Raw genomic sequence first — 57,671 nt, forward strand, 5'->3', positions numbered from 1 at the left:
GCATTTTTCATGTAGCAGGGCTGCTGTTCCTAGTATTGGATCAATGAGCCTACGAATTTCCCCTTTCCTGGAACCAGGAAGGAGTCCCACTGTATAACCATGGTGGGAATCAGGAAGTTTTTCCGTAATCACTGGTTCTTTCTTAAGTTTTTCTGGGATCCGTTTGGTGATGGGGTGACCCACAAATTTCGCATTCACACCATATTCGGTATAAATTTCTTCTTCGAATCGGAAGAGGGTAAGCATAAGTGCAATCTGTTCTTTGATAAAATAAATTCGGTTGAATTTCCAAGCCCAGATTTGTGGGGACACATAAAAAACGGTAGGGATCCCTCTTAATTTTAATTCCTTCGCCAAACGTAAGTTAAATCCAGGGTAATCAATCAAAATCGCAAGTTTAGTGGGTCTATGTGTGGTCTCTTCTAAAACACGGTAGAAGATCTTTTTTAAAAAACTATATTTTTTTAAGGCTTCGGAAAATCCGATCACACTGAGATGTTCCAACTCTTCCATGGAATCAAGACCGTGTTCGATCATACCTTCGCCACCAATTCCATAGAATTTATATTCTGGTTCTAGTATTGCCAATTCTTGTAAAAGATCAGCTCCGAGTAAATCGCCAGAATGTTCCCCGGCAATGACTAAGATATTTTTGTCAGACTCATGTAGATGGGATTTTTTTTTGGTTACCATTGAGAACCTTACTTCCGCCTTTTCCTACAACACAAAAATTTAACTTATGTTTGGTTGCAAATTCAATCACAGCTTTTGGATCCACCACCAAAGTTTCACCTTCTCGAATGCAGAGTGTTTTGCAACCACTCTCTAACATGACTTGAAAGGTATGAATCCCTATGGTCGGAAGGTCAAAACGGTTGTCTTGTTTGGCCTTGGGGCTTTTACAAACAATGGCATCACCTTTCTTTTTGGTGTACACCCCACCTCGTTTGATGGTTTCATCGGTTCCCTCTACTGCTTCCACAGCAATGACCGATTCGTCACAAACCACGACCATTTGTCCGATATCTAAATCGGCCATTTTTTCGGCATAAAACATCCCAAAGTCAATATCCTTTAATTCTTGGGAGTTAAACTTTTTCGGTGTATAACGACCTTCGGGAAGAAGTAACGACTGTAAGTAGATTTTTTGCGAGATGACTTTGACACCCATGGCCTCAAACTCATCGGCAATCGCTAAGAAAATTGGGTAGTCATTTCTGTTAATGGTGCGGGCAAGAATGGCCAACGCTTTTAGATCAAATTTCAGCTTTTGGAAGAGTAGGTCTTTTCGCACTTTTCCGAGCATAAGAATTCTAGTGATTTTTTCTTTTTGGATGGTTTTTAGAATTTTGCCTACTTGGGTGATATGAACGGGAATCGTGCGTGCACTGTGTTCTCTCGGAGTGAAGTCTGATTCGATGAGTCCAAGAAAAAGAGGATCCTCACCCGCGAGAAGTGCTTCTTTCATTCCAATGTGAGGTAACTCCCCACCACCAGCAATAATGGCTAATCGGCCTTTGGGTGCCAAAGATAAACCTTAAGGAGTTCCTGAATCGCTACTGCCAGTGGAAGGCGGAGGAGTGTCAGAGCCGGCTTTTTTGTAATCGGTTACATAAAAACCAGTTCCTTTGAAGATGATTCCTGCGCTTGCAGAAATTCGACGTTCGACCGATCCATTTTTTCCACAGAGGCACTGTGTGATTGCGTCCTCTTTCATCGACTGAACGTGTTCAAAGTCTTTTCCACATGTATTACAATGGTAATCGTAGGTAGCCATAGTTTCCTCCTCTAATGGATTCCTGTTCTAATTTCAAAGAGTATTACTTTTTCTCTGTTCGGTTCTTTTGCTAGAGGGAGACAAATTTCCCAGGAATACCGACCCGACTGAAGTGCGGATTCATCCATAGGTAAGGAACGAATGGACTGAATGAGTCCTGTATTTCGTCTCCAAAGACTTGCGTTCCATTTGTCCCCTTCGCGAGATCCAATGTGTAAGGACAGGTTTTCTCTTCTTTTTTCGCCGTCTAGGACATATCGATTTTTATTTACCCAAATGGATTCCTTATCCAGGGATAATGAATAGGCGAGGTGCTCCCGGTTGTCGTAGTTTAGGTGGAGTTCTAAAAAGGAAATGGGGAGATCAGAATCTGTAGGTTGGAAAGAAAACTCAAAGTAGTTTTTATCCCCAGAAAGTTTTTTACAAATCCTTTGGATGGATTTTGATTCTTTGGATAAACCGAAAATAGGAAATCCTGTTTCTCCCGAGACACGTTCCGAATCTCTTGGAATGTAATCCCCAAAAAAAGTAGCAGGGATTTGATTTCCATTCCAACCTTCAAAATCGATTCGAATTTCATTTTCCACTGACTTAAATCGGTTTTCAAATTCTGCGATGAGTGCGGGGTTTGGCGGAACTTCTGTTAAAAATCCAGAAAAGATCCAAGCTGATTTTTGTAAGTTTGGGAAGTAACATCGTTTCCAATGCCCAAGATTTCCGGCAATGGTTTCCGTACCAGCATCTTCTTCTAAACAAACTGCCTCTTCAGGTTCACTGATTTTTCCGACCTCGGAATTTTCACGACCAGGACCACTGCGGAGGTTTACATTTTTACCCCGTAAAATTGCTGTTTGGTGGAAGAGATTGGTGTTTGAGGTATTGGCTAAAAAATGCAAACTTTGTAATAAAAAATCAGATTCAATTTCTCCAATTGGTTCAAAAGGAAAACTGAGTAGGTTTGCAAGTGCACGGCTAAACCTATCTTCCATTCCCCGTGGGTCTTCCAGAATTAGTTTCAGAAGCAGGTTTGTAACTTCTGGTTTGGGAATAGGTTTTGTTAGGGTGAGAATCTTTGTGATTAGAGCTCTTTTATAACCTTCCCCATGTTTTTTTAAGTTAGGAAGATAAGGATCCTCAATATGAAAGTAGGTTCCCCGAGTGGTTTCCCATTCGACCAGTTTGGTTCCCGAACGAGATTGGAAAAACGTTTGTAACTCTTTGGTAGTTTCCTTCTCGTTCAATTTTTTTTCTAATTGTGAGATGGTTTCGGAAAGGATGGTGAGCTCTAATTCACCAGGTGGAATTTCTTTTTCCTGATAAAGTGCGAGAACTTTACGATAGGATTCCGATTGGTAAAAATCATAAGCCTTGTCTTCTCGCTCTCGAAAGTCAACGAAGGCATAAGTGATTAGGAGTATAAAAAGAAAAACAAGGCTTACGGCAAGAAATACACGGGAGCGTATCAAAAGGATCCTCCCGTTTTTTTGTTATAAGTTTTCAGGTAGGAGTTTGGATCTATCCACTCCGTATTCTTCAAATAAAACATTCTTTGCAACATAGTATCTGTGTAAATTGATGTTGTAATCTACTTTTGCTCGCACTAGTGACAATTGGTCTTGTACATGAGTGTCTAATGCATTTTTCACAGCAAGAGCATTGAACCTACCTTGTTGGAAGGAACGTAATACTCCATTGTAATATTTTTTAGATTCCTCTTCTGTGTGTTTCGCATTTTCCATCACTTGGAAAGAAGCCTTTAAGATGTCGATCCGAGTTTTGACATCATCAGAAACTGCTTTGACAAGATCTGCTTCTTCTAATGAAACTTGGCGTTTTTGGATTTCCGCATCGCGAATTCCTGCCTTCACTCCCTTATCCATAATGGGGTAAGAAAGGTCTAGGGATCCTTGCATTACAGGGTATTGGTAAGAAAAAACTCCCGCACGACCATCAGAATAATTGTTCTGCGGGCTAATTGTATTTTGTGCTTGGTATCCGTAAGTTCCTGCTGCCTTTAAGGAAGGAAGAGCTTCGTTTTTGGCAGTTTTCATAGAAAGTTCTGCGTTTTCTTTTTTTCGTAAGATGGCACGAAAGTCCGCTCTATGTTTATAAGCATAATCAATATCGGCTTGGTAGTCCAATTTTGAAGGTAAGGTTTCTGAAAGAGGTGTTGTCTTTTGAAAGACCGTATCTTCTGGAAGATTGAGGGAACGAATGAGTTTACGGCGAGCTTCTTCTCTTTCTGCACTAGCCTGTGCCATTTGTCCTTCGACTTGAGAGAGAAGGGCATTCCACTGGTTCACTTCGAAACTTTCGGAAAGTCCAAGACCTTGTTTACGAATGGTAAGGTCCCTGACATTCTTTGTGTTTTTTTTAAGTTGTTCGAAAGTTTGGTATCCCGATTCCTTCACAGAGTAATTCCAATAGTCAACAAGAGTCGCTACTACTTTACCTGCTACTTGGTCTTCCATTTGCTCTCGCAAAATTTCCGTTTGGTTCTCGAGTATTTTTTCCATATTCCTTTCATTGGCACCAAAAGCATTTTTTAGTAAATCTTGGGCAATGGTAACAGAAAGAGTATCTGTATACAAAAGAGGAAGTCCGAGAGCTGTAAATCCCGCAGGAGTTTTATTCGGATCTTCAAAAGCGTTGGAGTCAAATCGTTGTGATTTGGCTTCTAACTTAAAATAAGTTCCAGTCGTGAATAGTTTTTCTAAACCGGCACTATAAGTATTGGTTTGGGTTTTGGTTCCCGTAAAGATATTGTTTTGGTTGAAAGGAAACTTTTTTTCATCCAATTCCGCTTTGGAAAGGGCGCGCCAAGAATACTTTCCTTCATATTTCATAAGAGAAGAGTCTGCCTTAGCTAACTCTAAACGTGCCTGCATGACCTCGCGGTTATTTTCAATGGCATACTTGACTGCATCTTGTAAGCTAAGCGTAAATCCCTTATCTCCAGACTCCGCAGCCAAAAGGCCTACGGAAACGAGGAGGATCAATGTACTTGAAACCCATGAACGTTGTTCCATACTGTTAATTCAGACTCCTCATTTCCCTTGAATAGCTGTTTTTTTTGATATTAGCCCTTATTTTTTAAGGGCTGCCTTCATTTTTTCGCCAACTTCCCCAATGTGTGCACAAATGCTAACACCAGCGTCTTGCATTGCTGCAATTTTTGAAGTGGCAGTTCCCATTCCTCCGGAAATGATCGCACCGGCATGGCCCATACGTTTTCCTGGAGGAGCTGTTTGGCCTGCAATAAAACCAACAACTGGTTTTTTCACATGCGCTTTGATGTAAGCTGCGGCTTCTTCTTCCGAAGTTCCGCCGATTTCACCAATCATTACGATTCCTTCCGTGTCAGGGTCTTCGTTGAGAAGGCGAACCGCTTCTACGTGGTTCATCCCAGGCACTGGGTCTCCCCCGATTCCGATACAAGTAGACTGGCCAAGGCCTGCCGCTGTAAGAGAAGCAACGGATTCATATGTCAAAGTTCCTGAACGAGAAACGATACCGATGTTTCCTGGAGTGTGGATAAAACCTGGCATAATTCCCATCTTTACATTGTAACGAGGGTTGATCACGCCGGGACAGTTTGGTCCTACGAGTTTGGTTTTAGAATTACGAAGCACACTATATACTTTTAGCATGTCGTGAGTTGGAATTCCTTCCGTGATACAAACTACGAGTGGGATCTCAGCAAAGATTCCTTCCAAAATCGCGTCAGCCGCGAAGGGAGGTGGAACAAAGATCACTGCAGCGTTGGCACCGTCTTGGATCATTGCATCTTTGATGGTGTTACGAACTGGAGCTGTTTTTCCTGTTTCGGAAGTCCAGATCTGGCCACCTTTGCCTGGAGTGACTCCAGCAACTACTTTTGTACCATATTCCAACATTTGAGTCGCATGAAAGGATCCTTCCTTACCGGTGATCCCTTGAACGACTACTCTTGTGTTTTCATCAACTAATACAGCCATGTTTTCTAGTTCCTATTTTTTGATTAGGGAGACAATTTTGTCTGCCGCGTCACGGAGTCCTTCCACTCCAACAATATTCATTCCGGATTCGTTCAGGATTTTTTTCCCTTCTTCTGCGTTGGTTCCTTTCAATCGAACTACAACAGGAACCGATACGTTTACCTTTTTAGTAGCTTCGATAATTCCCACAGCTACTCGGTCACAACGAACGATACCACCGAACACGTTTACAAAGATCCCTTTTACGTTTGGATCAGAAAGAATAAGACGGAAACCGTTTTCTACCGTAGTAGGGTTTGCTCCACCTCCGACATCCAAGAAGTTTGCAGGTTCTGCACCAGCTAACTTAACAATGTCCATGGTTGCCATGGCAAGACCAGCACCGTTTACCATACAACCAATGTTTCCATCTAACTTTACATAGTTGAGGTTGTATTCTTTTGCTTTAACTTCATACGGATCTTCTTCAGTGATATCACGAAGAGCTTCGTTTTCAGGGTGGCGGTAAAGTGCGTTTTCATCCAAGTCCATCTTACAGTCACCTGCGATGATTTCGTTTTGTTTTGTAAGGATGAGGGGGTTGATCTCGAGAAGGGCTGCATCTTCTTTAATGTAAGCTGCATAAACCGAGTTTACAAGAGCTGTAAAAGATTTTTGCGCCTCAGCTGGAATTCCTAAAGCAAATGCGAGTTCACGCACTTGAGAACCTTGGATTCCGATCCCTGGATCAATTTGAATTTTGATGATTTTTTCTGGATGAGTTTCTGCAACTTCTTCGATTTCCATTCCACCTTCCGTAGAAGCCATAATGATGGTTTTGCGGATGGCACGATCAAGTAAGATGGAGAGGTAGTATTCCTTTGCGATTTCAAGACCTTGTTCTAAATAAACTTTGAGAACTTTTTTTCCTTCCGGACCGGTCTGAGGTGTGATGAGTTGCATCCCGAGGATTTTCTCAGCAGCAGCTTTGGCGTCATCTTTTGTCTTTGCGACTTTGACCCCGCCACCTTTTCCTCGTCCACCTGCGTGGATTTGGGCTTTTACCACCACTACGGGTGATTTTTGGACAACTTCGCTGTATGCCTTTTCGAAATCACCGACACTGTCGATGACCTTTCCGAAGGGAACGTTGGCATTGTGTCTACGTAGGATTTCTTTGGCCTGGTATTCGTGGACTTTCATGGATTTCCTTATGTCATTGGTACGTCCGCAGGGCAAGCCAGCGGATCACTAGGGTAAGCCTCAGGGGTTGGGGGAGATTGTCAAGACCGTTTGGAATGTTCTACTCTACCAAAGGCAGTCGTAAGCAGAATCTGGCATGTACAGAGATTCAGCAGATAAGTTTAGAGGTGAATGGCTTCGCTTGGATTTTCGGGGAGTGACACTGTGAACGTGGAGCCTTTTCCTTCACTGCTCTGGACTGTAATTGTTCCACCTAGAACTTCCACTTGTGATTTAGTGATAAAAAGTCCAATCCCCCTGGCATCTTCGTTTTTGTGAAAAGTCTTAAACATACCAAAGATTTTGTTACCATGTTTTTCTAAATCAATCCCTAGGCCATTGTCTTCCACCATAAGTTGAATTTGCCCTGCATCATTTTTAGCAGAAACACGAATGAAGGCTCCCTGTTTTAAACGTACATATTTAATAGCATTGGATACCAAGTTTAGTAAGATACTTTCCAAGTAAGCTGGAATGATCCTAAGATTTAGATTTTCTTCAATTTCAATCATTACATCGATGTTTCGGGATTCGATGGAACCTTTCAGTATGTTTAAGGTTTTTTGAACTTCTTCTTCGATAGAACAAATCTCCATTGGTTTGTTTAGCATTTGGTTGATAGATATAATATCGTTTAGATGTGTGATTGTTTCGTTCAGTTTGTCAGCTGATGCATGTAACATATTCACAATATTCTTTCTTTCTTCTTCGGAAGGATTTTCTTCCAGTAGAGAAATGAGAGAGGTAAAGTTGGACGAGTGTTGGCGGATATTGTGAGAGACAATATAGGCAAAGTTTTGTAAACGAGTGTTTTGAATTCCAGTAAAATGAAGCATCCGGTTTGTATTTTCTAAAGCTTCTATTTCTTCGGTGATATCAAATCGAATGGATAAAAAGGATTCGATTTTATCATTGGAATCATATAGAGGATGGATATACGTTTGTAACCAGAAAAAATTTCCTTGTTTGGATTGGTTGCGAATGATTCCTTCCCAAGGTTGGCCAGATAGAATATCCTTCCACATTTTTTGCCAAAATTCTTTTGGATGGAATTTGGAATTTAATTTTCTGTGATCTGAACCCAATAATTCTTTTTCTGAATAACCTGAAATTTTGATAAACTTATGATTGGCTCTTTGAATTACGCCTTTTGTATCGGTAACACTAACAATTGCCGACCTTTCAATGGCATCGAGAATTGCCTTTAGCTTCCGATTTTTTAGATCGATTGTATTTTGTGTATTTTTCAGTTCCGTGATATCTAAAAAACTGGCGGTTGCTCCTTCTAATTTACCATCTGCGTTATAAAGAGGAGTGGCGTTAATACTTAACCATTTGATTTTTTCTCCATCGGCTATAATCCCATGTTCGCAGTTGTAGACTGTTTGTTCTTTGCCAAGTGCTATGGCCAATGGAAGTTTTTCGGAAGGGAATGGGGTTCCATCTTCATTGATTTGTCTCCAATCTTTAGAGGCAAAGTATTGATTTTCGATTTTGTTTATTTCGAGTGAAAGAATGTTCGCTGCACTATCATTTGCATAAATAATTTGTCCTTGTAAGTTTACTACAACGACTCCATTGATCATGGTTTTTAAAACACGATCCAATTTTGATTCCTTTTCACGGAAGTTTTTTTCAGCAAACGAAAGTTCTGTGATGTCTTCAAACAAAAAATAAAACTGATTGTCTGTAAGAGGTTTGGCTAAGAGGGAGTAGATTTTTTTACTTTCCGATTTTTTATCTAATAAAATTTCCTCATTCAAATAGATGGGCGAGGGATTCGGTTTTGTTAAATTGGAGAGTATTTTTGATAGTAAATCCTCTTTCTGCAATTGAGGAAAAAGTTCCTTTAGAGTTTTCGGGATTTTTTTAGTGGAATTTAAATTTAGAAAAAAGTTTGCTAATGGGTTTGCGTAAACCAATTGGCTTTCCAAAGAATATTCACAGGTAGGCGATTCAAAAATAAAAACTCCAAAAGGGAGACTATCCGCAAACGGAACAAATGATGTAGGACTGGATTGGTTCTGGGGTTTCATCTAATGTTCGTTTGGCAGGTTTGGAAACCTGTGTAAGAACATCAGACGAAAAGAACTTAAAATATATGGGATCTAATTCGCTTATAGTTTGTTCCAATAAGGAGAGAGCCTGAGGGAATTACAAAACTTTCCTATGGAATTAGTAAAAATGAGGTCAAAGCGGTTGGCAGAATGCGGAGCCAGGTAAATCTCCCCGTTAGGTCCTAGGGCACCTCCCCTGTAAGAACCGGTAGGTTTGGCAAAGAGAGTAGAGATGGTATGGTCTTTTGTGTCTATAGAAATGAAATTAGAATACGAATAGGGGACAGGATATATTTTTCCATTGGGAGCAAGGACTGCACCGTTAAACATGGTACTCGTTGCTGCGGGAATACTTGATACTGTTACCATTTGGTCTGTTGCAGTATCTAGATAGAGAAGGTTTGCTGCTGAATAAGGGATTAAGTAGATCCTTCCGTTGGGAGCAAGGATCCCTGAGATATAATCGCCTGTGCCAGAAAACGTATAGGGATGAATGGAAACTGAATCGTCTTTTGTATCTAAAATATACATTTTTGTAGCCATTAAAGGAATAAAATATATTTTTCCTTGGGGAGTTAGAACTGCAGACGAAAAACCTCCTGACGTTGGTGTGGACACAGATCCTATGGTTCCCGTTTTTGTATCGTAGTAACGAATGATCGTTTCCGAACTTGGTACAAAGTAAATTTTGCCATTGGGAGCATACATTGCGCCATTGTAAGCCGCACTGATCATCGGAATATTTCCTAGTAACGTCTGTTGGTTGTTATTTGTATCCAACGAACGGAAGTCATTCGACGTATGAGGTGCGAGATATATCTTTCCAGTCGGACCGAGGGAGCCTCCAATAAATGCAACACTTCCAGGAGCCGTTCCTGCATTGGTATAAGTTTTCGAACTAGTGTTAATCGATAGAAACATGGGAGAGTCATACGGTAGGAAGTAAACTGCTCCATTCGGTGCATTGAGGGCACCTTGAAAGTCAGTCGAACCATTGCCAGTGACAGAACCTACTGTTTCTGGTCTATATTGGAAGAGAGATTCGATACCACTCGATCCTAGTGCAAATTGTGTTTCCATCTCCGCCTTCACAGCGGGCCAATTTTCTGCCAAATGTGTTTCTTCGTATTCCAATTGGCATGCAGGTAACTTGGGGAATATTCTATAGCCGCATTGGCTACTTTTGTCTTCTAGGATCAGTCGATAGAGAATATTCGGAAGAAAAAGGGAATCATCAGCATCACAAAGGTTTTCAGCTTTAGGTTTGGCACAAGCGAATAGAAAGGAAAGGGCAAGAAACTGCAGAAAGATGCGAATCATAATTTGTTTCTGAAAGCATGGTATTGGAACTCTGTTCTATCAAGCAAGTCGGAAAGGAAAAATTAGGGATTTCGAGGAATCCAAAGATGCTGTAGGCAGAATCACTCCCTACAGCAAACGTACAAAAACTATCCATGGGCTCAGCCATTCCTTGGGAAAGGAACAGCTGAGTCTTTGGAATTAATGTTGATCTTCCGAGCAATAGATTCCGACAGATCGGTTGTATTTCAATTCGTGTGTCACACAATAATTTGGTGGTGGTGGTGGGTTTGTGTCTGAAAAATAGAAGGTCGCACTATTCGTTCCATTCGAAACGGAGTAAGCCGTTGGATTCTGGTTAACGAAAGATCCTCGAAAGATGGCTCCGCAAGCCCAACCTTCTCCCCAATAATCTCCCCAAACATGTGCAGTATAAGATCCTGGATAATGATTGGTGGCCATATGCGGCCCCCGAGTATACCCAGCCGGACAACTTACTGTAGCACTGGTTCCATTCGCCGCTGGCTCGGAAATGTAACGATTTACCATGCAAGGTCTGACTTGGCAAGAGGCAGTTTCTACACCTGTGCCGCCGCATCCCGCTATTGGATCGAGGCAAATCCGAGATCTTGAATGTGTACCAAAACCACAATTTGCACTACAATCACTCCAGGCCGTCCATGCTCCCCATCCAGAGGTTCCTGCAAGGGTCGTCACAGTAATTCCTAAATTCGCCTGTCCGCGGTTCCCCACTTCATCCAATCCGACGATACAAACATAATAGGTAGTGTTTTGGAATAAACCACCAATCACAGTTGCCACATGAGCATTGGGAACAAAGTTATTAATATTAGGTGAATGTTTCCATGGTGCGTTTTGGCAATCTGAAACAGTTGTCATAGGAGTTATGGAGATTCCAATTTCATAACGATTGATATTTCCTGTCATTCCATCATCCCCAACATTCAACCATGTCAATTGGATCTGGTCTTGTGAAATTCCTGTCCCTAGGAACGAAGTGACTTGGGCGGGAGCAATGAGATCAGCTTCATATGCCATAATTTGGACAAAGTCTGTTCCCATTCTAGGTCCACCATAACAAGTGGAACTGGAGTCAGTGAAAGTCAATTCGAGTGTATACATTCCCGCTACATCTGGAATAAAGGAAGCATTCAATTGGTTTCCATTCGTAATTTGTGCATTGGTTAAATTAGAAGTTGGTGGTTTTGAGATGAAGTTCCATTGATAAACATAACTTGCAGGGTTTGCGGAACAAACACCGGAATCAGGGTCATAGGATTGCGAACCATTGAGTGTCACTGGTGTTGATGCCATTGCGTTCAATTGGTCTGGGCCTGCGTTAACAATAGGTGGTAAGTTACCAAGCATTGTAGTCGCAGATACGATTCCATTCCATTTCCCTTTGTTTCCAACTTCATCATATCCTCTTACACAAAAGTAGTACCTTGTATCGGCACTGAGTTGTGTTACTAGGAAGTTGACATTGGTTCCTACGGTAACTGAACTAATTGAGTTTGTCACTTCATGGCTATTATCGCAATCTAAATCAGTGTTGATCACGCTGGCTGATCTTCTAATTTCATATGAGGATGCGTTGCCAGTATTTCCGTCATCACCAACAGCAGTCCAAGAAAGTTGGACCGTTTCATTTGTCATCGCTGTAGCTGTTAGGGTAGTCACATCGGAAGGTCTAATGGTGTCACTTACCGCGTAGGTTGTTGCCGAAACGTTTGAGGAAACCCATTCATTTCGATTTCCATTATGGTCATAGGCACGAATACAATAGTAATATGTTGTATTTGGTGAATGTCCATTGGCATCCCAAATTTCCACCGAACCCGCATTTTTCGGAGTTAAGGTATGAAAGATCGTACTTGCAGAAGAACATTTTGCATCGGTGTCAATGTTTGCTGCAGACCTTCTTATTTCATAAGCACTTACTTTTCCGTAAGGCCCGTCGTTACCTGGTGCTTGCCAACGTAATCGAACTCGAGTTGTTGACATGGCTGTCGCAGTTAAGGTAGTAATATCGTTAGGTGGAAGAGTGTCGATGACAGTCACAGTCGATGTTGCTTGGAATGAACCTACAGTGACTTGAACTCCTGCAATTCCTGGGGCAATGGCTTGGAACACAGAGGTAGAAAATTCTCCAACAGGTGTTCCGCTAAGTCCGTTCCCCGTTGTGACAAAGGTAGACCTTACGTAGCGTGGGGAACCAAGGTAAGATGCTAAAATAGAAAATGTAATTTTTTCATCGAGATACATTCTTGCTTGGTTAGGAATCACAGTCAAGGAATCAATCTGTGGATTGAATTCACCATTTGGTGTATGGTCGGCGACATTCGGAATTCCATCTAAATCCGTATCAGGAAATGAAGCTGCATTTGGTGAAGATGCACTGTTTGGATTGAATCCATTGTCAATCTCCCATGCGTCCAAATAACCATCGTTATCTTTGTCTGTATCATAGTTACTGACGAATGCTGGATTTCCAGAGCTCGCTGGATAGAGGAACATATCAGAACTTGGTCTTGTTGTATTATTGCCATACACATCTACAGCTAAAACTTGGATTTGAATCCCTGCTTGGATCATTGATTCATAAGGAATCAGAGCTGAATACCAATTACCCGGTTCTGGAGTCATTCGAATGGCAACGGTTCCTTGGCCAACAGGACCAGTTACGAGATAAACACTCATGCTATCTCCGTCTGGTTCGATCACTTGGGCACGAACGCGAAATGGTAAAAATGAAGAACTTGGTTTAAAATCATAAAAAGCACCAACTATGTTTGGCGCTCCGTTTCCTGGAGGAGGTGTTCCCCCACCAAAAATAGAAAAAGTTCGTGATTGGAATTGCAATTTGTCGGAGCTGCCAGTGGTCAAACTACTATCCCATCCTCCACTGACTCGTCCTGAGTTGTCAGAATCCGATGTGGTGGTATAAATAAATCCTTGTGACCTTTGTTTTACTAAGTTTAAGGCTTCAATTTTTCCCGTATCTTGGGTGATCGAGATGACAACATCTTTTTTAAATCGATAAGATGGAGTGATTTCGTAAGCATCTGTAGTGGGAATGTACCCGTTTGGTAAACTAGTAGGAGCTAATGTGTATCTTTTGATGGTAAAAGTTTTTTCTTCTTCCATGGCTCCAGGAGGAATTAAAACTTCAAATTGTCCATCTTCAGAGGCAATGGTTTTTCCAGAAGGTCCTGCCGTAGCACTACCTACATTCGCAACAGAACTTGCTACGATTCCCAGTGTTTCTAGTTTTTTATCGGCTTCTTTGGAGAAGTCCAAAAAAGCAATACAAGAAACCATAAATTGGCTTATGATTAGTATACTTAATATTTTTTTCACTTTTAAATTACCCAGTTTTTTGAATATTCGCATATTTCTAATCCTGTGATGGTGTTGTCGATTGAATTTGTTATGCGGCAAAGAAATCTTTCGATAACCTTTGTTTGTTTAGGGAAATCCCAATGGAACCATTTGTCTGAACCGTGTTCAAATTGTACTTTGATTCCGAATCTGATTCAATTTTCTCTATTGACCCAAACAATCTATGATTTCCAATGAACCCTCTGAAAGAAGGTTCTTAAATGTACATCTATCCTTTGTTTCTATTTCTTTGGTTCTTATCTGTTGGCTTACTTGCCAAAGAGGTAAATCCAGCGGAAAAGGAAGACCAAACGTTGTCAGCTTTGCATCTACCAGAGGTTCCTCCTCTCGACTTTCAAAAATTAGAATCGATAGATGTTCCCAAAGGAAAGGCAGGGAACTGGGAATGGAAAAATAGTTCACATACAATTCGTTCAGCGAAAGGATCCCATGCCATATGGGAATCGTCTTATACAATTCATTTTCCTGATGAATCCATGATAACAAAACATAAAATTCCAAAAACCAATATAAATCAGTATACTTATAAAAAGAAAAATAGAGGTTCTTTGGTTTATTATGATATTGTACATCCAAACTTTTGGGGGGAAGAACAAACGCGAATCGGAGTTTTTGATATTACTTATTCACCTAAATGGAGTTTGGTTGTAGATTCCATAAGAGAAACCAATCGAATTTCTGAGTTTTTGAATTTTAGCGAAGAACAATTTGGGTTTCGTGCAGAAAGGATCAAAGTGATTTTACATGAATCAAAAGAAAAATTTTGGATTTATGCAGGAAAAGATCCTAATACAAAGGAAGACTGCACAGGGTTTTCCAATGGAAGTTTTTTTACTCTCTGTCCACTTCCAGGAATCATTTTGGAAGCAAAAGGAAACCCAGTCCTTGATACATTTTTAAAACAGAATTATGACCTCCGAGCTTGGAAACATGATACTATGCATTACATTCAATCCCAACGCTGCGAACAGTTGGGTTCACAAGGAGGTATTGTCGAACCTTGGTTTCTCGAAGGAATTGCAGAACTGAGTGTAATTCAGACGGATTCAGAACATAAAGCGAATACGTATGAAAGGTTTTTTAAAAAATTTCTAAATAAACGGACTTCATTAAAAGAAGGAAATGATCCGAAACTTGGTGACTATCGTTTGGTGGGGACCATGTTTTTGGAATATCTCTCTATTGTTTATGGAAACCAAAAAATACGATCTTTTTATGAAGATACTTGTTTTGGAAAGTCTGCAGAAACGTCCTTTGTCGAAGAGTTTGGTATTTCCTTAGAGAAAGCAACTTCAGATATGTATGATTATTTTCTTAAGAACAAGTCCAATCTAGAAAATCAATTTTTCATTTGGCGACTGAATGAAAAACCGAAACTGTCCGGAAAAACAAGAGAACTTCCTAATCATTGCAGTACAAGATTATTAGAAATTCCTAAAAATCCAAATGAAATCACTGAGTTTCAACACATCCCTTGTATGATGAGAAATCAAGTCTATGATTTTGGCGGACTGAGTGGACAGTATGAAGGTGGGTTCTCCGGGACATCTAACAATGGTCAGATTGAGTCTGTCTTCTTATGGAAATCAGGTGCTTATCAAATCCAATCGGAGGGACAAACTTGGACCATTGGTGAGGATGAGGAGCAGTGGGACAAAAATGGAATCCGTATCATCAATTGGCAAAAGACAGGAGACCGCCAAATCGTCTTTCCTAATAAAAAAAGAGTTCATTGTTTTTATCAGTCAAAAACTTGTTCAAAACCTTATGAGTAAAGGTTAATATTTGTTAAAGTTCGTTTGAAAGTTAGGAGGGAACAAGATTTTTTTTCCGGTTGTAGTGATGACGGGAAAAAAATTGGGATCCCTATTGGGGTCAGTGAGGAGGAGTTTTACATTACGAATTTTTTCGTAACATTCTTTCATAAAAAGTTGGTGGCCACATCCGAGTAGGTGGTATCCTTCGTGAATTAGGGTGGATTTGGGACTTGTAAAAAGAAATTGGATTGTTGAAATGTATTTTGCTTTGATGTATCCTCTTGTATTCGTTTGGCCTTCGACAGCTCCTTGGACTTCTAGTTTTAAACCCACACCTACAAAAATGCCAAGGGTTAAAACTTCAAAACCAATGTCTCCCCATGTACGACCTTTTAAATAAAGTAATCGATCACATCCTTTGGTTAGTTGCCGATTCATTAAATATCCAAGAATGTCTGTACCCCAAAAACCAGGTCTTTCTATAACATCTAAAAGAATTGGTTCTGCTTTCAAATTGTAGAGTGCTAGTTCCTCATTCCATGCCAAAAATAATGTTTCTGTTTCTTCTTTGGTAATGTCTGTTTCTTTTAGAATACATACTCTGAAATTTGCTTCAGGTCCAAACGAAATGGATTCTCGGACTTTGGTCTCGTGAAAACCTACTGTGGTGCAATGAAAAACAAAAAGAAAAAGTAAATATGGAAATAGTTTTAACATTTTAATAGGAATTCTAAAATTAGAATTATCTTGAATTTTGCCAAACCTTAAAAATCGGAAACACAGCGAGTTCTGTTCGTTGTATTGTTTGACTTTAGATCGGGTCCACCGCTCGAACTTCCAAAATGCACTATGAAAGCATTGGCTGAACTCAAAGGACTTGTTGTTGATGTCCAAAAGTTTGAGGAAACAGTATTAGGAAAGTAAGTTGGATCAAATCCGGGACTACCAAACGTGATGTAATAATCTAAGAGACTTCGAAGTTCATTGGCATTAGGCAAACGCCATATTTTTCCAGCAAGGTTTAAGCCTTGGCAATAATTAATTGCACTAGACCAAGTGGTGAGGAGATCTGTTCCTCCACTACAAGTAGTTAAGTTTGTTTGGCCAGCCGTACACCTTTGCCAAATTAAGGAAGTGTCGAGATCAGTAATTGTACCATTCCCATTATCTAGCAATCGTTTGGCGGTGGGACGAGGGCCATTGGAAACACAGCGTAAATGATGCAAATCACCATAGTTACCGGCCCCTATCGAAGACTCAATGAAAGTAGGATAATAAGCTGCAGTGGCAGCAGAATTAGAAGTATTACTTTTAAAATTGAAACTATCGGTCGCAGGAAAATAAGTTTGGTTGATGGAGGGATTGGCTAGGGAATAATCGAAAGTACTAGTGTATTCTTCCATTTCGGGGACTCGCCAGTCGGTGCGGTTAGCAAACCCAGATCCCGCGTTAAGGCTAGTACATTCGGATTGTGCACCGGAATAGGAAAAAGTAATCGGACCAACGGTTGGACAACCAGTTCCCGATTTCCCTATTTGGCAACTCGTCCAGATGAGGCCAGTATTTAAGTCGGTTGTGATTTCCACTCCCGCTACAGTGGTGGGGCCGATAAAACTTTGGGGCAATCCTTTCTGCAATTGACCATCTTGCCCTGGTATTGATGTACAAGTTGGGTCTGGGTTATTTGCTCCGTCAAAACAAGCGGTGGTATTGGTTTTAAGTGGAATTTTTCCCATCCAAGCTGGTTGGTAAGTACAACTAGCACTCCCTTTCGGGTTACTGGCTGTGATGGTAAAATTTTGCCGGTTTGCTTTCCATACAAAATAACTTCCTTGGAGAGAGGCAGAAAAGGGGGAAAAAGAAATTCCATCCGGGAGAGGTGGATTGGATGAAAAACTAAGTCTGTTTCCATCGGATTCAAAATTTTCTAAAAAAAAATTTCCATTTACCTTCGGTGTTAGAGGGGGGCAAATCAAATAGGTAGGAGGATTTACTTTTAAGACCAGTCCACAGTGTTCGGTTTCATCAAAATTAATATAACGAAGGAGTAAGCTATCTAAATAATCCTCTGTTTTAGGATCACAAAGGTTACTAAATTCAGACCTTTGGCAGGAAAATGAGAATAACAAAAGGAAAACAAACAAAAAGAATCTAAAATAAAAAAGAACCATTGGTGTTAACTGTAACCAGATAACAAACGCTCGTAACTGATTAGAAATTAATCAATTACTTTCTTTCTTATATCTTCAATTTGCATCCGTAATGCATCCACTCGTTTTGAATCGGCTGTCAGAAAGGAAGCAAGTCCCAAAGTTTTTTCTGCTTTAGGCAGATTGCCTACTAAAAGATACAGTTGTACAAGATGTAGAAGGTTAGGTAAGTGTCCAGGATTGCGTAAGCGAATCCTTTCCGCCATATCTATGGCTTTTCCATATTCTTTTGTTTGTTTATATGTAAAAGATGCTAAATAGATAAGGTCAGTATCACCTGGAAATTCCTCAATATAGGTATTGAATTTTTCAGAAGCTAATGGATAGTCTTTCATTCGCACCAAAAGTCGTAGGAGGGCTCTTAAGATCTCTTGGTTTTCAGGATTGATTTTGTTTGCTTCCATTAAGCTTAGTTTTGCATTTTCTAAAAGGTTTTCTTTTATATGGGATCTTGCCTTTCTCATCAGTTCATAGGATTCTTTTCTGATGGACCTGGGAGGTAGGGTTTGGTGTTCTTTAAATGAAATCCGCATCAAACTCAAATCATCAGTTAGTTCCCCAGTTTCCAAAATGGAATGGTAGATGGATTTTAATTCACCATTCCCTCTTTCTACATGATGCAAAAACAATTCCTCGTCATGGTTGATTTTTCGAAAGTCGGTTTCTGTCACAAATTCGATGTCGTCGCGGCCATCCGAACCTAAAACCATAACATCGCCAGGTTGCAATTGTAAGGTGGAGATTTCTAATGAATTTTCTTTTACGGGAGTTCCTAATTTTCTGAGTTCTGAATTGTTTTTTATAAATTCCGCTTTTCCATTTCGATATAAAACAGACCAAGGATGTTCCGCATTTAGATAATAAACAAGGCCTGTTTCGTCATCAATAAGGCCCATAACCATAGAAACTAACATAGAACAATCGAAACTTTCGAAAATATGGTGGAGTTCCTGGTAGGCATTTTTAATCCATCGTTCAGCATAAAGGAGTTTGACTGCTTGTACTGCTAAAGACCGTTCTAATATGGACTGAACTGCCGCACCTAATACCAATACTCCTCCGGCTCCTTGTAAAGATTTTCCCATGGCATCTGCATTGAGAAAAAATGTATAATCCTTACCTCGTAATGGGACCGTTCTTGTGATACAAATATCACCTCCGATTTCATTTTCTCTTCCATGGAACGTAAAAGTTTTCTTTTGTTTGATAAAAAAATCTGTTTTGACATTTGCCCCCAAGGTTTTGTTTAAACTTAAAGGTTTGATGAGTAAGGATGTTAAAAAATAATCTCCATCCTGTTGTTTTTTCAAAAACTCTACAGTTTCTAAGCTGTTTCTTAATTCGGAAGTTTTTGCTTCCACTAATTCTTGTAAGTTTTCCCTAATCCTTCCTACTTCCCTTGTCGCTTTTTCAAAGTTTTCTGCAAATTGAATGAATTCTTTATCGATGGAGAGGATAGGCAAGGAACCCCTTCCTCCACTTGCCAAACTATTTGCTGATTCATTGATTTGTTCTAAAGTTAAGTTGATCGATTGAAAAAACATAAAGATGAGGATGACTGCTTCGAAAAAAGTCATGGTTATGAAGGTAGAAATTTTGATTAAGCTAGCATTGCCTAAGGAAATAAAAACTGCTAACACACTTAAGGAAAGTAAGATGAGAACTAAAAGAAAAATAAACTTACCCTTTAAACTCATGATCCCGTGGTTTTTGTGAATGGTTACATCGCGGTAGGAAAGGACTTTTTTAATTTCTACTCGTTTTGCACCTGTAAAATAATCGGAGATGATATATGAAAATCCTCCGTAGACAAAAACGGCAGCAAGCCATCCAATAAAAATTAAAGACAATTCATAAAACGGATGTTTGTAAATTACATGGGTAATGGATACGGAAATAAAAACAAATGAGGCATAACGCACTGCCGCATACATATTTTCTTTGGGAAAATCGATGATGGAATTGAGTAGATTCTCTAATTCCAAAATATCTTTATGGCGGATTGTTTCATTTGGTTTTAAGTTTGCATTGAGTTTTTTTGTGTCGGTGCGAATGCCAAGAAACCCTAGGGGGGATAAAATCCCAAACTCGACACTATGGCCAATGGCGGCAAGGGCTGTCGTGATCACAAAGACGAGGACCACTTGGGGATGGTTTTCTGCGGTAAATTCTGGGATTAGGGCCGATCCGAAAAAGTACGCATAAAAGGCCCCGAAAAAGGCACCTAAAAGTGAGAAAAAGACGATGGCAAAGCTATAGGAAATATATTTATAGAAGAACTTGAAAATAAGATCAAAAAAACTACTCATATGGATTCCCCTGGGGAAACAAAGACTAAAGGTAAAATAGACACAGTAAAGATTTTTTATAAATTTATTCCAAAAAAGTTAGATGTCTTATTAAAAAGAACTTTATTCCGAATCTCTCGTATTTAGGTTTCACCCATGGAACTAAAAAATAAAAGAATCGTGATTACCGGTGCAGGCTCCGGAATCGGTAAAGAGACCATGTTGCAAGTGTTAAAGCACGAGGGTGTGAAAGTTCTCGCCTGCGATTTAAATGAAAAGAACATTCTGGTTCATCCAAACGTTATCCCTTACAAATGCGATGTATCCAAAAAAGAGAACCTGGATAAATTATTGAAAGATGCTGATAAAAAATTGGGTGGAATCGATATTTTTTATGCGAATGCTGGCTTTGCCTATTATGAAATCATCGGTAACGCGGATTGGGACCGGATCGATCGCATTTACCGTACCAATGTATTTTCACCGTTGTATTGTTTGATTGCACTCAACCTAACAAGAAAATCACCATTTTACTTTATAGTGACAGCATCTGCCATGGGCCATTTGTCTTTGCCTGGTTACGCACAATACTCTTCGACAAAAGCTGCAGTTCGTTCTTTTATCGATGCCTATCGGTATGAGTTGAAACCAGGAAACCAAGTGATGGTAGTTTATCCGATTGCAACCAGAACACAGTTCTTTGATGCTGCAGGGAAAAAAGTTCCGGTTCCTTTTCCAAGCCAGTCTGCGGAGACGGTAGCCAAAAAAGTGGTACGTGGGATACAGTCCAACGCCAAGGAAGTGTACCCGTCTTTTCTTTTCCGTCTTATGCAAGTTGTTGACAGATTTCTATTTTTCCCTTTCCGAATTTATCAAAAAATTGAAGCGATGAAATTGGAATCCTTAAAGAAATAAGTCTACTTAGCAGTGGATTCTAAGTTTTCAAGCGGAGATGATAGAAAAGGAGGAGGGTCAGTTCCCTACCTTTCTCCTGACGAAAAGTTTGTCGAAGCAGAACTTCTGACAACCATAATGAATGTCAGCTCCACTGCGATGATGGTCCTGAATCCCTTAGGTCAAATTCTTTATGCCAATCCAGCTTCAGAGTCTGTCCTTGGGATCAAACTCAATGATATTCTTTCTCGAACCTATGATGCCCCTGAATGGAAAAATACATCTCTTGATGGTGGGCCTTGGAGAGAAGAAGACCAACCCTTTAATATTGTTTTAAAAACAAAAAAACCCGTCACCGACATTCGTCACGCCATAGAAGATTCCTCAGGAAATAAAAAATATTTATCTATCAATGGCTCACCCGTATTTGGCCAACTCGGTGAATTGTCTTACCTTGTTTTTCTCATCACAGACATCACAGAAAATGTGATCAAACAAAAAGCATTAGAATACAACGAAATCAAATACAGAACTATCACAGAACTATCGTTAAGTATGGTTTATGATTTGGACATTCGAACTGGAGAAAATTATTGGGGAGGTGCCATTCAGGAGATCACCGGATACACACCAAACGAATACCAAAAATTCGGTTATGAGGAATGGTCCAATGCAATTCACCCAGACGATAGAGTTGTCACCTTACAGTCATTTGAAGATGCACATTTAAATCATCAAAAGTTTAACGCAGAATACCGTTACAAAACGAAATCCGGTGCATATATCTATATAGAAGATAATGGAATTTTTTTATACAACGATCAAGGAGAAGCCTATCGGATGTTTGGTGCTATGATCAACAGAACCAAACAAATGGAGGCAAGCCTTGCCCTTCGGGAATCGGAATCACGACTTGTGATGGCACTAGATGCAGCCAAGATGGGAATTTGGAGTTGGGACATTGAATCAAGGACTATCTTTTGGTCTCCACAAACCTATAGTATATATGGTTATCCCGGTGAAAACTTTGATGTCACGGAAGAAAAATTCACTGAATTAACTTATCGCGAAGACTGGGCATTATTATCCAATGAAACCAATCTCCTTATGAATGATCTCAATCGTTCCGAATACCGGATTCAAAACCGCATCAATCACTCGGATGGAAAATTGCATTGGATTGAAGCTCGGGGTAAACTCACCCGCACGAAAGATGGAAAACCATTGGTTCTAATGGGAACCGTTTTGGACATCACTGAAATTAAGTTAAGTGAAGAAGCACTTCGTAAATCGGATGAACGTTTTGAGGCTTTTTATCAGTTTTCCACAGAAGCATTTCTTATTTTTGATGAAAACGGACTTACGGTTAAGGATTCCAATTTTGCCTTTCAAAAGTTATTTGGATACGAATTAGCCGATATTCCCAGATTAAAAATTCGTAAACTACTGACAGCAGAAACCCTTCGTAAAATCCGTAAGTCGATTCGGGCAAATGCAAATGACTCTTTAGAGATAGTTTGTAAAAAGAAAAATGGAGATTTGTTTCCTGCCCTTGTTTCAGTGAAAAGGTTTTTGTATAAAGATACCAATTCCATTGGTTATAGCATTTTTGATTTAACTCCTTTGAAAGAAGTAGAAGAGTTACGTCTTATCAATTCCGAGATTCGCGATAAAAACAAAGTAATCGAAAAACAAAAATTGGAATTGGAAGTTGCTTTCGAAAATTTAAAACGAACCCAAGAACAATTAATTCAATCAGAAAAACTTGCCGCCTTAGGTCAGTTAATTGCTGGAATCGCTCATGAAATTAATAATCCAATTGGAGCTGTAAAAGCCTCCAACCAAAATATGTTGGATTGGCAAAAACGTTATGGTCTTGCCTCACAACTTTTTCGAGAAGCAATTCTTACTGTCCCTGTCTCTGAACAGAAGATAGTAAAAACCATTCTTGCTAACTTGGACCAACCGATTGAGTTTTACACAGGCAAAGAAGAAAGACTACGTAAAAAACGAAATAAAGAAGTGTTTTTATCCCATGGTTTTGACGTTGGCCATGCAGAAGAATTTGCCGAGGCTTGGGTGGAACTTGGAATTGGGGAAATAGATTTCAATTATTTACCGTTATTTCAATCGCATTATATAAAAGTGTTTTTAGACTACTTGGCTTTAGAGATTCAATTTAGAAGGAACACAAGATCCATCCAACTGGCTGTGGATCGAATTTCTAAAATTATGTATGCACTGAAGAACTTTTCGAGATTTGATGCTACTGGCAAAAAAAATAAAGCATCCATCCAAGAAACAATCGAAACAGTTCTTACCATTTACCAAAACCAATTAAAACGTGGAATTAACTTAGTCAAAGATTATGATGACGTGGCACCTATCGAATGTTATCCGGATGATCTTTTGCATGTATGGACAAATTTGATATATAATTCTTTACAAGCCATGTCCTTTGTTGGTGATTTGGAAATTGCAGTAAAAGACAAGGGCGAGGACATCCTGGTATCGCTAAAAGATTCCGGTCCAGGAATTCCGAAAGAGATACAGTCAAAAATTTTTGAACCGTTTTTTACAACAAAAGCTCCTGGCGAAGGAAGTGGGCTTGGTCTTGACATTGTGAATAAAATTGTCAAACGACATGGGGGCAGAATTGAACTGACTTCTGTTCCTGGGGAAACTATTTTTTACATCTACCTTCCGAAACAGAGTTAATCATGCATGGCATGAGAGATGGTTGATATCAATTCCTCTTCGTCCCAAGGTTTTTTCAAACAAGAGATCGGTCCAATTTCCGAATTTAAATCTTCGACAGACTTTTGGTCTGCAAACCCTGTGATGATTACCTTTTCAATTTTTGGATAAGACTTATGGACTTTTCTTAAAAATTCATCACCGTTCATTCCGGGCATGGACCAATCGGAAATGATAATAGATACAGAGTTCCCTTCTTCTTCTAATTCTTGTAAGAGATCCCAAGCTTCCTTTGCATTGTCTGCAGTTAGGTATTTGTATTGTTCACCAAAATGTTGTTTTACTTGCGACTTCATACTCATTAATATAATGGATTCATCATCTACAAAAAGAATAGAATTTTTTGTTTTTTGATTCTCTGTCACAATTTCCACAGGGGATTGTTATACCCGTTCTTCATTGAATTGCAAGTAAATCTTGCCAAAATCTTCTATTTTCTATTCTTGTAGCATATGACATCTTATCCAAATCTTTTGGCTCCTTTATCGCTCGGATTCACTACACTAAAAAATAGAACCATTATGGGCTCCATGCACACCGGCTTAGAGGAAGCCCCAAATGGATATGAACGAATGGCTGCTTTTTACGGAGAAAGGGCCAGGGGAGGAGTGGCACTCATTGTGACAGGTGGGATTGCACCGAATGAGGCAGGACGTGTGTCTCGAGGTGGGGGTGTGATGGATACCGAAGAAGAAGCCAAACACCACCGAGTGGTAACGGATGCAGTCCACAAAGAAGGTGGTAAAATTGCCATGCAAATCCTCCACACGGGAAGGTATGGATACCACGATAAAATTGTAGGGGCATCAAATTTACGGGCACCGATCAATATGTTCAAACCACACCCACTGACAGAGGAAGAAATTCTTAAAACAATAGAAGATTTTGCGCGATGTTCCGAATTAGCAAAGTTAGCTGGTTATGACGGGGTGGAAATTATGGGCAGTGAAGGTTATTTGATTAACCAGTTCATTGCCAAACGAACCAATCACAGAACCGATGATTGGGGAGGAAGTTTTGAGAACCGGATTAAGTTTCCTATAGAAATCATTAAAGCCGTTCGTAAACGGGTGGGAACAGATTTTATCATTATCTATCGTTTGTCTATGTTGGATCTAGTAGAAGATGGCGGTAATATTGACGAAGTATTAATTTTGGCTAAAGAAATTGAAAAAGCAGGGGCGACCATTATCAATACGGGTATCGGTTGGCACGAAGCTCGGATTCCTACCATTGCGATGATGGTTCCAAGGGCTGCCTTTACTTGGGTCACTGCCAAAGTAAAAGGCCATGTAAACATTCCACTTGTGACTTCCAACCGAATCAATACCCCAGAAATTGCGGAATCAGTTCTTGCCCGCGGCGATGCAGATTTGGTTTCTATGGCAAGGCCCTTCCTTGCGGATGCATTTTTTGTGAATAAAGCGGCCGCAGGAAAAGCAGAAGAAATCAATACTTGTATTGCTTGTAACCAAGCATGCCTCGACCATATCTTTCAAGGAAAGATATGCAGTTGTTTGGTGAATCCAAGGGCTTGCCATGAAACCGATTTAATCATAGAAAAAACATCAAAACCGAAAAAAGTAGCCGTTGTTGGTGCAGGCCCCGGAGGGATGTCTTGTTCCACAACTCTTGCTGAACGCGGACATTCAGTGACCTTGTTTGATGCTGGGGTAGAACTTGGAGGACAGTTAAACATTGCTCGCCGTATCCCAGGAAAAGAAGAATTTAAAGAAACCATTCGTTATTTTGGAGAAATGGTTAAAAAACATGGTGTCCAATTGAAGTTAAACACATTTGTTTCTGCTGAAGATCTCATCAAACAAGGATTTGACGAAGTGGTGCTTGCCACCGGTGTTACACCTAGAACTCCAGAAATTCCAGGAATCAATGGTCCTAATGTTTTAAGTTATGTAGATGTCGTGTTAAAAGGGAAACCTGTTGGAAAACGAGCGGTTGTTATGGGTGCTGGTGGAATCGGTTACGACGTAAGTCTATTACTGACAGATGCAGGTCATTCCTTCACGAAAGAAAACTATCTTAAAGAATGGGGAATCAACCAAGAGATAGCAAAGGATGGAGGGCTCGGCACCAAGGACACTCCGCGTTCTGATCGGGAAGTGACGATGTTAAAACGTTCGAATAGCAAATTTGGTGCAACCCTTGGAAAAACAACAGGTTGGATTCATAAAACCACACTCGAAGATCGTAAAGTAACGCAAATTTCTGGAGTGTCGTATAAAGCCATTGAAGTCGATGGAATTGTGATCGAAGTAAAAGGCGAAACAAAAAAAATTCCATGTGATACCATAGTGGTTTGTGCGGGACAAGATCCGAACCGTACGCTTCTCGAACCTTTGCAAAAGGCCAATATCCCTGTTCATTTAATTGGTGGGGCCGACCTTGCGTCTGAACTTGATGCCAAAAGGGCAATTGATCAAGGTACGAGGTTAGCTGTTACCATTTAGTCATTGTTATGAGATCGAATCGACCTCTTAAAATCAGTGTAAAAAATGCCGAATTCCAGATTTTGTTGGCTCTTAGGACAAACCGTTCCAAACGAAGCCAAGAAAAGGAAGTTTTTGTAGAAGGAACAGAAGGCATCAAACAACTGATAGAGGCTCGGTGGGAAATCACACGTATTCTTTTTCGTGAGGGTGTTACACTTTCAAATTGGGGGGAATCCGTCTTAGAACGATTCACCTCGGCAAAACAATTTGAAGTGGCACCAGAATTGTTTTCGGAACTTTCTGAAAAAGAAAATCCTTCTGAGTTTATTGTCACAGCGAAAATTCAGAATCATTCTTTGACAGCTTTGCATTCGCTGAAGAAACCGAAGCCTTTTTACCTTCTTTTTGATCGGCCAAGTGATTTAGGAAATTTTGGCTCTTTATTGAGATCAGCAGATGCCTTTCAGGTTGATGCAGTTTTTGTTTTAGGACACTCGATTGATGTGTATGATCCAAAGGTCATCCGAGCAAGCCTTGGAAGTGTATTTCATACAACGATAATATTTGTAGAATCATTATCGCAACTAGAAACGTTTTTAAGTTTAGAAAAAAAAAGATGTGGGCTGCAAGTAGTTGGTAGTGATTCAGAAGGAAAACATTCCTTACAAAACCAAAATTTACTATCTCCCATTTTAATCATTTTAGGAAATGAAGCCAAAGGGATGAGTGTTCATCTGCAATCCCTTTGTGATATGATTGTCAACATTCCTATGTTTGGTGTTGTAAATTCGCTAAACGTATCCTGTGCCGGTTCAATCCTACTTTGGGAAGTAACAAAGAATCTAGGCAGAAACATTAAAGTTTAGATTTTAGAGTGTTTTATTACCGGCAAGTGGCGATCGTTCCATCGGGGTTGTATTTTACGCTAGCCCCTGATGTGAACTGAATATATTTAACCCCATCCACACATACCTCATCATAACCGAAATATTTTGCACAACCACGGGATATGGTTCCGCATCCTACAAAAAATAAACTTACGAACAAGATGATCCTAATGGGTTTAATTGGTTTCATGGAAAACTCCTTGGTTTGTAAAGATACCATTCCAAACTTCTTCTAAATGAGTTAGATGAGCTGTGAGTTGGTTTCTGTGATACATAACAATATTAGATTTTTTTAAATTATGAAGGGATTTTGGAATATGGTAGAGAATTTCTTTGGTCTCGATCGTTTCTTCTTCCCAATCAATAAGTTTGAATTTTTTTAATTTTTCAAAGATGGATTCCAGTTGAATATGAAAACTTTCTTTCTTTAATTCCGAAGCTACAGTAATTTCCGGAAAGGTCGATTCGATTTGTTTTTTTAGTTTTAATAGAAGTTCTACCAATTGTTGTTTTTTGATTTTTGTTTCTTTCCCAAATTTTAGTAATACATAAGAGGTTAAATTACCTAATGTTATAGTGTAATTTTTTCCTAGTTTTTCGCCTACAAGCCGGGTAACTTGTTCTGCAGTAAGTTCAGAATCGATTTGAAACGGTTTACCATATTTGATATATAGTTTTGTTTTTTGGTAGGAGAGGTGATCGTAAGTGAGTGTGAAACTATTAAAATGTAAACTGTCAATTTTTGATTTAATGTAAAAGGCACCTCGTTTGATTTGGTTTAAAAAACCATCATGGTTGTAAGTTCCTTCTGGAAACATAAACAAATTTCGGCCCCTTCTGATATTGGCGACAAGTTCTGTCCATTCACTATCCACCTTCTCGCGTAACTCCCCAGATTTTACAAGTTCCCTAGCATTGTCTCGAAAGGGTCGTTTGATAGGAACTGCACCTATATATCGCAAAAGAATTGGGATGATCTTTGTTGCGTCAATGAATTGAAATATCCATTTGATAATACCTTTGGCACGAAATTCTTTCTGTAGGAAACCAGGTTTTAAAATGTCTTCTCTTGCCGGAATGATCATTTTGATTTTTGGATTGAGTCTAGGATATACCATCGAAAGTGAAACTACGTCGGCTTCTGAAACATGATTACAAAGTAGTGCAGTTGGATAAGGGGATGCTAGTTCATTTTGGTCTGAAAAATTTTCTTCGATGGAATGAAAAACTAGTCCTTTGGCTACACTTACTAGTTTAATGAGTAAGTCATAGGGAATTGTGCGCTTTTTTGGTTTCATTGCGAATGGTATGTTCGCTACCAGGGATTCAGTCAACGTGAAAACAACGTTTAATTTAGATCATTTAGAGATTTTAATAAATTGGGTCTTGCTAAGATACTTGCTTCTACACTTGGATGGGAAAACTCATCTCGATATAGATATTGTCCGTTTTTATCTATGAATCTACATTCTTCGTCTGGGCAGAAAACATCCATTAAATCCATGACAAAAAAATTAGAATGTCTCTGCTTTAAGTCTACAAGTTTTTCGTTTAAAGGTTCTCGTCTTTTCAAAGTTTCGGTTTTGGAAAAATACAGACAAGGAGGTTCTTTTATTTCATGCCACCATTGTTTTTGGGCTAAATCCGGGTTGCAGTTTGATTCTCTCATAAAGGGAATCGCATGTTGAAAGATAACTTTGATTTGTTTTTGTTTGCAAAGAGTAAGAAACCCACTCAATTCATTACTTAACAAACTGAGACGTTCCTTTGAATTGATATAATCATATAAATCAAAAACCATTATGATTACATCATTTGCCTTGAGTTCATTCATAAGTTGAGGAATGATTTTTTCCCAATAATAGTCATTAATTTTATCCCATTTTCCATTGTGGGACAAGTTTGGGGCAGGTGCTCCACCCCAAGTGGAGGTAATGGTAACCATTGCCCCTTTGTCTGCGATGGTTTGAAACATATAAACTTGAGCGGCACTAAAGGAATTACCTAAAACTAAATATTTCCTTTTGTTTTTGAATTCTATTCCGAATGAACATTTTTCAGAAGAAATATTTTTCCCAATATCATTGTTGTCGGTTAGGACGCAGTGGATTGGATTCCAAGTTTCCGAATTGTGAGAAACTGGTGCTAATAAATTATGAACACCTTTGAATTTCATTTTTGAAGGTATGCCTAGATAAAACATTCCATCCAAATAAAATGGAAAAAGTATCAATCGAATGAATATGATAAAACAAATTGCAAAAAAAATAGAAAGAGTGGCAGGGGAAAAAGATCCATTTTGATTGATAGATTTCCATTTCCATTCTGAATTTCGTAACGGTGATTCAACCAATTTATAGGAAAGGCTAGAAAGGAAAAAACAAAGGAGGAGAATCAGTGGAATTAGTTCCAATTTGATTCCAAATGTCCATCGGAAAAAAGTAACCACTGGCCAATGCCATAAATACAAGGAATAAGATAAAAGTCCAATAAAGGCAATTGGTTTCCATTGTAGCAGTTTTATAACCGAACTTTTTGATTCAGAAAAAAGTAGAAAAAATGCAGTCAATAGGACTATCAATAGATTATAATATTTTTCTTTAATAGAAGGATATTTTGAATCAAATAAAAAAATTAGAATTATAGATAATAAAATAGGTAAAAGAATTAAGGAAACATTGGAGAATATTTTCTTTAAGGAACCATTGTTTCTTTGCACCTGATTGGAAAAAATAAATACCAACGAACCTATGCTCAATTCCCAAAACCGACTGTGTACAAAATAAAATGCTTTGATAGGATTTTTTTCGAAGTTTTTAAGGAAGAATAAAAGAGAGAGACCGGTGAATAAAAATAGAATCGATATAAATATTTTTTTATTTTGTGCCCTGTTCATAAATGCCCAAAACAAAAAAGGAAATAAAAGATAAAACTGTTCTTCCACACCTAAAGACCAAGTATGAGTGAATGCGTTCAACTCAGCTGTGGTGCTAAAATAATCCGTAGCCATACTGGCTAAATATATATTTCCCAGTCCAACGAGAGAACTGAGACCAGTTTCTATACTCATAGTCGTGTGGTGGGATTCGTTAGAAGAGAATAAAAATGTAATTAAAATGATTACGGAAGTGGTAAGGAAGAGGGCAGGAAACAGCCGTTTGGCTCTTCTAGCCCAAAAATTCTTTAAAAAATCAAAAATCCCCATTTTATCTTTTTCTAAAAGCGATTTTGTGATCACAAATCCTGATAAAACGAAAAACATATCCACACCTAAGTATCCACTGGGGCATAACCCGTGTTTTATGTGGTTGAGTATAACGGCTATTATGGCGATGGCTCTTAATCCATCGAGTTCCTTCCTGTACATCGGTAATGGTCGATACTATTCTTTTGAACTTTAGCGTCGAGTGGATTTTAGTTTAAATACTAAGAATCATGTTCATTGAATGAACATTTTTACTTGACCTCGTTCAAAAGCTGAACACATTTTGTAAAATAATGGGACTCAGGGGGCGAAGCTACGCCTGGAGAACCACTCGGTAGCCCATTTCGGGAACATTTCATTTCATGAAAGAAAATTTCCAATACAACGATCACCATTTAAAGCTCTTGCAATTGCTTGAGGAAAACCCGCATTTATCCCAACGGGATGCATCTGACGTGTTGGGTTTGAGTCTTGGAAAGGTGAACTATATTTTAAAAGCCTTTTTAGATAAAGGCCTCATTAAAATGAATAATTTTAGAAATAATAAAAATAAACTTTCTTATACATACCTTTTGACTCCGCGAGGAATCGAAGAAAAAGCAAGGATGACGTTGCATTTTTATGAAATTAAAAAAAGAGAGTATGAAGCGCTGCGTACCGAAGTTGAAAAGTTAGGTAATATTGTGGAGGGACTGGGTTGAAAGGCATTATACTCGCTGGCGGATCGGGAACTAGATTGTATCCACTCACAAGAGGTGTTGTTAAGCAGTTGTTGCCTGTATATGACAAACCAATGATTTATTATCCATTGTCTGTTCTTATGTTAGCAGGCATTAAAGAAATTCTAATCATATCAACTCCGAATGATACAAAACGATTTGAAGATTTATTTGGAGATGGAAGTGATTTGGGAATCAAAATTCAATATAAGATTCAGCCATCTCCTGATGGGTTAGCACAGGCATTTTTACTCGGGGAAGAGTTTATTGGAGATGAAGATGTTTGTTTGGTATTAGGTGATAATATTTTTTACGGCGACGGACTCATCCAATTATTATCGGAAACAATCAATGAAGTGAAGGATTCAAAAAAAGCCGTTGTCTATGGTTATAACGTAAAGGATCCAGAAAGATATGGTGTTGCTGAATTAGACAAAGATATGAATGTAATTTCTTTGGTTGAAAAACCAATTCAGCCTAAAAGTAATATCGCTGTTGTAGGTTTATATTTTTATCCTGGTGATGTCGTCAAACATGCAAAAAATGTGGTCCCCTCAGAAAGAGGTGAACTTGAAATTACATCACTAAATCAAAACTACTTATCAGAATCTAGACTTAAATGCAAAATGTTGGGTCGTGGATTTGCTTGGTTGGATACGGGAACTTATGATAGTCTTTTGGAAGCTTCCAATTTTATTGAGGTAATTGAAAAAAGGCAAGGTTTGAAGATTGCCTGTCTAGAGGAAATTGCCTACCGAAAAGGTTTTATCTCTTTGGAAATTCTAAAAAAACATGCGGCATTAAACCGGAAAAACCAATATGGTTCCTATCTTTTGGATATTGTAAATTCGGTAGAAAACTAAATGTCAAAGAAAACAATTCTAGTTACTGGCTCTGCCGGATTTATTGGCTCTAACTTTGTTCCTTATTTTTTAGAAACATATAAGGATGTTAACATTGTAAGTTTAGATAAGTTAACGTATGCGGGAAATTTAAACAACTTATCCGAGATTAATGATAATAGCCGCCATAAATTCATCCAAGGTGATATTTGTGATCCCAAAATTTTAGAGTTACTTTTTTCTGAATATTCTTTTGATGCAGTCATCCACTTTGCAGCAGAAAGTCACGTTGATAACTCCATTCACAACCCGAAGATTTTTTTAGAAACAAATATAATTGGAACGTTTCAATTATTACAAAAAGCCTATACAGAATGGTTTGATTCTCCGTTCCAAATTAAAGATAACTTTAAACACGCAAAATTCATTCATATTTCTACAGATGAAGTTTTTGGTTCACTAGGGGAAGATGGTTATTTTACTGAGTTGTCTCCCTACCAACCAAATTCACCGTATAGCGCAAGTAAAGCTTCCTCTGATCATTTAGTACGAAGTTATTTTCACACTTACGGATTGCCCGTGATGATAACCAATTGTTCCAATAATTATGGTCCCAAACAACATGATGAGAAATTAATTCCAACTATCATTCGCAATGCGTTATCAGAAAAAAATATTCCTATTTATGGAACGGGTAGTAATGTCCGGGATTGGCTTTTCGTTTTAGACCATGCAAAAGGAATCGATAAGGTATTTCATTCCGGTAAAGTAGGTGAAACTTACAATATTGGAGGGAATAACGAATTAACAAATAACGAAGTGGTTGCAATTGTTTGTAATCATTTGGACCAACTGAATCCACGAAAAAATGGAAAAAGTTATTCTGAGTTAATTAGTTACGTATCGGATAGACCTGGTCACGACAAACGATATGCAATTGATGCAACTAAAATGAAAAAAGAGTTGGGATGGACTCCTTCGGAAACATTTTCTACAGGGATTTTGAAAACCATTCAATGGTACATCTCCAAATATAAATAATCTGAATTGAATGCTAAAGTAACGAAATACGGGAAAAGTAGAATATAATTATGAATAAAGATTCTAAGATATATGTTGCAGGACACAAAGGATTGGTGGGTTCAGCTCTAGTTCGAGTTTTGAATCACCAAGGATTTATGAATGTTATCGGCAAAACTCGCAAGGAATTGGATTTAACAAACCAGTCGGAAGTGAACAGTTTTTTCGAAGCGGAAAGGCCCGAATATGTGTTTTTAGCCGCAGCAAAAGTAGGTGGGATTCATGCAAATGATACTTATCCGGCAGAATTTATTTTTTCCAACCTGCAAATACAAAACAACATCATTGACGCTACATACCGATTCCAAGGTAAAAAATTATGTTTTTTGGGTTCTTCCTGTATTTATCCAAAGTTTGCAAAACAACCTATGGACGAAGGACAGCTGTTAGATGGTAAGCTAGAGCCGACTAATGAGCCTTATGCCGTTGCAAAAATAGCCGGTATTGTTATGTGTCAAAGTTATAATCGTCAATATGGCACAGAGTTTTTTTCTGTAATGCCTACTAATCTTTATGGACCAGGTGATAATTATCATCCTCAAAACTCTCACGTCTTACCGGCGCTCCTCCGAAGATTCCATGAGGCAAAAGTAAAGGACCTTCCTGAGGTTGTGATTTGGGGGACTGGCAATCCCTTACGAGAGTTTTTATTTTCTGATGATATGGCTCGTGCCTGTGTCTTTTTAATGAAAAATTATAATGAGTTTCGAGAACCTCGCGGTGGTGAACATGTGAATGTGGGTTCAGGTATTGAAGTGAGTATCCGCGAACTTGCAGAAACTTTGAAGGATGTTGTTGGTTACAAAGGTAAACTTACCTTTGATTTGACAAAACCTGATGGTACTCCAAGGAAATTATTGGATGTTTCTAAACTTCACAAAATGGGTTGGAAACATGAGGTTGAGTTAAGAGAAGGAATCAAATTAGCTTATGATGATTTCCTATTGAATGGTGGAGTAGAAAGGTAAAAAAGGGGAATTAAGAAATGAATGTTAAATCTATACTTGTAACTGGTGGAACAGGATCGTTTGGGAAAAGGTTTATTACGAGATTAATCCAAACTTATCCTGATGTAAAACGTATCGTTGTTTTTTCGCGTGATGAACTTAAACAATATGAAATGTCTTTAGAGTTCCCGAGTGATGAATACCCGCAAATTCGGTTTTTTATCGGGGATGTCAGAGATAAATCCAGACTACTTTATGCCTTGGAAGGAATTGATACCGTCATTCATGCCGCTGCGTTAAAACAAGTTCCGGCAGCAGAATACAATCCATTTGAGGCAATCAAAACCAATGTGTTAGGTGCTCAAAATTTGATAGAGGCATGTATTGAAAAAGGTGTGAAACATGTGGTTGCACTTTCGACTGACAAGGCTGCTGCACCAATCAATTTATATGGAGCTACCAAATTATGCAGTGATAAACTGTTTATTGCTGCAAACTTATACAAAGGAAATCATGATATTAAATTTTCTGTTGTAAGGTATGGAAATGTGATGGGCTCTCGTGGTTCGGTGATTCCATTTTTTCAAAAACATAAAGAGAAGGGATTTTTGCCAATCACACACCCAAATATGACTAGGTTCAATATTACTTTGGATGAAGGAGTTGATTTAGTATTTTATGCCATGGAAAACATGTGGGGTGGTGAGATATTTGTTCCAAAGATCCCAAGTTATAAAATTTTAGATGTGGCTGAGGCAGTGGCACCTGGAATTGAAACTAGGATAGTTGGGATTCGTCCGGGAGAAAAATTGCACGAAGAAATGATTACCGAAACTGATGCTTTAAGCACCTTAGAGTTTAAAAAATACTTTGTAATTTTACCTTCATTTAAACCAAAGTGGGAAATTAGTGAATTCATAAATCATTTTAAAGGAAAATATTGCAAAGAAGGGTTCCAATACAATAGCGGGAAAAACTCCGAGTGGTTGTCTGTCGAAGATCTTAAGCAGATGATAAAAAATTTAAAATAGGTTATACTTATGAAAAAGATTTCATACGGAATGCACTCGGTAACTCAAGATGATATTGATTCAGTCATCAATACTCTAAAATCTGATTTTCTTACTCAAGGTCCGAGTATTGCAAAGTTTGAAGAAAAATTCGCAAAGTATGTCGGAAGCAAATATGCGGTTGCCGTAACAAATGGAACAGCTGCCCTTCATTTAGCTGTCATAGCACTTGGATTAGAACCTGGTAAAAAAGTAATAACTTCGCCGATATCATTTGTAGCTTCCTCTAATTCAGTATTGTATGTGGGAGGAAAAATAGATTTTGCTGATATAGATTCTAACTCAGGTCTAATGGATCTAAAATTATTAGAAGAAAGAATTAAACAAAACGGACCTGAAAAATATTCTGGAATCATCGCTGTTAATTTTGCCGGTAATCCAATTAATATGGAAAATTTAAACGGATTAGCAAAAAAACATAATCTCTGGATCATTGAAGATGCTTGCCATTCTCCCGGTGGATTTTTTACTACTTCGGACTCTAGAAAATCTCGCTGCGGAAGTTGTGAATTTAACGATATATCAATATTTTCATTTCATCCAGTGAAACATATTGCTACTGGCGAAGGTGGGATGTTAACAACTAATTCTAAAGAATTGTATGAAAAGTTGTTAGTGCTTAGAACACATGGAATCACTCGTGATAAAACAAAATTTTTAAATTCGAACGATGATGTTGAAATGGGGCCTTGGTATTACGAAATGCAATCACTTGGATATAATTATCGTATGCCAGATATTTTAGCCACCTTAGGAATTTCTCAACTGGACAGGGCAGATAAGAATATCAAGAGAAGGCACGAAATTGCGAAAATATACGATGAAGGTTTTAAAAATTCAGAAATTTTACCACTCGTAAAGTTTAATGAAGGACATGCCTACCATTTATATGTGATTCAATCAGATAAACGTACTGAAATATATAATGCTTTGGTTAAAAATGAAATTTTTCCGCAAGTACATTACATTCCAATCCATTTACAACCTTATTATCGAAGTTTAGGGTTTTCAAAAGGTGATTTTCCTAATTCAGAAAATTACTATAATAGAACATTGAGTTTGCCTATGTTTCCAACTTTAGAAGACCAAGACATTAACCGAATTATCGAGATTGTATTAGGCGTATGAATTCAATTCTTGCAATTATTACTGCTCGTGGTGGTAGTAAAAGGATTCCCAGAAAAAATATTAAAGATTTTTGTGGAATTCCAATTATATCTTATCCAATAAACACGGCACTCGATTCAAAATTATTTCAAAACGTGATGGTATCAACCGATGATTTGGAAATAAAGAGAATCTCCGAAAATTTTGGTGCAGAAGTACCGTTCCTTAGAAGCTCTAAAAATTCTGACGATTTTGCAACTACCGCAGATGTTATTCTTGAAGTATTAGAAACTTATGAAAAGCAGTTTGGTAGGAAATTTGAGTATGCGTGCTGTATTTACCCAACTTCACCTCTACTAAAAAAAGATCTTTTAGCAAAAGCGCTGGAATTACTCGAAACAAAAAATGCAGATTCTGTATTTCCAATTATACGTTATTCTTCACCAATTCAACGTGCATTGATTGAGAATGCAGATGGCTTTATTGAGATGATTCAACCGGAAAATCGGCAAGTTCGTTCACAAGATTTACATCCAGCTTTTTTTGATGCAGGTCAGTTCTATTTTTTGAACGTCAATACATTTATGATAAAAAGGAAATTGTGGACCGAGCGATCGATTGGTTTAGAGATTTCAGACTTAGAGGCGCAAGATATAGACAACGAATCTGATTGGAAAATCGCAGAATTAAAATATAAGCTCCTCTATTCTAAATGAAATATGTTATATTCACGGAAGCGCTAAAAGAAACTGGTCTCGGTCATTTAGGGAGATGCACTGCCCTTGCGGAGATACTTTTAGAGAAAGGGTGTAACGATGTAAGTATTGTTATCGATACAGATAATTCTTTTCCTGATTGGTCATATTCGTTTCCAGTTTACAAAGAAAACTGGAAGGACATCCAAACTCTCGAAAAATTGTTTACTGAGTTTTCAATAGAAAAATCCGAAAAAAATTTGGTCGTTTATATCGATTCTTATTTGGCTCCTGTTTCAATTTATGAAGAGTTAAATAAATATTCTCAGGAGTTGGTTTGTATCGACGATTATCATCGGATTTCGTATCCTCTAGGATCGACAATTCTAAATCCAGGTTTTCCTGGTTTGTTTATCAATTATGATAAATCTAAATACAAAGTAATTACTGGAAAAAATGAAGTTCTATTGAGGACTCCTTTTCGAGAAAGTTTTGAGACTCCTAAGCGAAATCATCCTCCTTGTAAGGTATTGATAACTTTGGGAGGTTCAGATCCTCATCTCTATTCAGAGGTATTTTTGAATCTTCTTTGCAAGGAATTTCCTGATTTAGAAAAACACCTTGTCATTGGGCCTGGTTTTTTGAATGGGAAAGAATTAGTTTCCCTATCAGATTCGAATACGTCTTTATATAAAAACTTATCTGCATTAGAAATGCGTGATCTGATGCTAAAAATGGATTTTGCAATTACTGCCGGAGGGCAGACAACGTATGAATTGGACCGATGTGGTGTTCCAATGCTAATGATTAAAACAGCCGAAAACCAATCAGGCAATATACGTGGTTTTGTTGAATGCCAAGGAGTGAAAGAAATTAAGGATCCAATCGAAGTGGTTCACTTACTGAAAGAAATGTAAAATCAGGCAGAATAAAATCAAAAGAGCCTTCGGAGTCAAAGATAAAAACTAAAGTATTTGATGCACCGCACCTGGATTCGCCAATTAATAAATATGAAAATCGTTCGGTTGAGAATAGGTTTCTTTAAATAGCTATGTTGAGGTTTAATAGGCAGTTGAAGAATAAATTCTTTGGTTGCATTCAAATTGATTTTAACATTTTTAAGAAAATCTTTAGGTGTATTGAATTCCTTTTTTAGGTAAAAAGTTTTTATGAATATATTTGCTGGCTTTGGAAAATTAGGATTTGTAGTGTTAAAAGAGCTACTAGGTAATGGGTATAAGTTTGATTTGATACTTACCCATAAAGATGGCTCGGAAGAATCAGTGGATTTATTGTGTTCCAAAAGTAGCATCGGCTTTTCTTATTCAGATTTGCGAACTGATATTCAACTTTTAAATGAGTTAAAGAAAGATAAAATAAATTTTCTGATCAGTGTAAACTACCGATATATTATCCCAAAAACAATTCTAGATAATTCCACTTATCCATTGAATATCCATGGATCAATACTCCCAAAATATCGAGGAAGGACTCCACATGTATGGGCAATTATCAACGGAGAATCCAGAACTGGTATAACTTGCCATATAATGGAAGAGACAGTTGATACCGGAGACATATACCACCAAATAGAAGTGGAGATAGCCGATAACGATACTGGAAATGATATCATACAGAAATTTAAAGAAATTTATCCTATCTGTCTAACTGAATCTTTAAAAAAAATTCACCAAGGTATCAAACCTATACCACAAGTTGAAGCTGACGCTACTTATTTTGGAAAACGTATTCCTGAAATGGGTTATTTAGATTTTACTAAAGATAAAAAATCTTTAATAAATTTTATTCGTGCACAATCAAAACCATATCCCGGCGCTTATTGTTATCTAGCAGATGGTCGAAAACTAATCGTTCATAAAGCAGAGGCTTTAGATTTACCTAAACCAATGTTAAATTCGGTTGGATTAATTGTTAAAGAAAATGATCAAATGTATACAAGTGTGAAAGATGGGTTCTTGGCTTTCACCGAGTTTGAAATAAGTTAGAATTGTGATATTTATACCAATTGATAGAATATTCCTATAGAGATCATTATATCATTTCAGAGATACCCTAGTAAATATTCTTAAAAACCGACTTTTAATTAGTCAATACAGCAAAAATTAGAATATTAAGAAATAAATTTATGGAAATAGAAAATATTGGGAAATGGATATAAATGTAAGAATCATTCACCTTGTTGGATGCTGAATCAGATCAGGATCAAATAACCGACGAGCTCTGGATGAAACATTTTTAAAAACATATGATAAAAATTGCAAACATAGAAATTTCAAGATCAAATAAACCTTTCATCATTGCGGAGATGTCAGGGAATCATAATCACTCCCTTGAGCGAGCTTTCGAGATTGTTGATGCTGCGGCAGAGTCAGGTGCCCATGCACTCAAATTGCAAACTTACACAGCAGACACGATTACGATTGATAAATCAGATGGTGATTTTTTTATTTCTGATCCCAAAAGTCTATGGAAAGGGGAATCACTCTATAACCTTTATAAGCAAGCATACACTCCTTGGGAATGGCACAAACCTATTATGGATAGGTGCAAAGAGAAGGGGCTACTTTGTTTTAGTAGTCCTTTTGACTTTACTGCTGTAGATTTTTTAGAAGATTTAAACGTACCTGCGTATAAAATTGCTTCTTTTGAAAATATCGATATTCCATTGATAAAGAAAGTAGCAAGCACTGGTAAACCAATTATAGTTTCCACAGGAATGGCAACAGTCCAAGAAATTGCAGAAGCAGTAGATGCAATAGTCAGTACGGGGAATAAACAATTCATACTTTTGAAATGCACAAGTACATACCCAGCAACTCCTGAAACTACGAATATACATTCCATTCCTCATATGCGTGAATTGTTTGGATGCGAAATTGGCCTCTCGGATCACACCATGGGGATTGGGGTCGCTGTTGCAAGTGTTGCATTGGGTGCAACTGTGATCGAAAAACATTTTACTCTTAGAAGAGCAGATGGAGGGGTTGATTCTACATTCTCGATGGAACCTGAAGAAATGAAGGCCTTGGTAACAGAATCGGAAAGGGCCTGGCAGGGATTGGGTAAGATTAGTTATGGTCCAACAGAGAAAGAAAAAGCATCACTAGTTTTTCGAAGATCATTGTATGTAGTTGAAGACATGAAGGCCGGCGAACTGGTTACAGAAAAGAATGTGAGAAGTATTCGTCCGGGTTATGGTATGCCACCGAAGTTTTTTGATTTTGTGATTGGGAAGAGGATCAATCGGGATGTTAAGAGAGGAACAGGACTGAGTTGGGAGATGTTAGGTTGAAAATTTTAATTTTTTCTCCTTTTTCAGCAATTTGGACACATGCTTTCCCGGAGGCAAGTATTGCGGATGCCTTGATCCAAGAAGGAAATGAAGTCTTGTATGTTCATTGTGATCGAATATTTTCTGAATATTGTGTTGCCATGAGTGCTCATGGATTGAATCACTTTTCAGATAAATCAGAAAAACAAGCAGTTTGTGATAAATGTAATGAGTTACGAGATGGGTTAAACACTCGATTCAGGTTTGCTAGTAGAACGATTGAATCTTATTTAACTTCTAAAGATAATACCACTATCGATGATATAATAAACTCGTTATCTTATCAGTCGTTTGAATCATATAATTTGAATGATATTCCGATAGGGAAAATTGCCCTTTATGATGTTCTACTCCATTATAAAAAAAGTGATTTGAATTTTAGTGAAAAGGAATGGGCGAGTTACAGAATAAATTTTAAAAATACCCTGTATAGTTATTTTGCATCTTCAAATATTATTGAAAGAGAGAAACCAGACAGGATACTAATCTACAATACTTTGTATTCTGTAAACCAAGCTTTAAAAGTCCTTGGAAATCAAAAAGGGATTCCTGTATATTTTCTTCATGCCGGTGAAAATTTGTCTAACCGCTTATCAACTATGATTGTTTCGTTGAATAGCACTTTTGATTACAGGAGAGAATTGATTTCTAAGTGGAATCAATTCAAAAATTCTACGTGCACAGAAGTAGAGGCAAATTCAGTAAAAAATCACTTCCTAACACTCTTTCAAGGTAAACATTTTTTAGCATATTCTTCCGCAGTCCAATCAACAATTTCTATTAGAGAATTTTTTAAGATATCACCAGAAAAAAAAGTAATAGTCGCTACAATGAGTAGTTATGATGAAAGATTCGCTGGAGAGTCTATCGGAGAATTAAGAAAATCGAATTCTTTAATATTTGATTCACAAATCGAATGGATTTCAGAGTTAATAAAGTATTTTAATAACAATCCTCAGCTTTTTTTAATTATTAGAGTTCATCCGAGAGAATTTCCGAACAAAAGGGACGGGGTCCGGTCGAAGCATTCACTTGAATTAGAAAAAATATTTAAAGAAATTCCTGTTAATACTGCAATCAATTGGCCAACTGACAACCTTTCTATATATGATCTAGCTAAAGAAACAGACCTGTTTTTAAATGCTTGGTCAAGTGTAGGTGAAGAGATGAGTTTGTTCGGTATACCGGTATTAATTTATTCTCCCGAGCTTATACTATATCCCGCTGATATAAATTATGTGGCTGAAAGCAAGGCTGACTATTTTGAAAAACTGAATCTTGCCCTAAACGATGGTTTGAATTTTGAAAACACTAAAAAGGCTTTTCGCTGGTACGCATTGAAACTTTATAAATCAGTTTTTAAAATCTCTGATGAGTTCCATTACCATGAGGATTTTTCTCTAAGAAAAGGTGGTTTTTTTAAAAAGTTAAAAACAAGATTCATCCTTAAGAAATCAGAATTTAATGGAATGGTAAGTAGAATATTTAGAAGAAAATACTTCCATTATTCTTATGATTTAAGTTCGTACAGACGAATGAATGATTCGAAAGAGATATCGTTACTAATCAGGAATAAATATAGTTCAAAATTGGATTTGTATAGAAAAGTGGACTTGGAAGAGAATGAGCATGAAGAAATTGAGATTAGAAGGACAATGAATAAAATCTTATCTGCTTTATTTAATCTTCCTTTTGAGAAAGAGAAGAGCCTGTATAAATTTTGGACTAAAAATAGTGAAGGTAGGCAGAGTTAAGAAATGTTTCAAACACTAAGAAAAAAAATAAGTGTTCTACGTAAGTTTGCTGAGATAAGAAGAGGTTTTGTTGAATTTGAAAAAACTGGAAACACACCTCCCGAAGCTTATTCTCAAATGATCAACCTTTTTTGCGAAACAAAAGGTTATTCGAATGATCTTATTCATCAAATTATAAAAACTCCGAAAAGAAGATTCCCTTCAGCAAGTGGAATATTGGGAAATTATACCAATGAGGATATTGGAAAAATCACTAGCACATTGAAGGAAAAAGGATACTATATTTTTGAACAGGGGATAAGCGATGAAATTGGTAATTATCTTCTTGAGTTGGGTTGTAATACAGACCTCGCTCAGCGGCCATTAGATTCTGAAGGATATAAAGATAAAATAGTATATTCGAAATTTAATCCAACTTTAGTCCCAAAAACTATTCGTTATGATTTTGATGAACAAATGTTAATCAATGATCCGATTATTCAAAAAATCATGACAGATTTTTCTGTTCTAAGTGTGGCACAAAGTTACTTGGGTTGTTTGCCAAAGGCTGATGTAACTGGGATGTGGTGGCATACTGATTATTCCAAAGAACCGAACGCTGAAGCTGCGACTATGTGGCACTTTGATATGGATAGAGTGAAGTGGTTGAAATTCTTTTTTTACCTTACAGATGTTACGCCGGATACGGGACCACATTGTTTTATCGAAGGTTCTCATAGAACCAATGGTATTCCGAAACATTTATTGAAACATGGGTATGCAAGACTAACGGATAAGGATATAGAGGATTATTATCCTAAAGAAAAATATATTGAATACAATGCAAAAAGGTTTACAGTTATTGCAGAAGATACAAGGGGATTGCATAAAGGAAAAGCTGTTACTAAAGGTAGCCGTTTGATTTTTCAAACACAATATAGTGACCATCTTTTTGGAGGAACTTATTCGTCGAAAAAAATAGTTAGATTTGCCAATCCGAATATTGAAGAGTTTATTAAATCAAATAAGGATATTTATGAGAGATTCTTATGAATAAAGGATTTTATTAATTTGAAAGCAGTCATTTTAGCAGGTGGTCTTGGTACAAGGATCTCCGAAGAAACCCATATAAAACCCAAGCCCATGATTGAAATCGGGGGTAAACCTATTCTTTGGCACATTATGAAAATGTTTTCTCATTTCGGAGTTAATGATTTCATTATTTGTTGTGGTTATAAAGGCTATATAATTAAAGAATATTTTGCTAATTATTTTTTACACATGTCGGATGTTACATTTGATATGAGCAATAACAAGATGGAAGTTCATGAACAAAATGCAGAACCCTGGAAAGTAACTCTTGTTGATACGGGTGAAAGTACCTTAACGGGAGGACGTCTCAAAAGAGTCGCAAAGTATCTGCAAAATGAAAAAGCATTTTGTTTCACTTATGGTGACGGAGTATCCAATATCGATATTAAAAAGGAAATAGAATTTCACTTTGGACATGGAAAATTGGCCACTGTTGCTGCAGTTCAACCGCCTGGTAGGTATGGCTCTTTGTCCATGACAGGTGATTTAGTTGATGGGTTTGTAGAGAAACCGAAAGGGGATGGTGGTTTTATTAATGGAGGCTTTTTTGTCCTTTCTCCAAAAGTTATTGATTTCATATCTGGAGATGAAAGTAGCTGGGAAGGGGATCCTCTCGAAAAAATTGCCAAAAATCGGGAGCTGATGGCCTTTCAACATTCTGGTTTTTGGCAGCCTATGGATACTCTTCGGGATAAAAATCATCTGGAAGAACTTTGGAATTCGGGAAAAGCTCCTTGGAAATTATGGGATTAGAGAATTATTTTTGGAAGGGAAAATCTGTTTTTTTAACAGGTCACACTGGATTTAAAGGATCTTGGCTTGCTTTATGGCTAAGTTCTTTAGGTGCAAATGTTCATGGGTATTCACTAAACTCACCAACTAATCCTAATTTGTTTTCGGTAATAGGTGTCGAACCATTGTTGGCATCTCATACTATTGGAGATGTTCGTGATTACGAAAAACTTTCCAAAAAATTAAAACAAACTCAAGCTGAGATCATCATTCATATGGCAGCACAACCATTGGTGCGTAAATCCTATGCTGATCCAATCGAGACTTATTCTACAAATGTGATGGGAACAGTGAATGTCTTAGAATCCGTTCGACATTCAGAGTCCGTAAAAGCTGTTGTTAATATTACTACTGATAAGTGTTATGAAAATCAGGAATGGGTTTGGGCTTATAGAGAAAATGAACCCATGGGCGGATATGATCCTTATTCCAATAGTAAAGGATGTTCTGAATTAGTGACTTCGGCATACCGAAATTCCTTCTTTTTGACGCAAGAAATTCGCTTAGCAAGTGCTAGGGCAGGAAATGTAATCGGCGGCGGTGATTGGTCGGAAGATCGATTAGTTCCAGATATCCTTGCATCAATTCTAAATCAGAAAATTGTGAAAATAAGAAATCCTAATGCGATTCGTCCTTGGCAACATGTATTAGAACCTCTTTCCGGTTACCTTTGTCTGGCAGAAAAATTGTATAAGGATGAAGGACAAAAATATTCAGGAGGTTGGAATTTTGGTCCTAAGGAAGATGATGCAAAACCAGTTTCATGGATTGTTGATCGATTAACTAAACAAATGGGTAAGGAAGATGCATGGGAAGTTGACGTTAGTCCGAAACTTCATGAAGCTAACTATTTGAAATTAGATTGTTCGAAAGCAAAACACCATCTGAACTGGGAACCTCGATGGAGTTTAAGTAATGCTATTGAAAAAATTGCAGAGTGGTATGAAGCTTATCAAAAGAATGCAGATATGCGAGAAATTTGTTTAAACCAAATTTCGGAATACCAAAAGACTTAGGAATGATTCTGTATTATATAAGACCCCTTTAAGTATGCCAACTCAATTGTTTTTTTGACATACAGCCAACATTTGGTTGCTTTTTGTTAGTGTCTCAAAAAATACTAGTAAATTATAAATGTATAATTGCAAAAATAATCTAAAAGGTTATACCTCTTGAACATCTTGGGAATTTCCTGTTTCTATCACGATAGTGCCGCGGCTATTTTAAAAAATGGCGAGGTTGTAGCTGCGGCCCAAGAGGAGAGATTTACACGAAAAAGGCATGATGCCAACTTTCCTTTGCGTTCTATCGAGTATTGTTTACAGACTGCTAACTTGAAAGTTAGCGATTTAGATTATGTTGCTTTTTATGATAAACCTTTTTTAAAGTTCGAGAGAATCATAGAATCTGCGTTGAGTGTTGCTCCCAAGGGGCTTCCCACTTTTATGAAGGCAATTCCGATTTGGATGAGCCAAAAATTATTCGCAGGTGAAGAGATCAAAAAACAGCTCGGAAAAAAAGAATTCAAAGGAAAACTAATTTTTCCAGAGCACCACGAATCCCATGCTGCTTCTGCTTTTTTCCCGTCACCTTTTCTAGATGCAGCTTTTCTTACTGTAGATGGAGTAGGTGAGTGGACAACTACGAGTTATGGTGTTGGTCGCGATAATCGAATTGAAATTTTAAGTGACATTAAGTTTCCTCATTCCCTTGGGCTACTTTATTCTGCCATCACCTATTACACTGGTTTTAAAGTTAATTCAGGTGAATATAAAGTGATGGGACTTGCGCCCTATGGTGAGCCTAAATATGTAAATCTAATTTTAGATAACCTAATCGACTTAAAGGAAGATGGCTCTTACAAAATCAATTTAGAATACTTTGACTACGTTGGTGGCGACCGAATGACAAACAAAAAGTTTGATAAACTTTTTGGAGCTCCTCCTCGTAAGCCAGAATCGAAATTATCTCAAAGAGAAATGGATTTAGCTCGTTCCGTTCAGGAAGTAATTGAAATTGCTCTTCTGAAAATGGCAAATCATGTTCACAAGACTACTGGAATGAGGCACCTATGTCTATCTGGTGGTGTGGCTCTAAATTGCGTAGCTAATGGAAAAATTCTTAGAGAAGGTCCTTTTGACGATATTTGGATTCAACCAGCGAGTGGAGATGCTGGCTCCGCGTTGGGTGCTGCCCTCATAACTCATTTTCATGTAAACAATGCTCCACGAAAAGGAACAAATTTTGCGAAAATGCAAAAGGCGTCTTATTTGGGACCAGAATATAGTGAAGAGTATATTGAAAACTATTTTAAGACCAATAATATTCCCTATGAAAAAGTTCCCCGATCGAATGTGGCTGAGCGAACCGCAAAAGTTCTCGCAGATGAGAAGATCGTTGGTTGGTTTCAGGGTAGAATGGAATTTGGTCCGCGTGCGTTAGGTGCTCGTTCGATCATTGGAGACCCTCGATCGAAAAACATGCAGTCGATAATGAATTTGAAAATTAAATTTAGAGAATCATTCCGACCATTTGCTCCTTCAGTGTTAAGAGAAGATGTTTCTAAATATTTTGAGCATGAAGGAGACTCTCCTTATATGCTGATAGTTGCTCCAGTGAAAGATTCTATACGAATTAAGATGAATTCAGAGCAAGAAAAACTATTTGGAATTGAAAAATTAAACGTTCCTAGATCAACACTCCCATCAATTACTCATGTTGATTATTCAGCCCGTATACAAACAGTTAGTCGCGAAGACCATGCGATGTATTATGACCTAATTTCTGAATTTAAAAAAATTACGGACGTTGGGGTTGTTGTTAATACATCTTTTAATGTTAGGGGAGAGCCAATCGTCTGTACGCCTGAAGATGCTTACAGATGTTTTATGCGTACAAATATTGATTTTCTCGTAGTTGAGAATTTTATTTTGGATAAGACAAAACAACCTGAGTTAAAAAATGACACAGACTGGAAAAATGAATTTGAGCTCGACTAATATGGGAGTTCAACAAAAAGAGCTTAAAACATTTTCGCTAGGTGGCGGAGTGTTATTATCTGCTTTGGCTGCTTTTTTTTACTACAAAGGAAAAGTTGAGATTTCTTATGGGCTTGCAAGTTTGGGAGGAATCTTCCTTCTTGTTCGTCTCGTTAACTTCTTATGGATTAGACCGATTCATACTGCCTGGATGAAGTTTGCGCATATTCTCGGTATGGTTAATACTCGTATTATTTTGTTTATTGTGTTCGTTTTGACTGTTATACCCATTTCTCTTCTTTTAAGAATCTTTAGAAAGGATATTCTTAATAAAAATTTAGAGAAAGAAGCTGTTACATATTGGAATGATAGACCAAAACAAGAATTGAATATCAAACACTACGAAAGACATTTTTAAAAGGAATATTTTATGTTATCTTTAATTAAAGAATTTTTTGAGTTTTTGCTGGAACGTAAAAAGTTTTGGTTACTACCGATTATCTTCTTGTTAGTTTTATTGTCAGTTTTGTTAGTTATAACGCAGGGAAGTGCAATATCTCCCTTTATCTATACTTTATTTTAAAATTATTCCTTTATTCAGTTTTCTGAAGATTATACATATGGAATCTAATTTTAAAACCTCAACTTCTAGTATAGATGATTTGTTGATAATACAGAGATTTTCTAGGGATGACTCGAGAGGTTTTTTCTCGAAAATTTTCAATTTCGAAGATTTTGAGCAACTTGGATTAGATTTTCAAGTAGTTCAAATTAACCAATCTTTAACAAAAAAAAAAGGATCTGTTCGGGGACTTCATTTCCAATTTCCCCCGGCTGCTGAAACAAAAATGGTAAGTTGTATTCGTGGTGAAGTTTTTGACGTGGCCTTAGACTTGCGAAAAGGATCTAAATCTTTTTTAGGTTGGCATGGTGAGGTATTGTCAGAAAAGAATTTTAAAAGTCTTTTGATTCCAAAAGGATTTGCTCACGGATTTCAAACTTTAACGGATGATTGCGAAATGTTATATTTACACACTGAAAAATATTCTCCTGAATTGGAAGGGGCTTTAAATGTTAATGATCCAGCCATTAAAATTCAATGGCCATTAGAGATAAGTCAAATATCGGAAAGAGATAAACAGCATCCTTATATAACTCAAGAATTTAAAGGAGTTTTGGTATGAAATGCAGGCATTGTGAATCAAACCTTACTCTCTCTTTGATTGATTTAGGAACTTCGCCTCCTTCCAATGCATATTTGACAGAAGCAAAACTTCATGAACCTGAAAAGTGGTTTCCACTTAGAGTTTTGGTTTGCGAAAACTGTTGGTTAGTCCAAACAGAAGACTTTGCAAGTGCCAATGAATTGTTTGATTCCGAATATGCTTATTTTAGTGGTTATTCTAGCAGTTGGTTGGAACATGCTAAAAATTATGTAACTCAAATGATTTCTCGTTTTAATTTAAATAAAGAAAGTCATGTAGTTGAGATTGCTGCCAATGACGGATATTTATTACAATATGTAAAGGCTCATGATATTCCTTGCACCGGAATCGAACCTACAACCAGTACAGCTAATGCAGCTAGAGAAAAAGGAATCGATATTGTAGAGGATTTTTTTGGAGTTAAGTTGGCAAAAGAACTGGTAACAAAGGGTAAACAGGCTGATTTGACGGCTGCAAATAACGTACTCGCCCATGTTCCGGATATAAATGACTTTGTTTCAGGGTTTTCTATACTACTAAAACCAGATGGCATTTCTACTTTTGAGTTTCCACATCTAATGAGACTTGTGAACGAAAATCAGTTCGATACTATTTATCATGAACATTTTTCTTATCTTTCATTCATTGCTGTAAATCGAATATTTTCTGCAAATGGTCTAAATATATTTGATGTTGAAGAATTGCCAACCCATGGAGGCAGTTTGAGAATCTTTGCCCAACGAAGTGATACTGGCAAAAGGGTTGTAAGTGAAAGAGTCGCTGAGTTATTAAAAAAAGAACAAAATTTACAAATGAACTCTGCTTCTTATTATCATGGTCTACAGCTAAAAGCAGAAAAAGTTAAAGATGATTTGCTGGAATTTTTAATAAAAGCAAAGAAGCAGGGCAAAAAAGTTGCAGCTTATGGTGCAGCGGCGAAAGGGAACACGTTATTAAATTTTGCTGGAATTCGGCATGATTTAATTTCTTTCGTTGTAGATAAAAACCCTTCCAAACAGGGAAAATACCTTCCCGGTAGTCGGATTCCCATTGTGGATGAAGAGGTTTTAAAATCTGTAAAACCTGATTATGTAATCATATTACCTTGGAATTTGAAAAGCGAAGTAATTCAACAGCTTAATGCTTCCGGAGAAGGAACGCATCAGTATGTGATAGCTATTCCAGATTTAACCATTTCTTAAATCATTTTGCATGAATGATAGAGGTAGTAAATTGACTTGCATAACTCTATCTTTAATGGGTTAGTTCAAAGACTATCAAAGGATATTTTTTTCTATTTATAGATCAATAGGAGGTTTTATAAAGTGAAAGTTTTAACAATTCTCATTCCCGTTTTAAATGAAGAAATAAATCTACCTATTCTATATTCTCGTTTAACTAAAGTTCTTGTTGGTTTGAAAAAAAGAATACGAGCAGAAGTAATTATTCTAGATAATTGTAGTGAGGATAGCACCCCTTCAATTGCAAAGGAAATCTGTAGCAAAGACTCAAAATGGAAGTATGTACGTTATTCTCGAAATTTTGGTTATCACGGTTCGCTTGCTGGTGGTTTTGATTTATCAACGGGTGATGCTTTGATAGTTTTGGCAGGTGATCTTCAAGAACCTCCAGAATTGATCCCTCAAATGGTAGATTATTGGGAAGAAGGCTACGATGTAGTATATGGAGTTCTAGAAGAGAGAAATGACTCTAACCTAATTAAAACTTTAGGTGCCAAAATCTTTTATCAACTGATTTATTTTATGAGTGATTCGAAACTTCCTATTTCGGCAACGGATTTTAGATTGATTAGTCGGCGAGTTGTAAACGCCGTTAATTCCATGCGTGAGCCTGATAGGTATTTGCGCGGTTTGGTGCATTGGGTAGGTTTTAAACAAATTCCCTTTAAATACAGTAGAGATAAAAGAATCCATGGAAAATCCATTGCCGGTATTTGGTATTCGACGAAGTGGGCATTTAATGCTATGATGTGTTTTTCGCATTTACCCTTGCGAGCAGTTGCATATTTTGGATTGTTCACAATGTTAGGTACAGCGGTTGCTTCTATGTATTTTATTTTTGTCCGTTTTTTTCCGCCTGCTTGGATGCCGGTTCCTCCGACTGGGACTACTGCAATTATCTTAATACTTTTATTCGCTATTGGTATAAATTCGATTTTTCTTGGAATTATGGGTGAATATGTTGGAAGGATTTATAACCAGGGAAAAGAGAGACCATTGTATATAGTGGATGAGAAAATAAATTTTAAATAATATGAATCCGTTTGAAGGATCTCAAGTTTTTACAGTTATTGGAGCAAATGGATTTATAGGTTCTCATTTGGTTAACTACTTACGTAGTTTGGGGCATATTTGCAATGTTCCTGCAAGGGACGATCATACAATATTTACCCAACCATTATCAAACGTGATCTATTGTGCAGGTATAACATCTGATTTTAGAACTCGCCCTTTTGATACGATTGAAGCACATGTTTCCTTATTAAGCAAAATTCTAGAGCTGTGTGACTTTCAATCTTTGGTTTATCTTTCCTCAACTCGTATATACATTCATTCAGAATCAACTAATGAAAATTCACCTATTTTGACTAAAGTGAATGAACCTGAAGATCTATTTAATCTTTCGAAGCTTTTAGGGGAATCGATTTGTTTGAATTCAGGACGTAAGAATGTTCGAAGTGTTCGTTTATCTAACGTGTTAGGCGCTGACTTCCAATCTGGTAATTTCGTAATTTCACTTTTTCGGGAAGCAAAGGCGACAGGAAAAATAAATCTTTTTACAACTTTGGATTCTGAAAAGGATTATATACATATTCAAGATGTATTAGAGCTGCTGCTTCAAATTTCATTAAAAGGAAAACAATCTATTTACAATGTAGCTTCAGGGCAAAATCAAACCAATCGAGTCATTTTGGAAAAAATCCGTGAAATTATGCCTTTTGAAATTCATATTAGTGAAACCGCGAGAAAGATAAAATTTAAACCAATTGAAATTCAACAAATTGAGAATGAGTTTAATTTCTTTCCAAGATCGATACTTGATTTAATTCCAGAACTAGCAAGCCAGTTCTGAGGGGATTTGTAATTGTAATGTTTAGTTCAATCTGGTGGTGCACATGAAAGAGCAAAAAAAATACGCATTCGTTGATGCACTTCGGGGAATTGCAATACTTGGGGTAATACTTCCACATATAGAAAATACAGGTGTATTTGGTGTTATTGGACAGTATGGTGTACAATTGTTTTTTGTATTAAGTGCTTTCACTTTGTTTTTATCATTGGATGTTAAATTTAAAGTTGAGCGAAACCCGATTCGAAATTTTTTTATAAGACGTTTTTTTAGAATCGCTCCTGCATTTTATTTAGCTGCATTTTTCTATCTTATCAAAAATGGATTAGGAGCAACATTTTGGGCGCCTGATGGAATTCATATCTGGCAAATTATTTCTACATTAGGGTTTGTTCATGGTTGGCACCCTGCATCCATCAATAGCATAGTTCCTGGTGGCTGGTCAATCGCCACTGAGTTTATGTTTTATCTTTTTGTTCCTTGGTGCTATATTCATTTAAAAGAAAAGTACCAAGCCATTTCATTATCATTCCTTTTGCTATTTTTTGGATTATATTTGAATGGTCTATCGTTTGCTAAAGTTTCCTCTCTTTATCCCGGTAAGGACGCATTAATAAATTATTTTTTTCAATTATGGTTTCCGGCTCAAGTTTGTGTTTTCCCTTTGGGATTTTTTCTGTATTTCTTATTTAAAGATAAAAAAGATACAACTAAAAATTACAAACCAGAAGCTCTTCGATGGTTACTAATATCTATTTTCTTATGGTTAGCTTTTACTGGTGGCGGGTATGTTTATCTGTTACCAAATTTTATGTATGGTTTGTCTTTTGTTCTTTTTTCATACTCATTGTCACTTTACCCATTTAGATTTTTCGTTAATACTCTCACTTGTTATTTTGGTAAATTGAGTTTTAGTATGTATCTCTTCCATTTTGCAGTCATTGGCATAGTGAAAGATTATATAATACCTTTAATTGCTTCGAGCAACCAAACTCACATTGCTATTATTTTCTATCTATCTGTTTTGGTCATTACTACCGGTGTTGCTACAATTACTTTCTATTTAATCGAACAACCTGGCCAGACTATTGGTAGAAAAATTATCGAATATTTTGAGACAAAAGAAAAATAACTTCGATTTTTTTATATAACTATTTATTTACTTTATACATGCTAAATCAGCAAGAATGATATTTGGTCAAAAGAAACTGTTGTTTAAGTTGGCTAAAATAAATATTTATATTTCATTTCGCTTTCATGTTGTACTAAGTTAAAATAAAAATATTGGAATCAATGAGCATTATGCAGAATAGAACTAATCTATGGTTAAATTTGTTAACCTTTATATTTACTGTCGCGTTTAACTATGTATTTTTATTCAATTTGAATATCGACCAATCAAATAGGGCTATCTCATTAGAGTTTGTAGTTTTCTCTATCCTTGTTTGCTTGATTTATTTCAGTTTAAAACTATCTTTGAAAAACTCAGGTTCTTCGATCGTCTCATTGTTTGTTTTATTGATAATTATTTCGTATATTCCTGGGATCGCTATTTTTCGATTAGGGTTTTTGGTTTTGACTCCTATCGTGTTTTTATGGATAGGACGACAACATTTAACTAATGTAATAGTTCAGCTAAAGTATACTCCTAAGACTTTTATTTTTATATCTTTAGTTATGTCTGTTATATTCGCTTCTTTTTTAGTCGAAAGTCAGGCGAGTAATGTAGTCGATCCATTGATTGAAAAGAAAGTTCAGCAATTAGTTTTAAATCCGGATACACTTTATCACGCCTCAGTTTCGGAGAACCTACGAAATTACGGTGTTGCTTCAACAGGTATGCATGGTTTAAACCCGGTATATTATCATATTTTCTCTCATTTTCTATTTTCACGTATTTCCATCATAATGGAGGTCCCGGCTTATATTGTTTATGGATTTGGGTCGGTCTTGTTTTTTGGGCCTTTGTTATTATTGTTTTTGTTGGAGGTGAGTCAGGAGTTTGCAAAAGGCTGGAATGGCTTGTTAAAAGTCATATTTGTTTTTCTTTCCTTAGCAGCAATATTAACCAAGCCGTTCGTTACAATTTTTGGATCTCATTTTTATTCAGAATCGTATTTAGTTAGTTTAATTTTTTTCGCTGCGTTTATGTCCGCTGTTGGTTCACTTTCTAATCGAAAAATTTCTGCCCAAATGTTTCTTCTAATTCCACTTTGTTTGTTGTTTATTACGTTATCTAAAATTTCGGTCGGAGTAATTGCTTTTGCAATACTAGGAGTATTTTTAATTTTTCAAAAAAATTATCTTTCCTCTCGAGTTATAACATTTTTCGGAATTTCATTAATATTTTTTGTTATTGGTTATATTGGTTCCAAACCGCAGTCAGACATCAAAGGGTTAGAGGTTAGATTTGTTTGGAAGTTTTTTCAATCTCATTTTGCTTCGGAATTGTCTTTACCACAATTTATATTCTCTCATTTTATTTATTTTTGGTTAGTCGTGCCGATCTCATTTTTGTTGTTATTGGCCAAAAAAATGACGAAAAACGAATTAATTCTTTCGTTAGCCTTTTTACTAGTTACTTTCATTGGATTTGTTGGATTAAATATAACGATTGATAGCTCTGGATATTATTTTTCTAATTTACATGCATTTTTTTCACTGTTTCTTGCTTCAGCGTTTTCAAAAAGACTGCCTAAAAAAATTGATTTCACTCGCAAATATCCAATTTATGTTTCCTATCTGTTCTTTGTTTTTTTAATTTTTATCGTTCTAGTAGGAAATTTTTTGACTTCTCGGGCAAGGTCGAGTTTAAAAATAATTTCTGAAATAACAAAGGAAGTTAGAGATAACTCTTTCGATGATGGATATATTCAAATTTTAAAAGAAGTTCGAAAAATTCCGAGAAAGGATCTGTTGGTTTATATTCCAAAATCAGAGGTGAACTTTTGGAACAATCAATCAGATAATATTTCTCCCTGGAAACATCAACAATGTATCAAGATGCCTTTTTTTGTTCCGATGGTCTCTGGTAAACCTTCTTTATTTGGTTTACCAATGATGGAAGGTTCAAAGACACAATGTTATAATTTCGTAAGAGGCTACGAAGGTTACCCGCAACAGGTTTATAAAAAATCTCAGCAAATGGAACATCTGAAAAATGAATTATGTGATGAAACGATTCGGCTTGGTTTTAATGGATATGTAGAAATTCGCTATCCAAATTACATCATAAAAGAATGTAAATAAATTAGCGGACGACTTTGTGAGTTGGATTGTATCATTCAGGTTTTTTAAGGCCTAAAAGATCAATAGTTTGAATACTTATTTAAGGAGAATTAAATGACTTCAAGGAAATCTTTATTTTATGCAATTATGTTTTTGTTATTAATTGCTGTTACAGTTCCGATACTGTATTTGGCAAATCAGTTGCTAAATCGTTATCGCATGCAAACTGCCGTTGTTAGGGAATTAAGTGTGGAACCCTCGCCAATGTATGTCGATGATTTGGTTCTTGGATACAAAGCAATTCCTGGGGATTATAATCTTAAAATCAAATTATCTAATCTAAAGGAAGAACGGTCCTACAAGGTTAGGATCAATCAAGATGCCACGAGATTTACAGGTGTTTCGAAAGATCATTTACCTGAACTTTGGATCTTTGGTTGTTCCTTCGTTTGGGGCCAGGGATTGAATGATGACGAAACGATGGCTTATCTTGTCCAAAATAAAAGGCAAGATTTAAAAGTGATTAACTTTGGTGAGAATGGTTATGGTACTCACCATGCATTACTTCAAATAAAAGAACTGATAAAGTCTAAACGAAGGCCAAAATATATAGCAATATCATATATCGACTGGCATTCTCAAAGAAATATTGCTGCAAAAGAATATGTTGGTGCTCTAAGGACTTTTGGCCCTTTTAGTGATAAGAACTTTTTTATTGAAAAACTGAATTCAATTCGTAATTCTATTTATTTTAAATTTGGCATTCCACCAAATCCTGAAGATGTACGTTTCCATTTTCCCCAAGCTTACCTTGATTCTGGTGAATTAAAAATTCGAACCATTCCTCTCTTGAAAGAACATGTTCCATTTGTGAAAAACGAAGAGGAGTTTTTAATTACAGAGAAGATTTTTGACCAAATCTATGAAGAGGCCAAAAAACTAAATGTTACTCCAATAATTCTTCATATGTGGAGTTCGGGTGATTACCAAAAGGACCCAATGATAAAACATCTGAAAGATAAAGGCTTTATCTATGTTGATTCTTACCGTGATTACTCTAATCCAGAATTTAATATGCTTCCTTACGATGGTCACCCAAATCCTGAAGTAAACAAGTTTTATGCAAAGAAGCTTTTGGAAGCAATAAAATAATAAATCTACAGTTCTAATTTCAGTTAGGAACAACAGCAATTCTATGATTCGTAAGATTCGAAATGGTTTAATCCAATTTACTATTAAAATTCTAGAAAGGCTTCTGCGGGATAAATTTGCGCAGATTTCAGATCCGTATGTTTTGATTTGTGAAGGTAAATTAGATTTTCCTTTAAAATACTCAATCGGTGTTGGTTCAAATATAATAATTCCGAAATATTCTGAATTATGTTTAGGTGAAGGTGTTTATATTGGTAGGCATGTAGAGATTGGCCCTAATCAGAAAATAGAAATAGGCGATTATACTTCTATCCAGGATAGAACAATCATTTTAGGAGATGTATCGATTGGTCGCTATTGTACATTTGCTTCAAATATTTATATTAGTTCTGGGAACCACTATTTCGATAAATTTCCTGAATTGAATATAAAAGATCAAGATGTTAGAGTAATTCAAAATTTAGAATTAGGAAAAAAGCATAGTAAACCAGTAGTGATTGAAGATGATTGTTGGTTAGGTGCCAATGTCTTTGTTATGAATGGAATAAAAATTGGGAAGGGAAGTGTTATTGGTGCGAATGCTGTGATAACAAAAGATATTTTACCTTATTCGGTAGTCGCTGGTGTGCCGGCCAAAAAAATTAGAAATAGAATAAATTTTATCCCACCTTCATATTTATATTATAATAGGACTGAAGATTTGCCGTATTTTTATTCAGGGTTTTTGGTTTCTGATCTAGAAAAGGATCGTTATGTCAAATTTTATGGTCTAGCAACAAAAAAACATTTCTCGATTGCGTTAAATTCCAAACCTGGAGACGTAGTTGTAGTTCGATGTAAAAAAATTGTGTCGGATAGAGTTTGGATTATACATAATAATTTTAAATATGAACTAACTGATGAATACACTGAAAATCATTTTTATTTAGAAAATGCAGATTTTCGGATAAATTTTTCCGTAGAACAAGTAGAGAATCAAACTATTATTTCTTCGTTACCCAGTATCGTCGTTGAATCATGTTTCATCAAAACTTAGAGATTTTTGAAAGCCTTGGTTTTTTTGTCTTAGACAATTTTCATTGTAAATTTTTTCAATAAGGTAGTAGATAAAAATGACAGGTAATAATACTCCTGAACTTGAAGAAAGTTGGGATTTGGTTTTAGAGCCGCGAAGAAAATGGTATTCCTTGCGACTCGGTGAAATTTATAGATATAAAGATTTACTCCTTTTGTTTGTCAGAAGAGATATAGTATCAGTTTATAAACAAACGGTTCTTGGTCCAATTTGGTTTTTCATTCAGCCTGTTTTAACATCTTTAACATTTGCTGTAATTTTTGGAGTAGTGGCGGGAATCGCAACTGATGGTATTCCAAATTTTCTGTTTTATCTAAGCGGAATCACTATATGGAATTATTTTGCCGATACTCTCGTAAAAACTTCCGATACTTTTGTAGTCAATGCAGCAATTTTTGGTAAGGTATATTTCCCTCGACTGATTGTCCCTATTTCAATAGCAATTTCAAATTTGGTTAAATTTTTCCTTCAATTTGTTTTGCTGTTAGGCGTTATGTTTTTTTATAGCATCTCTGGTACCGATATAAGCTTAAGTTTTTATTATCTTTTGATTCCATTTTTGATTATTTTAATGGGTATCATTGGTCTAGGATTTGGCATTATTATATCATCGTTGACTACAAAATATCGAGATTTAAAGTTTTTAGTCAATTTTGGCGTTCAACTTCTAATGTATTGTTCTCCAATAGTATTTCCTTTATCCATTGTAACCAATAGCTTTCCTAATATGAAATTTATTCTCCTGCTCAATCCAGTGACTAGTTTAATCGAGGCGTTCCGTTTTATACTTTTAGGTGTCGGAATTTTTGATTGGCTATATTTGAGTATCAGTGTTGGTTTTACAGTGGTTCTTGTTTTTCTTTCAGTTTTAATTTTTAATCGGGTCGAGAGATCATTTATCGATACCGTTTGATTCGTGTATCGAGTTTTAGGAAAATAAATTCATGAGTGATGTAGTTTTACGGATAGATAATATTTCCAAACAATATCGATTAGGCCAAGTTAGTACTGGCTCTCTTGCGCACGATTTGAACCGCTGGTGGAAATTACTTCGAGGTAAAGAAGACCCATATTTGCAAGTGGGACAGGTTAATGATCGAAGTGTTGCTAGTGACAGCGATTATGTATGGTCGCTAAAAAATGTTAGTTTCGATGTAAAACGCGGTGATGTTGTTGGTATTATTGGAAAAAACGGTGCCGGAAAATCTACACTTTTAAAGATCCTATCTCAAGTAACCTCCCCTACATTAGGCAGTGTCAAAATAAAGGGACGAGTGGCAGCTTTGTTAGAGGTTGGAACTGGTTTTCATCC

Annotated in this window: 48 protein-coding genes (2 of these 48 running past the window's edge); 32 read left to right on the top strand and 16 right to left on the bottom strand. The window is 37.0% G+C overall.

The features are described 5' to 3' along the window. From lpxB to LEP1GSC203_RS08990, 10 genes are all read right to left on the bottom strand, one after another. Positions 1 to 693 carry the 5' portion of a lipid-A-disaccharide synthase gene (gene lpxB, locus LEP1GSC203_RS08945; protein WP_002974144.1) on the bottom strand. Its footprint begins 519 nt before the window's first position, so 693 of the gene's 1,212 nt are visible here — the first part of the coding sequence; its start codon is at positions 691 to 693; its stop codon lies beyond the left edge, outside the window. Further along, positions 662 to 1,528 carry an LpxI family protein gene (locus LEP1GSC203_RS08950; RefSeq protein ID WP_002973708.1) on the bottom strand — a complete coding sequence of 289 codons (867 nt, stop codon included), beginning with the start codon at positions 1,526 to 1,528 and terminating at the stop codon, positions 662 to 664. Before LEP1GSC203_RS08950 ends, lpxB begins: the two co-directional genes overlap by 32 nt. A gap of 9 nt (positions 1,529 to 1,537) precedes the next feature. Continuing rightward, positions 1,538 to 1,777 carry an FmdB family zinc ribbon protein gene (locus tag LEP1GSC203_RS08955; RefSeq protein WP_002974122.1) on the bottom strand — a complete coding sequence of 80 codons (240 nt, stop codon included), beginning with the start codon at positions 1,775 to 1,777 and terminating at the stop codon, positions 1,538 to 1,540. 11 nt (positions 1,778 to 1,788) lie between these two features. After that, positions 1,789 to 3,243: an SH3 domain-containing protein gene (locus LEP1GSC203_RS08960; protein WP_002974014.1), complete on the bottom strand. Its 1,455-nt coding sequence runs from the start codon at positions 3,241 to 3,243 to the stop codon at positions 1,789 to 1,791. 21 nt (positions 3,244 to 3,264) lie between these two features. Beyond that, a complete protein-coding gene (locus LEP1GSC203_RS08965) occupies positions 3,265 to 4,806 on the bottom strand; it encodes a TolC family protein (protein ID WP_039937657.1) in 1,542 nt (513 codons plus the stop codon). A gap of 57 nt (positions 4,807 to 4,863) precedes the next feature. After that, entirely contained in the window at positions 4,864 to 5,754 is an 891-nt protein-coding gene (gene sucD / locus LEP1GSC203_RS08970) for a succinate--CoA ligase subunit alpha (RefSeq protein ID WP_002974228.1), read from the bottom strand. A gap of 12 nt (positions 5,755 to 5,766) precedes the next feature. Further along, positions 5,767 to 6,936 (bottom strand): ADP-forming succinate--CoA ligase subunit beta, encoded by a 1,170-nt coding sequence (gene sucC / locus LEP1GSC203_RS08975; RefSeq protein ID WP_002974302.1) that lies wholly within the window; start codon positions 6,934 to 6,936, stop codon positions 5,767 to 5,769. A gap of 161 nt (positions 6,937 to 7,097) precedes the next feature. Further along, the gene (locus LEP1GSC203_RS08980; RefSeq protein ID WP_002973923.1) at positions 7,098 to 9,011 is read right to left on the bottom strand and encodes a PAS domain-containing sensor histidine kinase; all 1,914 of its coding nucleotides are present in this window, start codon (positions 9,009 to 9,011) and stop codon (positions 7,098 to 7,100) included. An 81-nt stretch (positions 9,012 to 9,092) separates the two neighbouring features. Next, positions 9,093 to 10,352: a Vgb family protein gene (locus tag LEP1GSC203_RS08985; RefSeq protein ID WP_002973571.1), complete on the bottom strand. Its 1,260-nt coding sequence runs from the start codon at positions 10,350 to 10,352 to the stop codon at positions 9,093 to 9,095. A 180-nt stretch (positions 10,353 to 10,532) separates the two neighbouring features. Further along, positions 10,533 to 13,745 (bottom strand): fibronectin type III domain-containing protein, encoded by a 3,213-nt coding sequence (locus LEP1GSC203_RS08990; protein WP_002973681.1) that lies wholly within the window; start codon positions 13,743 to 13,745, stop codon positions 10,533 to 10,535. 209 nt (positions 13,746 to 13,954) lie between these two features. Here LEP1GSC203_RS08990 and LEP1GSC203_RS08995 point away from each other — a divergent pair, with 209 nt between their 5' ends. Continuing rightward, positions 13,955 to 15,529, top strand: coding sequence for a hypothetical protein (locus LEP1GSC203_RS08995; RefSeq protein WP_002974373.1), 1,575 nt, complete (start codon positions 13,955 to 13,957; stop codon positions 15,527 to 15,529). Positions 15,530 to 15,532: 3 nt separating this feature from the next. Here LEP1GSC203_RS08995 and LEP1GSC203_RS09000 read toward each other — a convergent pair whose 3' ends face one another. The 3 genes from LEP1GSC203_RS09000 to LEP1GSC203_RS09010 are packed head-to-tail and all read right to left on the bottom strand — an operon-like array spanning position 15,533 to position 20,030. Continuing rightward, a complete protein-coding gene (locus tag LEP1GSC203_RS09000) occupies positions 15,533 to 16,228 on the bottom strand; it encodes a hypothetical protein (RefSeq protein WP_002974398.1) in 696 nt (231 codons plus the stop codon). Between the two features lie 47 nt (positions 16,229 to 16,275). Next, positions 16,276 to 17,682 carry an Lcl C-terminal domain-containing protein gene (locus LEP1GSC203_RS09005; RefSeq protein WP_002973869.1) on the bottom strand — a complete coding sequence of 469 codons (1,407 nt, stop codon included), beginning with the start codon at positions 17,680 to 17,682 and terminating at the stop codon, positions 16,276 to 16,278. 47 nt (positions 17,683 to 17,729) lie between these two features. Continuing rightward, positions 17,730 to 20,030 carry a PP2C family protein-serine/threonine phosphatase gene (locus LEP1GSC203_RS09010; protein WP_002973935.1) on the bottom strand — a complete coding sequence of 767 codons (2,301 nt, stop codon included), beginning with the start codon at positions 20,028 to 20,030 and terminating at the stop codon, positions 17,730 to 17,732. Positions 20,031 to 20,165: 135 nt separating this feature from the next. Between LEP1GSC203_RS09010 and LEP1GSC203_RS09015 the strand changes: the two genes are divergently transcribed. Together LEP1GSC203_RS09015 and LEP1GSC203_RS09020 are read left to right on the top strand one after the other, a co-directional pair. Next, positions 20,166 to 20,924 carry an SDR family NAD(P)-dependent oxidoreductase gene (locus LEP1GSC203_RS09015; protein ID WP_002974068.1) on the top strand — a complete coding sequence of 253 codons (759 nt, stop codon included), beginning with the start codon at positions 20,166 to 20,168 and terminating at the stop codon, positions 20,922 to 20,924. Between the two features lie 117 nt (positions 20,925 to 21,041). Then, positions 21,042 to 23,621: a PAS domain S-box protein gene (locus tag LEP1GSC203_RS09020; protein WP_408605600.1), complete on the top strand. Its 2,580-nt coding sequence runs from the start codon at positions 21,042 to 21,044 to the stop codon at positions 23,619 to 23,621. On the opposite strand, the gene LEP1GSC203_RS09025 is transcribed toward LEP1GSC203_RS09020, so the two are convergent. Beyond that, a complete protein-coding gene (locus tag LEP1GSC203_RS09025) occupies positions 23,618 to 24,034 on the bottom strand; it encodes a response regulator (protein ID WP_002974239.1) in 417 nt (138 codons plus the stop codon). The genes LEP1GSC203_RS09020 and LEP1GSC203_RS09025 overlap by 4 nt on opposite strands. A 78-nt stretch (positions 24,035 to 24,112) precedes the next feature. Between LEP1GSC203_RS09025 and LEP1GSC203_RS09030 the strand changes: the two genes are divergently transcribed. After that, positions 24,113 to 26,128 carry an oxidoreductase gene (locus LEP1GSC203_RS09030; RefSeq protein ID WP_002974476.1) on the top strand — a complete coding sequence of 672 codons (2,016 nt, stop codon included), beginning with the start codon at positions 24,113 to 24,115 and terminating at the stop codon, positions 26,126 to 26,128. 8 nt (positions 26,129 to 26,136) lie between these two features. Continuing rightward, on the top strand, positions 26,137 to 26,976 hold the full coding sequence (locus tag LEP1GSC203_RS09035) for a TrmH family RNA methyltransferase (protein ID WP_039937660.1): 840 nt from the start codon (positions 26,137 to 26,139) through the stop codon (positions 26,974 to 26,976). A gap of 197 nt (positions 26,977 to 27,173) precedes the next feature. Here LEP1GSC203_RS09035 and LEP1GSC203_RS09045 read toward each other — a convergent pair whose 3' ends face one another. After that, positions 27,174 to 28,295 carry a 1-acyl-sn-glycerol-3-phosphate acyltransferase gene (locus LEP1GSC203_RS09045; protein ID WP_002973722.1) on the bottom strand — a complete coding sequence of 374 codons (1,122 nt, stop codon included), beginning with the start codon at positions 28,293 to 28,295 and terminating at the stop codon, positions 27,174 to 27,176. A 50-nt stretch (positions 28,296 to 28,345) separates the two neighbouring features. Further along, positions 28,346 to 30,364: an acyltransferase family protein gene (locus LEP1GSC203_RS09050; protein WP_039937665.1), complete on the bottom strand. Its 2,019-nt coding sequence runs from the start codon at positions 30,362 to 30,364 to the stop codon at positions 28,346 to 28,348. 200 nt (positions 30,365 to 30,564) lie between these two features. Here LEP1GSC203_RS09050 and LEP1GSC203_RS09055 point away from each other — a divergent pair, with 200 nt between their 5' ends. The 27 genes from LEP1GSC203_RS09055 to LEP1GSC203_RS09180 form a co-directional block, all read left to right on the top strand. Continuing rightward, on the top strand, positions 30,565 to 30,903 hold the full coding sequence (locus LEP1GSC203_RS09055; RefSeq protein ID WP_039937667.1) for a MarR family EPS-associated transcriptional regulator: 339 nt from the start codon (positions 30,565 to 30,567) through the stop codon (positions 30,901 to 30,903). After that, positions 30,900 to 31,784, top strand: coding sequence for a glucose-1-phosphate thymidylyltransferase RfbA (gene rfbA / locus LEP1GSC203_RS09060; RefSeq protein WP_002974019.1), 885 nt, complete (start codon positions 30,900 to 30,902; stop codon positions 31,782 to 31,784). Before LEP1GSC203_RS09055 ends, rfbA begins: the two co-directional genes overlap by 4 nt. Further along, positions 31,785 to 32,804, top strand: a complete 1,020-nt coding sequence (gene rfbB, locus LEP1GSC203_RS09065) for a dTDP-glucose 4,6-dehydratase (protein WP_002973576.1) — start codon at positions 31,785 to 31,787, stop codon at positions 32,802 to 32,804. It abuts the gene before it with no gap. A gap of 50 nt (positions 32,805 to 32,854) precedes the next feature. Beyond that, the gene (gene fcl / locus LEP1GSC203_RS09070) at positions 32,855 to 33,811 is read left to right on the top strand and encodes a GDP-L-fucose synthase (protein WP_002973984.1); all 957 of its coding nucleotides are present in this window, start codon (positions 32,855 to 32,857) and stop codon (positions 33,809 to 33,811) included. Positions 33,812 to 33,828: 17 nt separating this feature from the next. Continuing rightward, positions 33,829 to 34,821 carry a UDP-N-acetylglucosamine 4,6-dehydratase (inverting) gene (pseB, locus tag LEP1GSC203_RS09075; RefSeq protein ID WP_002973830.1) on the top strand — a complete coding sequence of 331 codons (993 nt, stop codon included), beginning with the start codon at positions 33,829 to 33,831 and terminating at the stop codon, positions 34,819 to 34,821. A 9-nt stretch (positions 34,822 to 34,830) separates the two neighbouring features. Then, positions 34,831 to 35,988 (top strand): UDP-4-amino-4,6-dideoxy-N-acetyl-beta-L-altrosamine transaminase, encoded by a 1,158-nt coding sequence (gene pseC, locus LEP1GSC203_RS09080; RefSeq protein WP_002974182.1) that lies wholly within the window; start codon positions 34,831 to 34,833, stop codon positions 35,986 to 35,988. Beyond that, positions 35,985 to 36,683: a pseudaminic acid cytidylyltransferase gene (gene pseF / locus LEP1GSC203_RS09085; RefSeq protein ID WP_002973630.1), complete on the top strand. Its 699-nt coding sequence runs from the start codon at positions 35,985 to 35,987 to the stop codon at positions 36,681 to 36,683. Before pseC ends, pseF begins: the two co-directional genes overlap by 4 nt. Next, on the top strand, positions 36,680 to 37,579 hold the full coding sequence (locus LEP1GSC203_RS09090; RefSeq protein WP_002973752.1) for a hypothetical protein: 900 nt from the start codon (positions 36,680 to 36,682) through the stop codon (positions 37,577 to 37,579). The genes pseF and LEP1GSC203_RS09090 overlap by 4 nt, the downstream gene beginning before the upstream one ends. Before the next feature lie 252 nt (positions 37,580 to 37,831). Beyond that, the gene (locus LEP1GSC203_RS09095) at positions 37,832 to 38,668 is read left to right on the top strand and encodes a methionyl-tRNA formyltransferase (protein ID WP_002974375.1); all 837 of its coding nucleotides are present in this window, start codon (positions 37,832 to 37,834) and stop codon (positions 38,666 to 38,668) included. Positions 38,669 to 38,928: 260 nt separating this feature from the next. Then, a complete protein-coding gene (pseI, locus tag LEP1GSC203_RS09100) occupies positions 38,929 to 39,975 on the top strand; it encodes a pseudaminic acid synthase (RefSeq protein WP_002974117.1) in 1,047 nt (348 codons plus the stop codon). Beyond that, positions 39,972 to 41,768, top strand: a complete 1,797-nt coding sequence (locus LEP1GSC203_RS09105) for a hypothetical protein (protein WP_002974207.1) — start codon at positions 39,972 to 39,974, stop codon at positions 41,766 to 41,768. Before pseI ends, LEP1GSC203_RS09105 begins: the two co-directional genes overlap by 4 nt. A gap of 3 nt (positions 41,769 to 41,771) precedes the next feature. Further along, positions 41,772 to 42,800, top strand: coding sequence for a phytanoyl-CoA dioxygenase family protein (locus tag LEP1GSC203_RS09110; protein ID WP_002974400.1), 1,029 nt, complete (start codon positions 41,772 to 41,774; stop codon positions 42,798 to 42,800). 18 nt (positions 42,801 to 42,818) lie between these two features. After that, positions 42,819 to 43,592 carry a glucose-1-phosphate cytidylyltransferase gene (gene rfbF / locus LEP1GSC203_RS09115; protein ID WP_002973999.1) on the top strand — a complete coding sequence of 258 codons (774 nt, stop codon included), beginning with the start codon at positions 42,819 to 42,821 and terminating at the stop codon, positions 43,590 to 43,592. After that, entirely contained in the window at positions 43,583 to 44,647 is a 1,065-nt protein-coding gene (rfbG, locus tag LEP1GSC203_RS09120; RefSeq protein WP_002974215.1) for a CDP-glucose 4,6-dehydratase, read from the top strand. Before rfbF ends, rfbG begins: the two co-directional genes overlap by 10 nt. A 156-nt stretch (positions 44,648 to 44,803) precedes the next feature. Continuing rightward, positions 44,804 to 46,630 (top strand): carbamoyltransferase family protein, encoded by a 1,827-nt coding sequence (locus LEP1GSC203_RS09125; RefSeq protein ID WP_002973828.1) that lies wholly within the window; start codon positions 44,804 to 44,806, stop codon positions 46,628 to 46,630. A 1-nt stretch (position 46,631) separates the two neighbouring features. Next, the gene (locus tag LEP1GSC203_RS09130) at positions 46,632 to 47,027 is read left to right on the top strand and encodes an SxtJ family membrane protein (RefSeq protein WP_039937669.1); all 396 of its coding nucleotides are present in this window, start codon (positions 46,632 to 46,634) and stop codon (positions 47,025 to 47,027) included. A 12-nt stretch (positions 47,028 to 47,039) separates the two neighbouring features. Continuing rightward, the gene (locus LEP1GSC203_RS19980) at positions 47,040 to 47,192 is read left to right on the top strand and encodes a DUF5989 family protein (RefSeq protein ID WP_232225853.1); all 153 of its coding nucleotides are present in this window, start codon (positions 47,040 to 47,042) and stop codon (positions 47,190 to 47,192) included. A 37-nt stretch (positions 47,193 to 47,229) separates the two neighbouring features. Next, positions 47,230 to 47,793, top strand: coding sequence for a dTDP-4-dehydrorhamnose 3,5-epimerase (gene rfbC, locus LEP1GSC203_RS09135; RefSeq protein ID WP_002973703.1), 564 nt, complete (start codon positions 47,230 to 47,232; stop codon positions 47,791 to 47,793). Then, a complete protein-coding gene (locus LEP1GSC203_RS09140) occupies positions 47,790 to 49,016 on the top strand; it encodes a class I SAM-dependent methyltransferase (RefSeq protein ID WP_002974029.1) in 1,227 nt (408 codons plus the stop codon). Before rfbC ends, LEP1GSC203_RS09140 begins: the two co-directional genes overlap by 4 nt. 123 nt (positions 49,017 to 49,139) lie before the next feature. Beyond that, on the top strand, positions 49,140 to 50,087 hold the full coding sequence (locus LEP1GSC203_RS09145; RefSeq protein ID WP_002974183.1) for a glycosyltransferase family 2 protein: 948 nt from the start codon (positions 49,140 to 49,142) through the stop codon (positions 50,085 to 50,087). Position 50,088: 1 nt separating this feature from the next. Beyond that, complete coding sequence (locus LEP1GSC203_RS09150) at positions 50,089 to 50,907, top strand: NAD-dependent epimerase/dehydratase family protein (protein ID WP_002974011.1); 819 nt, start codon at positions 50,089 to 50,091, stop codon at positions 50,905 to 50,907. A gap of 43 nt (positions 50,908 to 50,950) precedes the next feature. After that, on the top strand, positions 50,951 to 52,036 hold the full coding sequence (locus LEP1GSC203_RS09155; protein ID WP_002973964.1) for an acyltransferase family protein: 1,086 nt from the start codon (positions 50,951 to 50,953) through the stop codon (positions 52,034 to 52,036). A 437-nt stretch (positions 52,037 to 52,473) separates the two neighbouring features. Then, the gene (locus LEP1GSC203_RS09160; protein ID WP_198008572.1) at positions 52,474 to 54,153 is read left to right on the top strand and encodes a hypothetical protein; all 1,680 of its coding nucleotides are present in this window, start codon (positions 52,474 to 52,476) and stop codon (positions 54,151 to 54,153) included. A gap of 93 nt (positions 54,154 to 54,246) precedes the next feature. Further along, positions 54,247 to 55,284: a hypothetical protein gene (locus LEP1GSC203_RS09165; protein ID WP_002973693.1), complete on the top strand. Its 1,038-nt coding sequence runs from the start codon at positions 54,247 to 54,249 to the stop codon at positions 55,282 to 55,284. A gap of 43 nt (positions 55,285 to 55,327) precedes the next feature. Continuing rightward, a complete protein-coding gene (locus tag LEP1GSC203_RS09170) occupies positions 55,328 to 56,320 on the top strand; it encodes an acyltransferase (RefSeq protein ID WP_002974380.1) in 993 nt (330 codons plus the stop codon). A 76-nt stretch (positions 56,321 to 56,396) separates the two neighbouring features. Beyond that, positions 56,397 to 57,272, top strand: coding sequence for an ABC transporter permease (locus tag LEP1GSC203_RS09175; protein WP_002974435.1), 876 nt, complete (start codon positions 56,397 to 56,399; stop codon positions 57,270 to 57,272). Positions 57,273 to 57,303: 31 nt separating this feature from the next. After that, positions 57,304 to 57,671, top strand: the beginning of a protein-coding gene (locus LEP1GSC203_RS09180; protein ID WP_002974428.1) for an ABC transporter ATP-binding protein. 913 nt of this gene lie beyond the right edge of the window; the window shows 368 of its 1,281 coding nt (coding positions 1-368); it begins with the start codon at positions 57,304 to 57,306; the stop codon falls past the right edge of the window.

The organism is Leptospira terpstrae serovar Hualin str. LT 11-33 = ATCC 700639, from assembly GCF_000332495.1.
GTDB lineage: Bacteria > Spirochaetota > Leptospiria > Leptospirales > Leptospiraceae > Leptospira_A > Leptospira_A terpstrae.

What these genes read in the sequence shown, in the direction of transcription:
- LEP1GSC203_RS08955 (WP_002974122.1), bottom strand. Translation starts at nt 1,777, where the DNA reads ATGGCTACCTACGATTACCATTGTAATACATGTGGAAAAGACTTTGAA.
- LEP1GSC203_RS08965 (WP_039937657.1), bottom strand. Translation starts at nt 4,806, where the DNA reads ATGGAACAACGTTCATGGGTTTCAAGTACATTGATCCTCCTCGTTTCC.
- sucD (WP_002974228.1), bottom strand. Translation starts at nt 5,754, where the DNA reads ATGGCTGTATTAGTTGATGAAAACACAAGAGTAGTCGTTCAAGGGATC.
- sucC (WP_002974302.1), bottom strand. Translation starts at nt 6,936, where the DNA reads ATGAAAGTCCACGAATACCAGGCCAAAGAAATCCTACGTAGACACAAT.
- LEP1GSC203_RS08980 (WP_002973923.1), bottom strand. Translation starts at nt 9,011, where the DNA reads ATGAAACCCCAGAACCAATCCAGTCCTACATCATTTGTTCCGTTTGCG.
- LEP1GSC203_RS08985 (WP_002973571.1), bottom strand. Translation starts at nt 10,352, where the DNA reads ATGATTCGCATCTTTCTGCAGTTTCTTGCCCTTTCCTTTCTATTCGCT.
- LEP1GSC203_RS08990 (WP_002973681.1), bottom strand. Translation starts at nt 13,745, where the DNA reads ATGCGAATATTCAAAAAACTGGGTAATTTAAAAGTGAAAAAAATATTA.
- LEP1GSC203_RS08995 (WP_002974373.1), top strand. Translation starts at nt 13,955, where the DNA reads ATGTACATCTATCCTTTGTTTCTATTTCTTTGGTTCTTATCTGTTGGC.
- LEP1GSC203_RS09000 (WP_002974398.1), bottom strand. Translation starts at nt 16,228, where the DNA reads ATGTTAAAACTATTTCCATATTTACTTTTTCTTTTTGTTTTTCATTGC.
- LEP1GSC203_RS09005 (WP_002973869.1), bottom strand. Translation starts at nt 17,682, where the DNA reads ATGGTTCTTTTTTATTTTAGATTCTTTTTGTTTGTTTTCCTTTTGTTA.
- LEP1GSC203_RS09010 (WP_002973935.1), bottom strand. Translation starts at nt 20,030, where the DNA reads ATGAGTAGTTTTTTTGATCTTATTTTCAAGTTCTTCTATAAATATATT.
- LEP1GSC203_RS09015 (WP_002974068.1), top strand. Translation starts at nt 20,166, where the DNA reads ATGGAACTAAAAAATAAAAGAATCGTGATTACCGGTGCAGGCTCCGGA.
- LEP1GSC203_RS09020 (WP_408605600.1), top strand. Translation starts at nt 21,042, where the DNA reads ATGAATGTCAGCTCCACTGCGATGATGGTCCTGAATCCCTTAGGTCAA.
- LEP1GSC203_RS09030 (WP_002974476.1), top strand. Translation starts at nt 24,113, where the DNA reads ATGACATCTTATCCAAATCTTTTGGCTCCTTTATCGCTCGGATTCACT.
- LEP1GSC203_RS09035 (WP_039937660.1), top strand. Translation starts at nt 26,137, where the DNA reads ATGAGATCGAATCGACCTCTTAAAATCAGTGTAAAAAATGCCGAATTC.
- LEP1GSC203_RS09045 (WP_002973722.1), bottom strand. Translation starts at nt 28,295, where the DNA reads ATGAAACCAAAAAAGCGCACAATTCCCTATGACTTACTCATTAAACTA.
- LEP1GSC203_RS09050 (WP_039937665.1), bottom strand. Translation starts at nt 30,364, where the DNA reads ATGTACAGGAAGGAACTCGATGGATTAAGAGCCATCGCCATAATAGCC.
- LEP1GSC203_RS09055 (WP_039937667.1), top strand. Translation starts at nt 30,565, where the DNA reads ATGAAAGAAAATTTCCAATACAACGATCACCATTTAAAGCTCTTGCAA.
- rfbB (WP_002973576.1), top strand. Translation starts at nt 31,785, where the DNA reads ATGTCAAAGAAAACAATTCTAGTTACTGGCTCTGCCGGATTTATTGGC.
- fcl (WP_002973984.1), top strand. Translation starts at nt 32,855, where the DNA reads ATGAATAAAGATTCTAAGATATATGTTGCAGGACACAAAGGATTGGTG.
- pseB (WP_002973830.1), top strand. Translation starts at nt 33,829, where the DNA reads ATGAATGTTAAATCTATACTTGTAACTGGTGGAACAGGATCGTTTGGG.
- pseC (WP_002974182.1), top strand. Translation starts at nt 34,831, where the DNA reads ATGAAAAAGATTTCATACGGAATGCACTCGGTAACTCAAGATGATATT.
- pseF (WP_002973630.1), top strand. Translation starts at nt 35,985, where the DNA reads ATGAATTCAATTCTTGCAATTATTACTGCTCGTGGTGGTAGTAAAAGG.
- LEP1GSC203_RS09090 (WP_002973752.1), top strand. Translation starts at nt 36,680, where the DNA reads ATGAAATATGTTATATTCACGGAAGCGCTAAAAGAAACTGGTCTCGGT.
- LEP1GSC203_RS09095 (WP_002974375.1), top strand. Translation starts at nt 37,832, where the DNA reads ATGAATATATTTGCTGGCTTTGGAAAATTAGGATTTGTAGTGTTAAAA.
- pseI (WP_002974117.1), top strand. Translation starts at nt 38,929, where the DNA reads ATGATAAAAATTGCAAACATAGAAATTTCAAGATCAAATAAACCTTTC.
- LEP1GSC203_RS09110 (WP_002974400.1), top strand. Translation starts at nt 41,772, where the DNA reads ATGTTTCAAACACTAAGAAAAAAAATAAGTGTTCTACGTAAGTTTGCT.
- rfbG (WP_002974215.1), top strand. Translation starts at nt 43,583, where the DNA reads ATGGGATTAGAGAATTATTTTTGGAAGGGAAAATCTGTTTTTTTAACA.
- LEP1GSC203_RS09130 (WP_039937669.1), top strand. Translation starts at nt 46,632, where the DNA reads ATGGGAGTTCAACAAAAAGAGCTTAAAACATTTTCGCTAGGTGGCGGA.
- LEP1GSC203_RS19980 (WP_232225853.1), top strand. Translation starts at nt 47,040, where the DNA reads ATGTTATCTTTAATTAAAGAATTTTTTGAGTTTTTGCTGGAACGTAAA.
- rfbC (WP_002973703.1), top strand. Translation starts at nt 47,230, where the DNA reads ATGGAATCTAATTTTAAAACCTCAACTTCTAGTATAGATGATTTGTTG.
- LEP1GSC203_RS09140 (WP_002974029.1), top strand. Translation starts at nt 47,790, where the DNA reads ATGAAATGCAGGCATTGTGAATCAAACCTTACTCTCTCTTTGATTGAT.
- LEP1GSC203_RS09150 (WP_002974011.1), top strand. Translation starts at nt 50,089, where the DNA reads ATGAATCCGTTTGAAGGATCTCAAGTTTTTACAGTTATTGGAGCAAAT.
- LEP1GSC203_RS09155 (WP_002973964.1), top strand. Translation starts at nt 50,951, where the DNA reads ATGAAAGAGCAAAAAAAATACGCATTCGTTGATGCACTTCGGGGAATT.
- LEP1GSC203_RS09165 (WP_002973693.1), top strand. Translation starts at nt 54,247, where the DNA reads ATGACTTCAAGGAAATCTTTATTTTATGCAATTATGTTTTTGTTATTA.
- LEP1GSC203_RS09170 (WP_002974380.1), top strand. Translation starts at nt 55,328, where the DNA reads ATGATTCGTAAGATTCGAAATGGTTTAATCCAATTTACTATTAAAATT.
- LEP1GSC203_RS09175 (WP_002974435.1), top strand. Translation starts at nt 56,397, where the DNA reads ATGACAGGTAATAATACTCCTGAACTTGAAGAAAGTTGGGATTTGGTT.